The following is a 55,954-nucleotide window of genomic DNA, read 5'->3' on the forward strand; positions in this document are numbered from 1 at the left end:
TCCACATCCGCAGTGCTCATGGCAAACCGATGGTATACCCAAACCGCGTAGGCAATGACCTCACGAGGGTAGCGAAAGCCCTTCAGGCGCGGCATGCGGGATGAAATGTTCATTCATCGCCTTTAGTCGTCGTCGAAACGCCAGGCAACTTGGCAATACCCCCACCAGCAATTGCGCAGGTCGTGTTTGGCGCCTTCGAGAAGCGCCTCATAGATATTGCCTTCGTCCAGCTCAGCATCGCCAACCAACGCAACCATTCGGCCTTTGGGCTCGTTGATCCATCCATGGCTGCCCAGATAGTCCTGCGTCAGGCTGGCGAACGCCGTCATCGCAACACCCATCCCGACCGACCCGGTCGAGAAGTCGACATCATCCTTGTCCTTGGTGCGCGATGGATAGGGTTGTGCGCCTCCAAGGCCGCGGAAATCCTGCAACTGCTGCAGGCTCTGGTTTCCAAGAAGATACTGGATCGCATGGAAGACCGGGCTCGCGTGCGGTTTGACTGCAACGCGATCCTCGGGGCGCAGCACATCGAAATATAGCGCGTTCAGTATCGCATTCATCGAGGCTGATGACGCCTGATGACCACCCACCTTGATCCTGCCTTTGGCGCGAATGTTGTTGGCATTGTGGATCATCCACGATGACAGCCAGAGCGTCTTTTTCTCAAGCGCTGCCCGAACTTCCAATTCGTTCGTCATCTCAGGCGATCCGCCGCAAAGCTGTGCCGTCATTGGCAAAAAGATGAGCGTTTTCTGTCTGAATGCGCAGACCAAGCTGTTCGCCAGACTTTACGGGGATATTGCCATGCTTGCGCACCATCATTGACCCGATGCCTTCGACGTTGACATAGATGTTCGTGTCCGAGCCCAGATGTTCAACAACATCAGCCACGGCCGAAAGATCACCTGTGCCATTGTCCACGACATCAATATGCTCTGGTCTTACGCCCAGCTCTTTCGCCTGTGCGGTAAGAGGTTGATCAGGAAGCTCGATTTCGGCTCCATTTCCGGCGGTCACACCTGTATCGGTTCCAGTGACAGGCACGACATTCATGGTGGGTGAGCCGATGAACTGCGCAACAAACTTGTTGGCCGGACGTTCGTAAAGTTCCAACGGGCTGCCGACCTGTTGGATATCACCACCGTTCAGAACAACGATCCTGTCTGCCAGCGTCAATGCTTCGACCTGATCATGTGTCACGTAGATCATGGTTGCGCTGAGTTTTTGATGTAGCCGCGCTATCTCCAACCGCATCTCGACACGCAGCGCCGCGTCGAGATTTGACAGGGGCTCGTCAAACAGGAAGGCCTGCGGATCACGGATGATGGCTCTGCCCATGGCAACCCGCTGACGTTGTCCGCCCGAAAGGGCCTTGGGCAAGCGATCCGTCAGGTTGGATAGGCCCAAAGTTTCCGCCGCCTGGGCGACCTTTGATTTGCGTTCCGCTGCCGGATCTTTGCGGATTTCCATCGAGAAACCCATATTCCGCGCGACATCCATATGCGGATAGAGAGCGTAGGATTGGAACACCATCGCGATGTCCCGATCCCTTGGTCTCACATCGTTCATACGCTCGCCATCAATCAGGAAATCGCCGTTTGATATCGGCTCAAGACCGGCAATCATGCGTAGCAGAGTGGACTTGCCGCAGCCCGAAGGACCCACCAGAACGATGAACTCACCATCCTGGATCTCAAGGTCGATGTTGCGCAGGACCTCAACGGATCCATATCGTTTTGCAACGTCACGAAGTTCGATACGTGCCATGATCTGGCCTCCTATCCTTTGACCGCGCCGGACGTGAGGCCCTGCACGAGATAGCGTTGAATGAAGATGAAGAAGAGACAGCTTGGGATCAGCGCCAGCACGCCGGCTGCCATCATTTGCCCCCAATCGACCGAGAACTTGGAAACAAACGTCAACAGGCCAACCGGGAAGGTCATTGCGTCGTTCTTCGAAATCAGCATCAGCGCAAACAGCAACTCTGACCATGCTGCAGTAAAGACAAATCCAAGCGTCGCCCCGAGACCGGGCAATGTCAGTGGAAACACGACTTTGCACAGCGCCTGAAATCGCGAACAGCCATCCATCATTGCCGCGTCTTCCAGATCTTTGGGAATGCCGTCAAAGAATGACTGCATCAGGAAAGTTGCAAAGGGGATGTTGAACGCAGTGTAGACAACAATCAGGCTTGTCAGCGAATTCAGCAGACCGAGGTCGGCGACGATCTTGTAGATTGGGGCAATGATCATCAGTAGCGGGAACATCTGGGTGATCAACATCAATGCTATGATGATCCGTTTGCCCGCAAATACGAAGCGCGAAAACGCATAGCCCGCCCCGGCTGCAAACAGCGTTGTAAAGAAAGCCGCCCCAAGGGATACAACCAACGAGTTCCGAAAGTAGGCCACAAAATCAGTCTGGAAAATGACCGTCGTGAAGTTCGAGAACGTGACCTCGCTTGGAAACAGCCTGGTGCCTTCCGAGTAGATCAACTCATCCGGTGTAAGCCCGATCTTGAGCAGCCAATAGAGCGGGAACAGCGCAAAGATCAAATAGAATGCGAGCGCTGCATACTTCCCTAAGACCATTGCAGGGTTGTGTTTTTGGATGACTGACATGGCTAACTCCTCAGATCTTGACCAGCTTCTTACGAAGCCAGAGCAGGATGACAGCGTAGATCAGAAGGATTACCAGAAGTGCCACGGCGATGGTCGACGCATAGCCAAAATCCAGTTTGCGGAAGGCCGTGGTGAAGATGTAGGTCGACAGAATTTGTGTCGAATTAGCAGGCCCACCGCCGGTCATCACGTAGATCAGATCAGCAAAGTTGGCGATCCAGATTGTTCGCAGCATCACGGTGATCGCGATCATCGGAGCAAGGAACGGCAAAGTGATCTTGGTGAAAGTCTGCCATGGGCTCGCGCCATCAACTTCCGCTGCTTCGTAAAGCTCACCGGGTATCGATTGCAAAGCTGCCAGCAGCGTGATGGCAAAAAACGGCACGCCGAACCAGATATTCGCAGTGATCGGGCCCCACATCGCAAGCTTAGGATCACCAAGGATGTTGTAAGGCTCTGACAGAATGCCAAGTGCTGCCAGCCAATGCGGTAACGGACCGATGACCGGGTTGAACAGCCACGCCCATGTCAGCGCGGACAGAAATGTTGGGACGGCCCATGGTAGGAAAACGAGGGCCTGAAACAGCTTTTTGCCAAAGAACTGTGTGTTCAAAAGCATCGCAAGGCCAAGGCCAAGCAGGAATTGGAACGTAATCGACCAGAAAGTCCAGAACAGCGTGTTCTCCATCGCGATCCAGAACTTGCGATCACTCCAGAGATCGACATAGTTTTCGAACCCGATCCAGCCGGAGGCAAAAGGCTTCAACAGCTCAATGGATTGGAATGAGTAAGAGATTCCGATGATCAGCGGGATCATGATCACCGCACCGATCAGAAGGATCGCGGGTGACAGATAGAAGAACGGCTCGACCATATATTGCAGGTAAAGCGAGCGTCGTGCCCGGGTTTCCCCGGGCCTGACAGTTTTTTGAGCGCGAGCAATCACTGGTTCGCCTTCCACTTGGCGTGCTCGTCGGTGAGGAACTCAGCCCACTCGTCCGCGACGTCCTGAGCGCTGCGCTGACCCAGCAAAGCTTCCTGGCTGGTTTCCAGCAGAAGCGTGCTGCCAAAATAACCCCACTGCTCAAGGTTGGTTGGCATTGTGGTCGGCACATATTGCTCGCCATTTAGCTCCTCGAACCAGCCTTTGAACTGCTCGGTCTGGAAATGCGGATCCTGATCAGCACCTTTGTGGATTGGAATAACGCCTACCCGTTTGGCCCATGTGGCATTGGCCTCTGGCGAGGACAGAGCCGCGACCAGATCAAAGGCTTCGTCTTCGTGCTCGGTCGCGTTGAAGATCGACCAGCCTGCAAAACCAATGGTCGGGAACGCTTTGCCCGAAGGTCCGACCGGCATCGGAATAACTGCAAAGTCTTCTGCGGGCATCCGCTCGGCAATGGCGATCAGAGCGTCGGGGTCTTGATCAAGGAATGCACAGGTGCCGGAATAGAAACCAGCCACGATTTCGTTGAATCCCCAGCTGACGCTGTCCTTGGGTGCATATCCGTTCTGATACATGTCGATCATGAACTGGATGCCTTCGACCGAGCCGGGCTCATTGATGCGGCTGACGCCATCTTCAGTGAAGAATTCGTTGGTGCCGTTCATAGCTGCGGCGAACATGATCCAGCCATTGGTGCCGCCGGGACCACCGCGCAAACAATACCCGTATTTACCATCAAGCTCGGATACCGCCGACGAAGCTGCCTTGAACTCTTCCATCGTTGCCGGAGGAGCATCGACACCCGCTTCGGCCAGCAATTTCTTGTTGTAGAACATCGCCCGCAGGTAGAAACCATACGGGATCATGTAGAGATCACCTGCCTGGCTGCCCATCGCGACAGTCTTATCGGTCAGCGTTGCCCCATGGTCCCATCCGGCTACATGGTCTTTGAGGCTGACCAGTTGGTCGGACCCTGCATAGAGTGCCTGCCATGTATCGGGCATTTCAACCACATCGGGGATGTCCCCGCCCGCGACCATTGTGGCCAGTTTTTCGAATGCGCTGCCCCATGGCAGCGACACGATCTCGACAGTGACGTCAGGGTTGGCGGCCTCAAACTCATCAACGATGCCCTGAAGCACTTCGGTACGCTCTGGGCTTGTGATCACCTCAACCAGTTTCAGTGTGGTTTCGGCATACGAGGCCGATCCCATCAGCGCGGCAGCAGCTGTCAGTCCTGCTAGTAGTTTTTTCATGTTTTCCTCCTGTTGGTTTTAATTTCTGCTTGGGGTCGAATTTTTTTAATCGGTGCTTTTTGCGAGTGCTGATGTGAAATCGGCCCAGAGATCGTCGGCTGACTCGAGCCCAAGATTCAGGCGCACAAGATTGGGCGAGACGCCAAACTTCTGCATCGAGTTCTGTTTACCGGCTTGAGCAAGTCCGACACGCGCCGGCAGGATCAGGCTTTCGAAGCCACCCCAACTCACGCCGAGGCGGAAAAGGTTCAACGCATCGGAGAACTTTGCGATGTCGACACTGTCATCGAACTCGATCGACATAAGCCCAGACCGCCCCGTCAATCCGGGAGTGTCGTTTGCACCGGGTGAATTGACCTGCCGAACCTGTGGAATTGCGGCCAGGCGATCAACGAACATGTTGGCCGCCGCCTGATGCTGCATCATGCGCGCATGCAAAGTACGCAGGCCTCGCGTCAGCAGGAACGCCTCAAAGGGCGCCAGTTTCGCGCCGAGCAAAGGAAGGGTCAGATCACGGATGCGAGCGATATGGTCCAGGGAGGCGACCACCACGCCCGCAACCGTGTCCGAGTGCCCCGAGATGTATTTCGAGGCTGAGTGGATGACGATGTCGATGCCCAGTGTGAGGGGGCGTTGGAATACCGGGCTTGCCCAGGAATTATCGATCATCGTCAAAACATTGTGACGTTTGGCATGTTCAGCGACACGACGCAGATCCATGGCTTCAAAGACGACCGATCCAGGGCTTTCCAGATAAGCCAGTGTCACATTCGCAAGCAGATCCGGATCATTCTCAAAACGTTCCGGCGCATAGTATTCAATATGGACCCCGAGCGGGCGCAACATGCGTTCCAGAAACCGGAAAGTATCCGGATAGACATGCTCGACACAGGCGATCCGGTCTCCGGGTTTGACAAATGCCAATAGTGTTGAGGAAATGGCTGCCATCCCGGAAGCAAAACCGACCGCGGCTTCGCCTTGCTCGGCTTCAGCCACGAGCTTTTCAAACGCAGCGACAGTTGGGTTTTCCACGCGGGTGTAGATTGCAGAATCCGATCGGCCTGCCATCCTGTCTTCGAAACTTTGATAGCTATCGAAGGTAAACAGTGAGGTTTGGACGATCGGAGGTGTCACTGCCCCATCAGAGTCGGGCAGTACCGCTGCTAGCAGGGTCGCGATGTCTCTATGATCAGACATTCTGGTTCTCCATGATCTGGCGAATTTCTGCTTCGACCATGTCCATGATTTCACCGACTATCCGCCCGGCTTCGTCGGCATTACCCAAGACAACCGCCTCGGCAAGTTTTGTGTGAATTGGGATTGTCGCCTGACCCAGATGCGGCTGACCGAACGGCGCTTCGTAAACCTCATTGAAGCCTTGCTGGATCTGACGGATCAATTGCCCGAACAGAGGGTTCCCACAAGCGTCGTGCAGTGATGAATGGAACCGGTAGTCAGCCTGACGCCAGTCTTCACCAGCGGCGTGAGTGGCTATGAGCTCGGCAACACGGGCAGTAATCAACAGTCCTTGCGCCTCAGTGCAATTCAGTGCCGCCATCCTTGCCGCTTCGATTTCCAAGGGCCTGCGTACTGCGTGGGTTCGCAACAGGCTCTCTGCTTCAAGCTTCAGTGTCAGAGGAAGATGAATCGCATTTGCCGACACTTCAGCCGCCAATCGAGTCCCCGCTTTTTTATTGCGTACAACGATGCCCATGTTCTGCCAACTCGTCAGGGCCTCGCGAACCTTCGCCCGACCAATTCCAAGGCGGCGTGCGATTTCTACTTCCGGCGGCAGACGGTCACCAACTTTCAAACCTTCCGCATCAATCATCTCGGAAAGCGCATCCAGAACATCCCGGCTGGTGCTGCCGGGAGGTAACTCTTTTAGCGAGTTCCCTGCCTCTTCGCTCTGTTCCTGGGGCGGTAAATTTTCTGTCACGTGCGGTGGCTCCGAATCAGGTTAATTACAACAATACATTTAATGTCAGACAAAATATACTATAATGTCGGACATTATTTTACCAATGCGATCTACGAGGTATTGCTTGGATCGGAACTGAGACAGAATGCCCCTTATTGTAGGCTGTTGTCATTTTGCGGCCGACGGTGTGTAAAAACTCCGGCTCACGAGCTCAATCGTCGCGCTCGTTTTTGGCGCCTGTGCAAAAACTCTCTCAGTAGCGCGAGAGAGTGAACGTAGAGAGTGTTTTCGGCTTATTTCACCAGACCGCCAGAGTCTTCACACAGCCGGTCCAAAGGAGACATACAGGGTACCGTTCGAATGCCGCATCGGCAGCCCGCATTGCTGCCGTTCGCTGCGCCGCCAGAATCCGTGATTGGACGAACTCACACAGTTTTGCGGACTTTGATGCCATCCACCCTAAAAACTAGAACGACTGCTTCCGAAAATCTGCATCAATTACTTCTTAATGAGGGACGACCGAAGGTAAGCCATAATCTTGTCGCGAGCCGCCAGCGTTGGTTCGCCTTCGCTATCAATCAGATGCTGCGTCACAACGCTATGTGGTGACTGAATACACTGAGCGAAGAACGGCGATGTGTTCGGATTTGCCGCACTGTCTGGCAAAACGGTGTCGTCGAAGTGATCTCCGAACGTTTTTGCGTAGGTCTTGAACCGCGCGGCCATACAAAACTTGTCGCCGTCGAAACGGTAGGCCTTTACGGTCAAATCATCCCGTTGAAGGCGCTGAGCGACAGCTTCAGCTTCATCGTCAGACATTTCGATTGCGGCCGGGTTATCTAGAGGTAGTGAAGGCTGACAGGCCACTGCCGCCTTCATCGCAGGCTCGATCATCATCGAAATCGCGAAATTTCCGCTAAAGCACATGCCGACTGCACCCACTCCTACTCCGCCGCACTCCTGATGGGCTTGCGTTGCAAGGGCCCTCAGCCAGGCGACAACGGGGCTAGTCCCACCTCCAGCCATAACGCGAAACTCGCGCGATACGCAGACGCGTTGGAAAATCTGCCTACCCTCGTCCGCCAGCGGAACAGCACCGTCCCGCCCAAAAAGGGATGGCATGTAGACGGTAAAGCCCGCGTCTCGCACCCAACGGGCGAACCGTGCAACCTGTGGCGAAATACCCGGTATCTCATGCATGACGATGACAGCGGGTCCTGACCCGGCGAGATACACAACCTTCGTGGCATCTAGCAGCTTCAATTTGCGTTGCGCGAAATCGGTTAGCGGATCATCTGTGGTCAAGGAGGGGCGACCGGAGTCGTTGTTGGACATATGCGAATCCTCAGTCTAGATGTTGAACTCAACCCGAAACGATCAAACCTAAGTCCATATGTCAAACTCAGACAACAACACCCAGCGAATCCGTGCTCGTGCTCCGGTACCATTGGACCGCTGCGGAATGGCGAAAGCGTCAGACATTCTAGGCGACCGCTGGTCGCTTCTGATCCTGCGCGAGGCTTTCTACGGGGTCATGCGGTTCGCCGATATTCAAGCGGACATTGGCGCACCACGCTCAATTCTGACGGCCCGGCTCACCAAACTCGTGGATCTCTGCTTGCTGGAGCGATTTGAATATCAAGAAGACGGCTCCCGCACGCGACAGGCCTATAGACTGACCGATCGTGGTCGAGAGCTCGGCGTCATCTTTCTGGCCATGAAGCAATGGTGGGACGATGGTGATGATCAGAGTTCAACTGTCAGATTTGTTCCTGATGGTTCCGGGCAACCGGTTAGAGTGGTTTTACAGGATGACAACGGACAAGAGGTTGACCTATCTGACATTAGAGTCCGCATTGACTGAAGACTTGCTCCTTCAGACCCACTTTTAGATCTGACAATAATTTCTCTTGCTTTGCGTCACCCTGAGTGCGGCCCTTCGACCAATGCGCCGCATCTGCTTTAGTAGGCTCGAAGCCTACCTCGAAAGCGGAGCAACCCCGTCTTTAGCGCTCCGGGGTAAAGCCTCCACAGGCGGCCCAAAGCGGTTATGCATCAATTGATTTGAATGCTGCGTCGCAGCCCGTCAAAGCTGCCGTTCGCTGCGTGCGCAATAATCGAGCATTGGCGAAGGAAGTCACACTTGAAATCAATGGAATGAGGTTTTCCTTCAGGAAACGTTTACCACTCTGCTATCCTAAAGGGCAAAGCTGACGTTCCATGTGCAGTTTCGATTAACCACCTTGCTTGTCTTTTTGCAATTTCAATAATTCTGGTTAATTCTTTAAGAATTGTCTTTGGGCGTCAGCTCTTTCTCCGCTTCTATAGATACTATCCGAAGCTGCCATTCCTGCGTCCAGTACCAAGTACCTTAACTTCTAACCAGTGGAAGCCCAACGCGATCACACCCGCCACGAGAATGTAAAAAACCGCCAACAGTAGAAGCGGTTCATAGATTATGAACGTGTCTGAACGCACCCGAGAAGATACTGCGTAGATATCGACAACGGTGATGGTCGCAACCAGTGGGGTTGCCTTCAATTGCAGGATGGTTTCACCACCCAGCGTTGGCAATACATTTCGAACTGCCTGCGGCAACCAGATGCGTCGAAACATCGTCAGCCTTGGCATTCCAAATGATTTGGCTGCCTCAAGTTGCCCCTTGGCAACCCCCTTGAAGGCGCCACGCATGACCTCACCCTCGTAGCCGGCATAAGACAGCGTCAGAGCCAGCACCGCATAGGGCCAAGCCTGACGAAGGTAGGGCCAGAGCTCGGATGAGCGTATCCACGGGAATTGGGGGAAGAGCGATCCAAGCCCATAATACAACAACCAAAGTTGCAGCAGCAGCGGCGTGCCACGGATGATGGTACAAAATGCTTTTGCAGGTGCGGCAAGATACCAGGGACCGACCGCCTGTGCCAATCCAAGCGGTACTGCGAGAAGGAAACCGAGAACGACTGTGACGACAAGCAGCCAGATTGTCGTCCAGATGCCCCGAAGGGCCAGCGGGGCGTATTTCGGTATCCAGTCCCACTGCAGCGATACTGCACACCAGATAACGATCCCGGTGAAGATCAGTATCATCACGATGCGATGAGGCTGCATCAATGATTTGAAATCGTTCATCTGCTCCCTCCCTTCAGAGAGGGTTGGCCGCGACGGGCCCATTTCTCAATCCGTGCGAAGATACCGCCAGAAAAGAGCGTGACCATGAGATAGAGAAAACCCGCCGCCAGAAAGAAAGTGAAATAGGCGCGCGTACTACTGGCGGCCTGTCGCGTTTCCAATGTCAGCTCGTTGAAACCCACGACCGCAAGCAGTGCCGTGTCTTTGGTCGCAATCAGCCACAGGTTCGCCAAACCGGGTACGGCGAAGCTCATCATGGCCGGAATTGTGACACGCCGCATGGTCATAAAGGCGGGCATCCCAAAAGATTTGGCGGCCTCGATTTGACCGGGCGGAACCGCCTGAATGGCACCGCGAAGAATCTCGGTTGCATATGCGCCCTGAACGATGCCCAGCACCCATATGCCTGCGCCAACGCCACTAACCTCGACGCGACCACCACCCATGGCGGCAGAAATTTTGTTGATGATATCCGATCCCACGTAATACAGGATCAGGATCAGGACCAGTTCCGGCACGGCCCGGATCACCGTCGTATAAATGGCGAGAAGATCGCGCGTGACCTTCCCGCCATAAAGTTTGCCATAGGCTCCGAACAGTCCGATCACCAGACCGAGCGCATAAGCGCCAAAGGCGATCTGCAGCGAGTGGGACAATCCGCGCAGCAGATTGCCCCCCCATCCCGGTGGCGAGAGAGACAGAAGCTCTGCGCTCTGCGCCAGCCCAAGTGAATCCAAAAGTCCGGTCACAGCAGCGGCTTAGTAGATGCTGGCCGAGAAATAGTTCGAAGTGATTTCCTCGTGCGTGCCATCGGCGAGAATTGCAGCGATGCCCTTGTTCAGCGCCTCGCGCAAATCATCCTGCCCTTTGCGGACACCAGCACCAACACCACGCCCCAGAATGGCGGGGTCATCTGCAACGGCACCTTTGATCTCGCAGCACGCACCAGCATCCGAGTTCACAAAGTCAGCCATGGCGATGCTGTCGGCCTGTGTGGCATCAATGCGGCCTGCGAACAGGTCCTGATTTGCCTCATCCTGGGTTTGGTAGACACGCAGTTCGGAATCCTTGAAGTATTCCTGCGCATAGGCCTGGTGGATGGTCGAAGCCTGAATGCCAACAACTTTACCCGCCAGCGACTCTGGGGTCGCTTCGATATCCATCGACTTATCCGCGACGATGACGGCAGGGGTATTGTAGTAAGGATCGCTGAAATCAATAGTTTTCAGCCGCTCTTCGGTGATCGACATCGAGGCCATGATCGCGTCGATCTGCTGCCCGGTCAGCGACGGGATGATACCGTCCCAGGCCACCGGCGTGATAACGCAGTCAAGTTCCGCAGCGGCGCATACGGCATTGATGACATCGATCTCCCAGCCAACCCAGGTGCCTGAACTGTCCAGCGAAGCGAATGGCGGATAGGGCTCGGCAGCGATGCCGATCTTGACCTCTTCGGCACTGGCGACACCAGCCGAAAAGATGGCGGCGGCAAGCCCCGATGCGAGTAGTTTCTTGACGTTCATTTTGTTACTCCCTTTTGGTTCATTCGTTTGTTTTGACTGAATCAAGCGACCGAGCTGAGGAATTGCTTCAGCCGTTCTGATTTTGGATTACCGAAGACCTCGGCAGGTGGACCCTGCTCTTCAATTCGGCCCTCGAAGAGATAGACAACGTGGTTGGCAACTTCGCGCGCAAATTTCATTTCATGGGTGACAAGCAGCATGGTGCGCCCTTCTGCAGCAAGATCGCGGATCACGGTCAAAACTTCGCCAACCAATTCGGGATCAAGCGCCGAGGTGGGTTCATCAAAAAGCATGACGGATGGATCTACCGCAAGCGCGCGCGCAATGGCCGCGCGCTGTTGCTGGCCACCTGACAGATAGGCCGGAAAGGTATCGGCCTTATCGCCGAGCCCTACCCTTTCCAGCAGTTCATGTGCCCGCGCGATGGCCTCTGCCTTCGGCACCTTCAAGACATACACCGGCACTTCGATCACGTTCTCTAAAAGCGTGCGGTGTGTCCACAGATTGAACTGCTGAAACACCATGGCCAACCGTGTCCGGATACGCTCGATCTGGCGGCGGTTGGACGGGCTGCCATCTACGTTCATTTCAACAAGTTCGCCACCGATGGTGATCTTTCCCGAACTCGGCGTTTCCAAGAAATTGATGCAGCGCAACATGGTGGACTTACCAGAACCCGACCCCCCGATGATGGCAACCACGTCTCCTTTGTTGGCTGTCAGGGAAACACCTTTCAGAACCTCAAGCGTACCGAAAGATTTGTGAAGGTCTTCAACCTTTATCGCCTCATTGGGCGTGGTTGCGTCGAGTGTGGGAGATACTGTTTTGGCTGTGTCCATATCCAAGAATCTTCTGATTTCAGCTTGCAGTAAGACCCGAATCTCGCAATTATGCAAGTGTATAATAATTCCGTGCCATGGATGACATTGACGTGCAGGACGACAGCCGCAAATTCAAACGTGAGTCTGCCGAGTTTCGCCGCGAGGCGCTGATACTGGCAACTTTGGACCTGATCGCCGAGATGGGCGTTCGGGGTGCCACGGTGCGAGAGATCGCTGCCCGCGCGAACGTGACACAAGGGTTGATCCGGCACTACTTCTCATCGAAGGAGAAGTTGGTGCAGGCCGCGTATGAATACCACATGAATACGCTGACAGATCAGACAGCTGCTTCGTCAGGACAGGGAAGCGCAGTTTCTCAATTGACAAACTTTGTTGACGCATCGCTGCGGCCACCAATCGTTGATCCAAGCGCTGTGGCCTTGTGGGCCGGCTTCCTGAACAAGGTGCAGCAAGATGCGAAAATGCAGCGAATCCACCAGCGAACCTATAACTATTTCCGGGGTCACCTCGAGAAGTTGATCGTCGCCGCATTGCAGGAGACCGGGCATCCAATCGAAGCGCCGAAAGCAACACAACTGGCAATTGCCTGCAACGCGGTGATCGATGGCCTTTGGCTCGAAGGAGGTGCGCTCCCGGATGCATTTTCCGAAGGCCAACTTGCGCAGATCGGATTGGATTCTGTCAGCGCTATCGTCCGGATTCCATTGACCAAAGAAGTGGAGCAACCATGAAGACCACATCCGTGACAGAACGGTTATCGGGCTTGGGCGGCGCCAAATGGGGCGTACACCTGAAAGCGCGCGACCTTATCAAGGCCGGAGCGGACATCGTCGAAATGACGATTGGAGAACCGGACGTGCCCGTGCCGGAAGCGTTGGTCGAAGCCACCGTTACCTCACTGCGGGCGGGGCGGACGGGGTACTCCAATGGGCGTGGAGAAGCCGGACTGCTTGACGCACTGGCTGCAAGCTATTCTACCTCTCGCGGGCGGGATTTCGGGCCTGAGAATTTTCTGTGCTTTCCTGGGACGCAAACTGCCCTGTTTGCAGCCATGGCCGGTGTTGCAGAGGCAGGTGATGAAGTTCTGGTCGGCGATCCGATGTACGCGACCTATGAAGGTGTCGTTCGAGCTTCCGGGGCAGAGATGGTGCCTGTACCCCTGCGACCAGAGAACGAGTTTCGCATGCAAGCGAAAGATATCGCTGCACGCATCACCCCGCGCAGCCGCGCCATTCTTCTGACAACGCCACATAACCCGACGGGCGCGATCCTGGGCGCTGCGGAAATTGCCGAGATCGGGCAACTGGCGATTGCGCGTGACTTGTGGATCATCTCGGACGAGGTTTATGAAGAACTGATCTTTGACGGTGCCCGATTTGTTTCACCATTGGCAGATCCGGAACTGGCGGATCGTGTTATTGGCGTTTCATCCATCTCGAAATCTCATGCCGCTCCGGGGTTCCGCAGTGGCTGGTGTGTCGGGCCCGCCGCGTTCTGCGAAGCGCTGCTGCCCTATTCCGAGACCATGCTTTTTGGCAATCAACCGTTCATCGCGGACATGACCGAAAAGGCGATTCGTAACGGGTCCGAGGTTGCCCCCGGGATGGCCGCCCGATTCTCTGGTCGCGCGACCCTGTTGGCCGATCGTCTTGAAGCCGAAACGGATCTGAAAGTTCACCGGCCCGAGGCGGGAATGTTCGCACTCATCAATGTCTCTGCCACCGGGCTGGATGGCGAAGCCTATGCCTGGGATCTGCTCCAGGCCGGGGTGGCCGTCATGCCTGGATCCGCTTTTGGTGAGAGCTTGAAAAACTGGGTCCGCGTTGCGCTCACGATCAGCGATACAGACTTTGCCACCGCTGTCTCGCGCATCATTGATCACGCCAACAGAAAAATACGCGAGGTTGCATGAGCGGAATGACAATCGGCGAAGCTCTGGTTTCGAAACTTCGCCAAAGGGATGTGACCTGCGTCTTCGGAATTCCGGGCGTTCACACGGTTGAGCTGTATCGCGGGCTTGCGGCCTCGGGCATTCGTCATGTTACGCCCAGGCACGAGCAGGGTGCAGGATTTATGGCCGATGGCTATGCACGCGTGTCGGGCAAACCGGGTGTGGCCTTTGTGATTACCGGCCCCGGGTTGACCAATACGCTGACGCCCATGGCGCAAGCGCGCGCCGATTCAGTGCCAATGTTGGTGGTGTCCGGTGTCAACAAAACCGCATCGCTCGGCAAGGGCTTGGGACATCTGCATGAATTGCCTGACCAACTGGGGCTGTCCAAAACAGTTGCGCTGGTGTCGGAACAAGTTGCTGACACCCAAGCGCTGGACCCGGTTTTGAACCGTGTTTTTCACAGCCTCACAAATGGTCGCCCCGGGCCGGTGCATATCGAGGTTCCGTTGGATATCGCAGCGGCTGAATATCAGGAAACACCCGCTGCGACGCGCGATCCAGAACCACCTGTTGACCCGGTACTGATCACACAAGCCGCCAAGCAACTGACTGAAGCAAAAAATGTTGTCATTTTGGCAGGTGGTGGCGCAAAACGAGTTGAGGCCGGACTGCGAGCTCTGGCCGCAGCGCTGGATGCGCCGGTGGTGCAAACCGTCAATGCGCGCGGCCTGATGCACGGGCATCCTCTGACGGTACCGGCCAGCCCAAGCCTGAATGCAGTACGTGCGCTGATAGAAGGTGCCGATTGCATACTGGCCTTGGGAACCGAGCTGGGGCCCACCGACTATGATATGTATGCGACCGGCCAAATTGCGGAAATGTCGAACATGATCCGAGTGGATAGGTGCAGCGATCAACTGACACGACATAAGGTAGCGCACACCATTCAAGGTGACGCTAACGTGGTTGTGCGGGCGCTGATTGAGGCTTTGCCGCATGAGGCAAAGCAAAGCGGTGGTGCGATACGTGCCAGCAAAACGTGCGCCGCCGTCTGGGAGGAAATTGGTCCCGACTATCGCCATCAAGTAGAAATCCTGAATGCAATACGCGCGGCGGCCCCGAATGCGCTGGTGGTCGGAGACTCCACCCAACCAATTTATGCTGGCAATCTTTTCTACGACCACGACCGGGCCGGAGGTTGGTTCAACGCAGCAACGGGCTATGGCGCGCTCGGCTATGGGATTCCTGCAGCCATCGGCGCATCGATCGCCGATCCAACCGCACGGGTGATATGTATTACCGGCGACGGAGGCGCGCAGTTTTCATCGCCTGAGATCATGGCGGCGGTAGACGAAAAACTGCCGATTACCTTCGTGATCTGGAACAATCACGGGTACCGGGAAATTGCCACGTCGATGCAGGATGTGGGCGTGGCCGTCATCGGATGTGATCCTTCGCCCCCCGATTTTGCTTCATTGGCAAAGTCCTTTGATATTCCATTCACCACGGTTCCACCCGAACCGCAGACCATCGCGCAGGCGTTGCGCAATACTGTCGCCCGGGGCGGGCCGGCAATGATCGAAGTCTCCGCTTCGCCATTCGAACCTCAGAAAGATTGAAACATGTCAGACCCAACCTTTGAATTTTCCCGCGCCATCACCCGACGCCCGGCCCCAACCATTGCCAGCGGATTGCGCGCAGAAGATATCGGCAACCCAGATTTCGACGGGATGGTGGCGGCGCATAAAGCTTACGTAGCAGCACTAAAAAGCACCGGAGCTGAGGTTATTGAACTTGAGCCCCTCGACGCATTCCCTGACGCGCAGTTTGTCGAAGATACGGCCCTTTGCCTTCCGCAAGGTGCTGTGCTGTTGCGGCCCGGTGCACCTTCGCGAATGGGTGAAGTGGCCGAAATGGCACCGACACTTCAAGCACGCTATGAAACGGTCCTCGAAATCAAAGGTCCGGGCCATATTGAAGGCGGAGATATCCTTGTGACTGGTCGCGAGATTCTCGTGGGTCGGTCTGACCGCACGGATGCAAATGGTGTCGCCGAACTCGCTAAGATCACCTCGGACTGGGGCCATAACTTGCGCGAAGTGTTCACCCCTGAAGGTGTATTGCACTTCAAGACAGATTGTTCCTTGATGGATGCCGAGACAATCCTGTCGACCCGTCGATTGGATGCATCGGGTTGCTTTGAAGGCTACCGGGTATTGTATGTAGCCGACGGCGAAGAAGCAGCCGCCAACGCAATCCGCTTCAACAATTTGGTGTTGATGGCCGCTGGCTTCCCGCGCACAGCAGAGATGTTGGATCAGGAAGGGTACTCGGTCGTTGAAATCGACAATACCGACTGTGCAAAGCTGGACGGTGGCATGTCATGTCTTTCGTTAAGGTTTTGAAGCGTTTGTCGCAGATTTTTGGCCATTGGGGTTCTTGAAGCTAATAAACAATTGAACCGTCCAAATTAGTTCCACTGACCAGACATCTGTTGATCACGCGGCAATCGACATATTGGGCTCATTCCGGACCTCGGTGCCATTGCAGCACAGTTCCCTGCTCCGCTGTCAGCTCATTGGGTAGAACCGGCCCAGAGCTGCCATTCATCTAACGGTCAAGATGCTGCGGTCGCACCCGCTTTCCCGACATTCGCTGCAGGTGCAAAAAAACCACTACATGGGGTCGGTTCCAACTGGAACGTCCCACACGTGTGTATCCGGGTTAGTAAACTCACTTTGGGAAAGAATCGCCACGCCTCAAGCGTGAGTTTCGAGATCAAGTTGATGTATGGTGAAACGATGCAGTAAACGTCAAAGCAAACTTTGATTTGCATTGGTGTTGCACAATAGAATTCATCGGCGAGGCCTACCGAAGTTTGCGTCGCGACGGTTGCTTGCTAGGAGGGGTAATGCAGGTTTCAAGGCGACAGATGTTGGCTATGGCGGGTGCCCGGTTGGTTTGCCCGTCGGAGTCATCTGCGCAGGAATTGCCTTCATTTATGCCGATATCGGTGATTGATGCAGCGTTTGATGTGACCCGTCGCGCGGGCATGGTTGAAATGCTTGTGACGCGGAACGTGCGGACGGTGTTCCGGTACTACGCTTACAAAAATCAGCCAGAGCGGAACCTGCCACACAAAGTGCTGCGCAAACCCGAAGCGCAGGCGTTGTGGGAAGCCGGGATAAATATCGGTGCGGTTTTTCAGTACAACAATGACAAGTTGGAAAGCATCACAGCTGAGCGTGGGAAAGCAGATGCCGAACATGCGTTGGAATATGCGGAAATTACAATTGGGCAACCTAGAGGATCAGCCATCTATTTTGGAATTGATGGCAGTTGGAGTGAGTCTAAACAAATAGCTGGGGTCATGGCGTATTTTAAAGCTGTGCGTTCGGCGTTTCAGCAGAGTGGCAACCGGTACCGCGTTGGGGCCTACGGTTCCGGGTTGGTTTTGGGAAGATTGCTAGACAATGGACTGGTAGATTTGAGTTGGCTAGCATTGTCGCGCGGGTGGCCGGGCACGCGGAAATTCTACAATTCCAATCAGTGGAACCTGTTCCAGTTTTCACATCATCTGTGGTTTGGGGATAATCAGGTCGATGGGAATATCATCAATCCGATGGCTACTGATATTGGCGATTTCGGGCACAAAACGGCGGCAGAACCGCAGGATTTCGCGACGTCTTTTTTGCTGAAGGATCAATTTTATTTTTCGAAAGTACGAAAGGCGGAAGTTTTTGAGAAACCCAGCAACAAATCCGAAGTCGTGAAGACGCTAACTCTGGCTCATAACCCAATCGTATTGCGATCTGAAGACGGTTGGCACGCAGTATCGCTGGATGGCACAGATCAGATTTTGGGGTATGTGAAATCGGATATTCTGGTGCCGTCTGATCAGATGCCATCTTATGATTGATTTGTAAGCGGTAGATTGCAAATTTCCAGATTGATGAATTGCGCCGCTTGCGAACTGCGTTCAGTACGCTTTTCGACCCTTTTTGAACCACGGCCTCTATAAATTCTGCGGTCGGCTTCTTTGAACACTTCGCAATAAAGGAAACGGACTGGTCAAGTTTGTTTCGAACAGCGGTATCAGCCCCCAGCTTAATCAATAATGTAGCTGAATCCACACGCCCGGCTCTAGGCTTCTCACGGAGGGTCAAAAAATTAAACGTTGCAAAAACCAACGACAGTGCTCTGGAGGCGTCTTATCCGGCCCGTTTTCCAGATGGCCAAACTGTACAAATCCCCAACGAAGATAGACCTGTCGAGCCTCAGGGTTTGAGGTATCGAGCCAGACGCTATGACAGCCTCTTGCCCTGGCCAAAGTACATCCTTGGGAAAATGACAGCCCTTCAATGAGATCATGCTCAAACAACCTCTTCGAAAACTACTCGACGAGTACAAACCTAAGATCACGCATGCTCGTCAACTAGACCCCAGAGTTTGCGACACATCCGTCCGCATTGCCAATGACACGCCTTATGGGCTGGCAGCAGGCATCTGGAGCAATGACTTAACTGCCACACACCGGATCGCGCGCGATCTTCAATGCGGGATGGTTTGGATCAACGGGTATATGAACGGCGACATGACCATGCCCTAGGGCGGATGGAAGGAATCTGGTGAAGGGCGCGACAAATGTCTGGATGCGCTACTCGAAAACACCCAAACCAAGTCCGTCTGGGTCACACTCGACGCCTGATCTACAAAAAGGAAGCCATTTTGAATTGCAATACCTTCGTGCGGAGGTGGGCTGGGATTAACGCAAATTTCTGACATCCTGATGCAGCAATACGAGTGGTGACGCTCACTCCCTGCTCATTCTCTATCTGGGTCTAAGCTTCGGCAGAGTGATGTTTGTGTTTATTTTGATATCTTCGATAGAAGCAATGTCCAGATAATCAGCCTTATGGTATCGCTTTTGTCCGTCCGAAGCGCACAGTGTGGCAGAAGTTGTTTCGCCGACCGTCTCAGGAGACACTCCTATGCCGATTCAGATTTGCCAACTTTTCTCGGTCATCATCGCATTGATTTCATCTAAATTTGATCGTGGCACTATAGGTGAAATTGCAGCGGTAGGCGCTAGCAGTAAATGCAGCGCCTAGATGGTGATTAACCTCGCATATAGGGGATGCGCCCAAGTATATCAGTACCCTGCTGGTTCCAAAAATGCAGCAAATCGATAAAAATCCAGTTTTCTGTCAGTTTGTCACCGGACCGGCGGTACATGTCTATCACGCGCATGTCGCTGAGCTTATCGGATGCAGGCATTCCCATGAATCCACCTGACGGTCTTAGCGTCAGGTTTGGCCAACCAAAGAAGCCTCCAAATTCACCCTCTGCAATGCGGGCGATGTGGCCGTTGAACGTGCGATCGGCCAACCCGTCGCGGAAGGGGCCGGCGTGCTGTTTGATGTAACGCTCGATTGTATAAGCGGCACCGATCCCCGTCGGGCCCCACCAGATCATATCGTCGTTCCAGCTACGCGGCAGCTCTACATCCAGGCCCAGCTCTTCGCGCCCTGTCCAGTCGCGAATGTCGTTGATCATGAAATCGATTGCGGCCTTAGTTCTAAGCCCTTCTTCAGGGTTCTGGGCATCGAACATAACGCCGGTATGGGTCATTGGGCCGGGTTGAACCAATTGCGCTCCGGTTTGTGACGCGAATAGGCGCAAACCAGCCTGCGCTGCAAGATGGGGGATATCAAAGAACATTGCCGTGTCGGTTATCTTATCCCCTTCAACTCGGTGGAACTCTGCATAACGCAGCATTGCAATCTTGTTGGTGGGTGGAATGTTCAACCAGGGCTCGTCGAACAACCCCATCAGGTGTCCCATTGACGCAACCCAGATACCTCCATCCTCAAGTTGGTTCTCACCAGCCATGAATATATCCAAACGGCGCTGCATCCGACGCAGCGAGTTTTGGAGGGGCTTCCAGAACCGTTCGGCAACTTCAACCGGATCATGAATTTCATGAAACGGGTGATAACCGCGCCAGATCGCGTCAGGTGAAAAGTAGGTTTTGGCCGCAGCCACGGCATCCTCGCCCAGCGACGCAAAATAGCGCCGAACGAGATCTTTAGCAGATTGTAAATCAGACATATTCACCTCTCGGTTCTTAAGGGTGTCTGGCGGAAAATCCGTCAGACTGTACAGCGGCTCAGGCCGCATATTGGTTCGCCTAGGCGCTTCTCTTCTCAGGTCCAAATCGATGAAGACGTGCAATTCCTGCTCGATAGGTCGATCTGAAAAAGTAATTCGGTTGTCTGTTGCGCGCTTGGAATTCAGGGATTTGGCCGTCTTAGCTGCCTCATCCGTGCAAGGACGTCTACTCCGAGCTGTTGGTAAATGTGCAGCAAGTCTACCATTACCCAGTTTTCGCGAATGCGCTTGCCCTCCACACGCCAAAAATCCAATCCTCGAATGTCCAGGTTTTGTCCCGTCGGTGGAATGCCAAGGAATCCGTCGCCGACCAATGTTTGCCTCATGGCGGGCCATCCTGTTTCTCCCACATATGCGCCATCACCAAAGAAGTGGCAAAGGTCATGGAATCTCTGATCACTCCAACTGGGCATCCCGGCGACCCATGGCTTCATGTGCCAATCTGTGAATCCATCGAACCCGCGCGAAGACCCAATACCTGCCGGGCCATACCAACCCATCCGCGGATGCCAGAATTGCTCAAGCTGCATCTTTTCGGGCCCGCCTTTCGCGGGATAATCCTTCATTTGTTCGAGCATCTGTTCGACAATTTGCAATGATTTTGTCGAGTGCTCGGGATCGGTGTCGCCGCAATTGATCCCGTCATGGGTGGCTGGACCTGGGGCGCACCATTCTCGACCAAGACTGGGTGCCATCGGCCAGACACTTGCCTGCATCATCAACTCGGGTAAGTCCCAGATCGCGTGCATTTCAACGATCTGATCCTCCTCAAACCGATAAAACTCGTGATATCGCATGTGCACGATGTGGCCAGTAGGTGGTATGTCCAAAAACGGCTTCTCGAAGACGCCGTGGATGTTACCCATGATCCCGACCCAAGATTGACCTGATTGACTTTTGCCGGAGATACGGATTTGGTCGCGGCATTCTATGTCGGGTAAAGCCACGGCCAGTGGCCCGTAAGTGGCATCAAACAATTCACCAACTGACCAACTGGCTTCAAATGGGGTGCACATCCGGAACACCGCCGATGGGCTGGCGAGTGCACTTAGCTCATTCTGGGCTTGGTTGAGGTCAAAGTCGTAGAGCGCATTACGGTACTCGGCCATACGAGTTGAAAGTCTGGCGGGGGTTGGCTTCATAGTTTTGTCACCCACGAATTTCTTCAACTGGCGCAGTCATTGCACGGCGATGACTGATCAAACCGATCCCCAGCTGTCTCGAAAACCAAAAGTGATCAATGAAGACCCAATACCCGGCCAGTTTGTCATTACCCTTTCCAATTAGATCAACGATACTCTTGTGCGCCGTACTATTGCTGCTGGCGGAGAGCCCGATATATCCGCCTTTTGGCCCCATCTTCAGGTTAGGGCAGGCAGAAGAACCATCAAAGTCGCCCTCACAAAGGCAATCCTGATGGCTCAAAAAGCGAACTAGTGATTTTGCATCTTGAAGCTTGGGCACACCGAAAATCCTGCAGAAATAGGCATAGGTATGCGCACAATCTTTAGATTCGAGTGAGAAATCAAGCGACAAAATGCTGCGAATTTAGCGAATTCATGAGCTTTCACCTTGCAGACCCTTGACAGAATCGGGGTTTGTTTGAATTTTATAAGCATACGTATGCGATATAAAATCGATGAGGTCGACGTGACACAAAAAGCAAAAATTCCTGAAGATACTTCAGTCGCGTCCGCGACATCGTCGATGCGCAGCGATGCAAAAAATTCAAAACCGGGAACTCATATCCGCTTCAGCCCTTTGAAGGACGAACATATGCCGGTGGATTATTCGATCTCGCTGGAAGAGTACCGTCGCGGCGGAACAAAGGAGTTCCTGGGTAAAGAGCCTGATCATTTGGCGACGCATTCGATGAACGGGTTTGATGGCAAGTATAAGAACATTGTCGATTACATTGTCCGAATAACGCATCAAATCTGGGAAGAAAAAGACATTGGCTGTATCTATGACACTTACAGCCATGACTGCCGCGTTTGGGACGATGTCGGGCTGCAATACGGCCGCGACAAGATCGTCGCAGATACTGTTCATACCAACAATGCGATTCCAGACATACGCCTTGTCGCGGATGAGGTGATTTGGGCTGGAAACGACGACGTAAGTTTTCATACCTCACATCGCACAATGATCATGGGAAACAACACAGGTTACTCCCGTTTCGGCCCCCCCACCAATCGGCCCCTTCGGCTGTTCTGCATCGCCAATTGCGTTGCGCGCGACAATGAGATCTACGACGAACACGTTGCCTATGATACTGCGGCACTGATCCAGCAAATGGGCTTTGACGTGGGCGAAATGGCCAGACAAGTTGCCTCTCAACGCCCGCAAGGTCCATTCGCACCGAATTTTTCTGCAAGCGAGCCGAAGCGTTTAGCTGGCCAGGCGTTCCCAAAGCGTTATCCGATCCCAGATGTGGTTGATGGAAACGTGCGAGACTTCGTTCACGCGGCTTTCGAAAGTATTTGGAACCGGCGAAATTTTAGTGCGATGGATCAAGTCTATGCACCGGACATCGTTTTCGAAGGCTCTACCAGTAGGGTTTACCGAGGGGTGGGCCAGATGCGCTCGCATGTAATGTCGATGGTCGCAATGTTCCCGAACATTCGTATTGCCGTCGATGATCTCTATTGGATGGGCAATGCCAAAGACGGGTATCTCGTATCAATTCGTTGGGGTGGTGTTGGCGCGCACCGAGGAAACGGCCCATACGGTGAACCTACCGGGAAGGAAGCTCATATCTGGGGTATCACTCAGTGGCATATTCATAACAACAAGGTCCAGAAAGAATGGACTGTTTTCAATGAGTTCGGAATCTTGATGCAGATTTTTGGCGACACCTAACCGCGGTAGCGGCAACAAGGAGGTTGATATGAAACTGAAACACATACTGCCAGCATTGGCCATCGGGCTAAGCCCGGTTGCAGCTTCGGCCGAATGTACGATCGAAGGTACGGGCGAAGTAAATGTCTTGTCCAACTTCTTCGAAGCGCTGGAAGTCCTGGCGGCTGAAATGGAAACTTGTGAGCGGGACGGTCTTGTCGTCGAAACCAAGCTAACCACGGATCACAAAGAAGAAACGAACAAAGCGTTTGAGTCCTCAACATCTCCCTGGGATGCAGCCGCTGTTGCAAATAGCTCGATAACTCTGCTTCAGGCCAAGGGTCAACTTCGCCCTTTGAATGACCTGGTCGAGAAGTATCGGGACAAATACGACATTGAAGACGGGATGCTGATCCGTTTTGGTGACGACATTATGGCGATTGCCTTTATGGTCAACGCTCAACACCTGTTCTACCGCAAGGACATCTTTGAAGAGAACAACATCGCTGTTCCCACGACTTGGGATGAGGTTCTGGAGGCGTCCGAAAAACTCAAGGCAGCAGGGATTGAGCACCCATATGGTGCGGCCTTTGGCAATAGCTGGGAATTGGCGAATGAGTACGTCAATATGCTGCTGGCCAATGGTGGCACGCTGTTTGACCCAGAAACATCCGACTCTACTTTCGAAACGCCCGAGGCAATCGCTGCGCTGGAAAAAATGGGCGAACTGTACAAATACATGTCGCCAAATTCGATGTCGATGGACTTCGGTGACGTGAAGCGCCAATTGCAGCAAGGTGATGTGGCGATGGCTGTTATGTGGGGCAATGAGGCCTCGGGTATGGACAATCCCGACGAAAGCACCGTGGTTGGTAAGATTGGGTTTGCTCCGTCGCCCGTCATGGTCGAAGGCGGGGTCCCTGCATCGACATTCTGGTGGGACGGCTATGTTATGCCAAAGAACCTCGATGGTGATCCAGATCTGACATTCCAAGTTCTGATGCACGCGATGCGGGCTGAGACGGTCAAGGAGAACAATGACGTAACCCTCTGGATTCGTTCGGCGTATGAACCAGGCCAATACACTACGGCCATCACTGACACGGTTGTTGCTGGCGCACCTCCTTATCCGATGAACCCGCAAGCGGCATTGGCGCATTCAGCCCTGGGTGAGAACATCGCGGACTTTATTGTTGGAAAAGAAAGCGCCGAAGACTCTTTGGCCGATGCAACAAAGACGTATCGCGCCGCTGCGCGTGATCAGGGCCTATTGAAATAGGCCAACTCCCTGGTGCCAGCTACGTCGACAAATTTTGGCTGGCACCAAACTTCTGACGGGATAGTTCAGTGAAGCGTTCTACTTTCTTTTCGTTCGTTGCGCCGTCGTTGGTGTCCATGCTGCTGCTTATCGCACTTCCCCTGGTCGCGATTGTCTATCTCGCAGTGTATCAATCCTTTACTCAAACTGAATTGAAAGAGGTGAAGACAGAGGTACCTCTGTTCGGTGGACAAACCCGGGAAGTCACCCGAATGGTTCCACAATCGGTACTGGATGCTGACGGCAATCCAGTACAAGTCTGGAAATATGTCGGTGGGCAAAACCTGGAGAATGCTATCGATGTGGAGGGTCTTAAGGCGTCTGTCGATAGGACCAAAGTAGAAAACCCCAGAGAGTTCATCAAAGCGCTTTATCGAGAAATCAGTGATGTAGATTTCTGGTCCGCGCTGGAATTCACGCTTCTTTATACGTTTGTGACGACACCGATCATACTGATCCTAGGGTTCGGTCTCGCCCTTGCAACCAATCGAGTGACGGTGCAACTGCGCGGCTCGGTTGTGTTTGTGACGCTTCTGCCAATGATCGTAACTCCGGTAGTTTCGTCCCTCGCGGTCTATTGGTTGTTCATTGATGGCGGTGTCATCGCAGCGACCTTAGAAGCCATGGGCCTCGGCAAATTCTACTTTCTTGCCGATCAGGTCACGATACGGCTGGTGATCATCGCCTACGGGGTCTGGTTTGCTGCACCCTTCGCATTCATCATACTATATGCGGGGTTGCAAACGGTACCGGAAGAGCCGCTTGAAGCGGCGATCATAGACGGCGCAACGCCATGGCAACGCGTTCGATACATCGTAATTCCTTACCTGTCTCCATTGTTCGCCGTGATCACCTTGATCCATGTGATGGATAGTTACCGGGTGTTTGAGCCCGTTCTGGTGTTCGGTTCGCGAGTCTTCGCAAATTCAGTTCAGTATCTGACCTACTACACGCTTGTTTTTGAGGGAAATATCCACAAGGCCGCGGCGTACGCCGTGCTGACAGTGGCTGGGGTCGTTGTGTTGCTGATACCGATCATGATCCGGACCTACAAAGATCAGAAAGCCGGAAAATGAGACCAGCGAAACTTAATCTTGCTTCTCGAGTATCGATCAACTTTGGACTTTGGTTCTGGTTCTTTGCCGCGCTTCTGCCGTTCTTTTGGATGTTCATCATCTCATTGCGCAAACCCGTAGACGCGTTTGCGACGCCGCCAAAACTGCTGGCCCCAATGACCTTGGAGAATTTCAGATATATTTGGGTTGAAGACGGATTCTGGCAGTATGCGATAAACACGACAATCGTAACTGCTTCGACCGTTGTAGTTTCGCTCACGATCGCCTGCTTGGCGGCATATGCGTTATCGCGTTACCGAGGCTCACTTGGATTTTGGCTGCTGATGGCAGCTATGGTGTTTCGCGCGATGCCGCATGTTGTGTTGCTGACAGCCTATCGACCGGCTTTCTTTGAGCTGGGAATCTGGAGTCGATACGAGACACTTATTATCGTTCTTGTCGCTATAAACCAACCGTTTACAATCTGGATGCTGCGCGCCTTTTTCATGAATATACCACAAGAACTGGACGAGGCTGCGTTGGTTGATGGCTGCAATCGGTGGCAGGCATTCTTTCGTGTGATTGTCCCTGTCATGTGGCCAGGCATCGTGACTGCTGGTTTGTTCTCATTCTTGTTGGCTTACAACGATTTCATTATCTCCAGCCAACTCATGAACGGTGATATGGCCACCATGACCGCATCTCTTGGTAGCTACATGGGCCAGAACCAAAGCCTTGCACGGCTGATGCACGGGATCGCCGGGGCCGTCTCGATCACCATTCCAATCATTATTTTGGTTTTCGTTTTCCAGAAACAGATCGTGTCTGGGATGACCGCAGGTGCAGTGAAAGGATGAAACATGACTGCCGAATCCAACCTCAAACTAATTCAGGATATGTATGTCGCGTTGAACGCACAGGATCTTGATGCGCATGACCAGTATTGGCATGAGGACATGGTCTGGCACGGACCACCGGGTTTTGGCGATATTCACGGCCGCGAGCGCTTCAAGTACGATGTTCTTGCCGAATTCTACAAGGCATTTCCCGACTATCATGTCAGCCACGAGATCGAGTTCGCCAACGAGACATGGATTGCTGGTACCGGATACCTGACCGGCCACCAAAATGGTGAATATTTGGGTCTGCCCCCCACAGGTCTACCGGTGAATATGCGCTTCTCAGATTTCTGGCTGGTGGTCGATGGTAAATTGAAAGAAAACTGGGTAATGGTTGACCACGTCGATACGTTCAAACAATTGGGCATTGATCTGATGGCAGCTGTCAAGAAAAGCTAATGCAAAACAGGTTGGCGTGAGTTCCATTGAAAAAATCCAAGGTCACTTCAATTGATGTTGCGCGCCATGCCGGCGTCTCTCAATCTGCGGTGAGCCGTGCTTTTTCCCGCACGCCAACCCAGTCGGGCGTTTCCCCTGAAACAAAAAAACGCATCCTCAAATCCGCGGATGAGCTGGGGTACCGACCCAATGCGATCGCGAGATCACTCATTACACAAAGATCAAATATCGTCGCGCTGTTGTTTAGTTATTTGGACAATCAATTCTACGCGCTCGCGCTCGAGAAACTCTGCATCGAGCTTCAAAAAACGGGGTTCCATGCGCTTGTGTTCATGATGCCCAGCACAGATGAGGGCGTCGAAGAGACCGTATCACAATTGTTGGAGTATCAGGTCGACGGGATCATAACAGCATCTGTCGAGCTTTCTTCAACCCTGGTAAAATTTTGTTCTCAGCGCGATATCCCTGTTGTGATGTTCAATCGTTTTCAAGAACATGATGGCATTGCCAGCGTTACAACCGACAACGTTGCGGGTGGACGCGTGGCCGCGCGGCACCTGCTAAAAACGGGGCATCAACGTATTGCACTTCTGTCCGGATGGGAACGATCATCTACAAGCCGAGACCGAAAATTTGGTTTTGAGGCAGAGCTTCGGGAAAGTGACCGAAGTCTTTTTGCTCATGAAGTCGGTCACTTTGATCTCGACAGAACGGGAACGGCAATTCGAAAGATGTTTGGCGGCCCGAAAGAAACGCATCCCGATGCCCTTTTTGCGGCAAACGACTATATGGCGATCGAAGCTGTCAGCATTTTGCGGAGTGAGCTTGACATCAGCATTCCTGACGATCTCTCGGTTATCGGGTTCGATGATATCCCCATGGCCTCCATGCCAGAGTTTTCTCTGACGACGCTGAGGCAGCCCGTCAACAACATGGTTGCCAACGCGGTTCGTCAGATTAACGAGTTGGTGAGGGATAAAACCATCGAGGTTGAGAACATCGCGTTGGCACCAAAGCTGGTTGAAAGACAGACGGTCAAGCCGCGCGGCTGAAATGATTTGGAGTTGGTGTATAGAGATTTGATGCAACTTTTTTGAGGCTAGCCTGAGTACCTGCGCAGCGCTTCCTCGGTGGCGCCATCTGTCCCAAAATCCCTAGCGACGGACAATGGCCCATGCGCAGCCCAAATTCGTCATTGCGCGATATGACAACTCGGGAAAACTGCTACAATCGACCAGCAGGCCCAAAACAATCCTGTGATCAGGGGACGGACCAAAACCGACCCGCAAAGGTTGGCATCGGCGCTACGCATCGCGCAAGGAAAAGCGTTCTGGTCGGCTTTGAATATCGCCGAGACACATATGACACTTCAGGTGAAGACATCACAGCTGACTCCGCTGCACTTTGAGTGTCTTACAAGTATAGGCAGAAATCACTTGGACTCTGAAAGCAGCGGGGAAAATTCAATGGTTTTGATGCAGCTTTTTGGAACAGTTTCGGTGGCATGTCCACTGAGACGGTAGTGCTATGAAACTTCATTGGGAAGCCAACTGTGCGGGTTTCTAGTGGTACTCCGCACAATTAGTTGGCTTTCAATCTCGATGCGTCTGGCTGCCGCTTCAGGGCTTTCGATCATCGAAAGCAAAATCTTGACCGTAGCTTCGGCCATTCGGTTTGTTGGTTGGCGGAGCGTGGTCAAGTCAAATGTCTTCCACGCAGCCATCGCAACGTCGTCATATCCAATGACAGAGACATCACCCGGGACATTGAGGTCAAGTTCGTGCTTCAGAGCTTCGAGGACCGCAAACGCCATGTGGTCGTTGCCGGCGAATATTGCATCTGGCCCGGTGCCATTTCGAAACAGAGCAAGAGTTTCTTTGTATGCAATAGCACGGCTGTATTCGCAATCGACAACTTGAAACGGTCCGATCCCCTGCCGGGTCATTTCTGCCAGAAATCCCGCTTTGCGCTCGCGGCCATTCAGGGATTTTTGCCAACCCGCGATATGCGCGATTCGTGTGTGGCCACCCGCCAGAAGAAATCTCGCAGCAAGACGTCCGCCTTCGAAATTTGCCGCTGTAACCGAAGCAATGTCAGTGTCCTCTTGCCCGCGATTGAACAAAACAAACGGAATGCCGTGATCCTGTAGCCGTTCGGTCAGTTCGTTGGAAACGCTTACCGACGCCAAGATGATGCCATCGACCTGATGCGCAAGAAGGTCCTCAACCACTCCGTCGACTTCATCGGTTAGGTTGGACGCGAAGAAGGTCATGATATGATAGCCGTGTTCGTGGAACTCGGCAGACAGCTTCTCAAGCGCTTCTGCGTAGAAGGGGTTTTTGAGATAGGCCAACACGATCCCTATGGTGCGGGACCGCCCTGTATTCAGCGACCGCGCCAGTGTGTTGGGTCGATATCCAAGCTTTAGCGCCGCCTCGCGGACACGCCGCTGTTTGTCGGCGGATACTTTCGAGCCTGGCATGAAGACGCGACTTACCGTTGGCTGGCTTACCCCTGCCAGTTTTGCCACCTCGGCCGCTGTTGTTCGGTTCATCCGCATCCATTGCCCACCGACTAAACAATACCCGTTGTTTTAGCACAGGCGTTGTTGACGCCGCCAGAGCGGCTCACACAAAGTTTGCCTGGCAAGTCATTGTCCATGAATTGACCTGCGACGGCTCAAGATTCTGCTAGCATTTCAGTCGCTTCGAATTCGGTTTCCGGATTCCGGGTCGAACAGATACAGATGCTCGGGCGAGAGCGAAATACCAACAATGTCATCCTGATTTTTCCGCATGTGTCGATTGCCTCGTGCGATGACGCGCTGATTGCCCCATTGAACTGTCAGCAATGTGCTTTCACCTGTGTTTTCAAAAGCATAGATTGTGACGTCTATATCACCTTCTCCAGGCTCGAATACAGACATGTCGTCCGCACGAACACCCAGGATTACAGCGGGGCGATCCGATATGGTCACCTCAACCAGACGCGTTCCACCGGTTGTCACGAACGTGCCGCCCTGGACGGACCCTTTGATCAGATTCATGGCCGGCGACCCAATAAATCCGGCAACAAACAGGTTGGCCGGATCATTGTAGATCTCGTCTGGTGTGCCGAGTTGCTGGATCACACCGTGTTTCATCACCGCCACCCGATCCGCCAGTGTCATAGCCTCAATCTGGTCATGCGTGACGTAGACTGTTGTGATCTTCATTTCGCGGCTGAGATGTTTGAGTTCGGCGCGCATGGTCACACGCAGCTTTGCGTCGAGGTTTGAAAGCGGCTCATCCATCAGGAAGACTTTTGGCGTCCGCACAATCGCCCGAGCCAACGCTACCCGCTGCCTTTGTCCCCCCGAAAGGGCCTTGGGTTTTCGGCCCAGAAACTGCGTCAGCTCAACTTTCTCTGCAGCTTCACGAACTTTCGGCGCTATTTCTTGCTTTGGTGTGCCCCGCACTTTGAGCGGGTAAGCGATGTTGTCAAAGATCGTCATATGGGGATACAGACCGTAGTTCTGGAACACCATCGCCACATCCCGGTCTTTCGGCAGATCGTCATTGACCATGCGATCACCGATCCAGATCTCGCCGTCCGTTGGATCTTCCAGCCCTGCGATCATCCGCATAGTCGTGGTTTTGCCACAGCCAGAGGGGCCGAGTAGCACCAGAAACTCCCGATTTTGGATTTCAAGCGATTGGTTGTCGACGCCGACGAAGTCGCCCCAGCGTTTGGTCAGGTTCTTGAGACGGACTTCAGCCATCAGCGTACGGCTCCCATGGTCATGCCTTGCACAAAATACTTTCGAATGATCAGGGCGAGAACGAACATCGGCAGCATGATGATAATGCCCGCAGCGCTGAGCAGGTTCCACAGGTCGCCCTCCTCGCCTTTGAAAAGGGCCAGCCCGATGGGCAGTGTGACCGCATCTTTGTTTGTCAGGATCAGCGCGAACAGGAACTCATTCCAGGCGATGATGAAGCAGAAAATTCCCGCCGTCAGCAAACCGGGTGCCGCCATTGGCAGGACGATATTGAGGATCACTTGTATCCGCGACGAACCATCCACCATTGCGGCCTCTTCGGTGTCCAGCGGAATGCCATCGATGAACCCTTTGATCATCCAGATGGCAAACGGCATCACAATCGCGAGATTTACAAGTATCAACCCGACCCTTGTATCAAGCAGCCCTATATCGCGAAACATGACAAAGAACGGGAGTATGATCACAACGGCCGGAACGAACTGTGTGGCCAGTATCATCACCAACATCGCCGTTTCGCCCGTCAGACGAAACCGCGAAAAGGAGTAGGCCGCCATCGTCGCAATGGGGATCGCTATGACAACCGTGACCAGCGCCACAATGCTCGAATTGAGCAGCTTGTCCCCCAAATAATAGGGTGCATCAAAGACAACCCCGAAATTCTCCAGCGTCGGAGTGAACAGCAGCTTGAGCTGGTAGACATCGACATGGTTCTTGAACGCGGCAAGAAAGATCCAGATGATCGGGATCAGCATGATGAAGATAGCAATCAGGATCAGAACGATCTGGACCACGTTGATGATCTGTTTTTTCTGCCGCCCGGTCATGATGCTTTCCTGAACACAAACTTGGCATAGGCATAGGTGAGGAAGATCATCGGAATGACCATCAGCCAGGCAACCGAGGCCGAGTAGCCAATCTGCCCGTATTTCATTCCGTTGAAATAGATATAGTGGCTGAGCGTTTGCGTTGCGGTCCCCGGTCCACCGTTTGTCAGCATGAAAATCTGGTCGAACGTCTTAAGGCTGAAAATTGACTTGAGGATGATCACAACAGCCAAAACCGGCGCGAGCTGAGGCAGCGTCACGTCGCGAAACACCCGCCAGCCCGAGGCTCCATCAACCTGCGCGGCCTCGATCGTTTCGGGCGGTACTGATGCAAGCCCACCGATCAGCACAAGCGTCAGAAATGGTATCCAACCCCAGACATCAGCCATCACGCATACTGCAAAGGCAAGCTGCGGATGTGCCAGCCAGCTAATATCGGCCAGCGGCGGAAACACGGCTCCGAAAAAAGCATCAAATAGCCCAAACTCGGGGTTGAACATAAAGCGAAACGAAACGCCAATCAGAGCAGGCGACATTGCGAAAGGCAGGATGAGCAATGTCTGCACTCCCGACCTGAGCCGTCCACCCGGTGCCAAAAGCATAGCCAAACCCAGTGCAAGCAGCGTCGTCAACACGACCGTCAGCACGGTATAGATTCCCGTCACCCAGACGGAGTTCCAAAATGCCGGCTCTTCCAGAAAGGCCCAGGTGTAGTTTTCAAAACCAAAATAGCCCTGCGGGAAATTGGGCTTGTTGAGCCGCCCAACCGTAAAGGACAGGCGCAGCGATTCAACGAGGGGCCAGATCGCTGTGGCAAAAACCACCAGCACCGCTGGCAACACCAGCAGGTATTTTAGCGTATTGTCACGCATGTCACGTCCAATCCGATAGCTGGGGGTGTGACCGATCGGGTCACACCCTGCAAAGCATCACTCAATACGTCCGGCACGCTTGAGTACGCGGTTCGATTGCTCGGCTGCTTCGGTCATCAATTCACGGACATCACCTCCAGCCGCGGCCTTGGCGATAGCGGCGGACAGAATATCTCCCACCTCTGGCCATTCCGGGATTTGTGGCATGATGTCAGATTCCTTCAGCGAGTCCCACGCGGCCGCCTGAATCCCGTCATTGGCCGCATTCACATCCGCATCCTGCAGCGAAGTGATATGAGTGACGACGTTGTTCACAATTGGTTTGCCCGCCACTTCGCGTTCGATGGCGTTGGCTTTGTCCATTTCAGGATTGGAAAGCCATTTCATGAATTCCCACGCCGCTTCCTTGTTCTCGGAATAGTCGGAAATCGAAAACGGCATAGAAATCGCATAGGTCTTTGTACGCCCATCATAAGACGGCATCCCAATAAACCCGACCTGGTCCTTGGTCAGCGTCGAAGATTCTGGATTGTAAAACCCGGAATATGCCCACCACCAGACGGGGATCATAGCGGATTTGCCCTGCATGAATGACTGGCGCGCATCCTGCTCTACAAAGGCCAGACTGTTGGGGTTAGTGACACCGTGCACGGTGTGTAACGCGATGTAATCTTCGGTGGCCTTGATCGCCTCGTCGCTGGTCCAGGCTGCGGTCCAGTCGTCATTGAAGATATCCGCACCGGCGGCCCAAAGGAAATTAATCCAGATGAACAGATTCTGACGGTTGCCATCGTTGTTGTAGTACAACGCCAGAGGAGCGATGTCGGGGTTGGACTCCTTCAGCTCTTTGCCGATTTCGATCACCTCCTCCCACGATGTCGGGGGTTCAGGGATCAGGTCCTTGCGATAGAACATCAACTGCGGATGCGCGCGGAGTGGAAAACCAAGCGTTTTGCCATCATATTGGGCCGATCGTGCAAACGCGGCCGGGTAGCGGTCCATCGAAATACCATCTTGCGCCATCATGTCATCAATTGGCATCAACCAATGCGCATTGGGTGGCCCCCAACTGTCGAGATAGTTCACCACATCGAAGGTCCCGTTGGCGGCAATCCCTTCAGCGTTGATCTTTTCCTGCAAAGATCCAAAGGGAATAAAGGTCCACTCGGTTTCGATCCCGGTCAACTCGGTGAATTCATCATCACGCAGCATGAGGCCATCGAATTGGGGCGTTACGACGCTCAGGATATTCAATTTTGTACCGGCATACGGCTGACCTTCCTTCAGATTGTAAGGAATGTCCTGGGCGCTTGCGCTGAGCGTAATCAGCGACAATACCGTCACCGCGACACCCGCCTTCAAAAGAGTCCGTTTGCGCATTCTTTCCTCCCTTGCGAATCGAAACACTAAGTGACTTAGGGTAAAGTTATCATGAATACGTATTCATAGCTTAACTTTTCTGACTTAGCTGGTCTCGCATACGCTAATCAACCCAGCTGCAGTTCTTATATAAAATGAAGAAAATGCATTGGAGATCGATATCAGAGGAAAAGCGGCCCATAAGAGACATTCACCACCCACCTGAATTTCTGCGGTCGCAGCCCGCTTACCAGCCATTCGCTGCAGGCGCAAATCGCAAACAAAGTTCAAGTCCCAGATGCGCGACCTAGCTGCCTATGGATACTACTCCATCAATTGCTTGGTTTTGTTGTGTGGATGTTGCCTCGATGCCGTTTCCAGTTCGTCACCTAAACTTGAGGCCAAGTCAAAAAACTGTCGGCGCACGGTCTCAGCGTAAGGATTGGCCTTCTCAATCGCTTCGAAGACTTCCGGCGCATCGTACTGAACCATAGAAATAGCCTCGGATAACAAGTCAAAACTTTTTGTTGTCATGCGCGTCGGCAGCGGTCCCATCCCAAATAGCACTTTGGCGATGAGGTGCGTGAGGCCTTGGACAACGGCTGCTTCCTTGTCGTGATCTTCCGGTGTCGTCATGATGACCGTCAGACCGAGCGCTTTGCGTAAAAACGCCGCCAGCCTTGTGTGTCGTATTCCCTGAATGGGACAGACCGCAATCTTTAGACACTTAATACCTTTCGTAGCACTCTGAGGACCAAACAAGGGGTGAGTAGCGACGATGTCAACATGGTTTGGTAGCAGTCGCCGCATGATTTCAGAGGGAACGACTTTGACTGAGCCAACATCGACAATCAGCGCGCCGGGTTTGCAAGCACCCGCGATCTCGCCGACAACCTGCTCGAATGAGGACACCGGTGCCGCAACAAGGATCACATCGGTTTGCGAGACTGCGTGCAAGGATGCGAGCGTCACTCGGAGCTGCTTCGCGGCTTTGGTGACGTCCGGGGAGGGGTCGTAAGCCAATATCTCAAAATGCGGGCCGAGATGAAGCGCAGCCAGTTGTCCGAATGCACCAAATCCCACGATGCCCAGCGAGGTAGGTTGGTTTTTAGTGATGTTGTTCATTTCTCGACCTTTGAATTTGCCGCCCGGCACAAGGTCGATTGACTGTTGACCGCTGTCAGGGGCAGCGGAATACAAATGATGAATTGCCCGCAGCTATGAAAGCTGAGGATAATAGTCCTGCGATGCGAAGACTGATTTCATCATATTTTAAGTCGTAATGCACCCAAGAGAGTTAAGTCAATGACAGCGCGACGGAGCGCCCATTAACAACTTGGCATAAATCGGGAGGCACACGCTCTTAAGGAATTCCACCGGAAGGCGCGCGAAAGGCAGTTGAACTGAATCTGCTGCAGTAGCGCATAGGTCGCTTATCTCTCCTGTAGTGCAAGCCGAACGCCCAATGCGCAGTAGATACTACCAACAACCTTGCCCTGCCACCTGATGACAGTCGGATTGCGGCGAAGGAAGTTGCCCAGGCCACCTGCTGCAACGGAATAGACGATAGTACTGAAGAAGCCGATCAGCGCGAATACGATCCCAAGAATGGTAAGTTGCGCGACAACAAGACCTCTTTCTGGCGCGACAAACTGAGGCAGAAAAGCAAGGAAGAACAGCGCGGTCTTTGGGTTCAGTACTTCAGCAAGGATCGCCTGTCTGAAAGCTTGAGGTGCAGTGATTGGGACGCGGCCCTGGCCAAGATCAACCGAAGCCTTCTCGAATATCGCCTTCAATCCAAGGTAAACAAGATACGCCGCCCCAATGTATTTCACTATGGTGAATAGCGTAGCAGAAGCTGCAATGACGGCAGAGATACCTACTACAGCCATGATCGTGTGAATGAAGTCGCCTGCTGTGATACCAGCACCCGTGGCAATCCCGACTTTCGTTCCAGACGTTGTGGCTCGCGCAACCGTCAAGATAGTCGCAGGTCCTGGAATGAACACAAAGCCAAGAACGATCAAAGAATACGTCAGCAGTACGGCGGGGTCGATCATTCTGTTTTCTCCATGAACTCTTGAGATTTTAGCAATCCACAGGCTTCGAAGAATGACAAGCCCCGGAACAAGACGTGCGCTGTCCTCCGACCAATGAGCAAGTTGGGCTCGACGCGAACTTCAGATGCAGCACGGCATCCGCCTGGGTCTGAGCGAATTGCTCCGCAACGACGGCCCGAACCGTCCTTAGTCCGAAGAGGATAGATGCGACAATTGCTACCGGCATAGCAGCCGTCGATAAACGCTCATCATCTGCCTGCGCTGAATCTCAGACGATCCACCCAAAGACATACCCCGCCCCGAGTGACCCCAGAACTGCAAGCAGCAGATAGAGAATGAACGGTTGCAATTTGAGCACCGGTGCGATGGCCATAGCACCCCAGATGCTAACCGCGCCGCCCGAAACAAGGAACGCCATCGCTGCGCCTTCGGACATGCCGTTGTCGATCAACCCGCGTGTCAGCGGGAGCGCTGCGTAACCGTCAATATAGGCCGGGGCACCGACGAAGACAGCGGCGGGTATGGCCCACCATTTGTCTTCGCCAACATATGCTGCCAGTGCACCCGGTGTAAGGGCCGCGTTCAAGGCATACTCCGCGGCAAATGCCGGGATCAGGCAAATCAGGATAAGCCGCGCGGTTGCCCAGACCTGTTTGCCGAAAGAATGACGGCGCGCCTCGGACCGCCAGACCCAAGGATCAAAGGGCCGATCTTCGCCGCATCTTGCAGCACTTAGCTGGCGCGCCAGGCCATTGACCCGAAGCGCATTCATGGCCCAGGGCGTCTTGGCGAACATGCCGGTGATCGCGCCGCCCAACAGACCTAATCCGAAGGCGGCAAGCGTCTTGCCAATCGCAAAGCTCAGACCAAGGGTTGCCGCGGTTGTCGCGAGCATTGCGGGATCCGTTATCGGAGAGGATAGCCAGAAGGCCATGATCGGAGCGAGCGGTACGCCAGCAGCCAGCAATCCGGCCATCAAAGGCAGCACGGTCACACCGCATACGGGCGTGATGGCTCCAATGAGCGAGGCCGCCAAAACCGTTCTCAGTGTCCTGCCCTCGAAGGCACCAGCGATGTGGGTATCCGCGCCGCTTGCGATGATCCAGGCTGCAAGCACGATGCCCGGAATGACGATGGGGGCCACGACAATCAGGCCCCATAGGACAAACTTTGCTGCGTTTGCGGCGTGTTCCGGCCAGGCAAGACAGACGCCTGCCAGCAGCAGCAAAGACACGCCCCACACCAGAGGTTTCCGGCTAGATGGTTGGTGGGAAGCTGTCTGATCTGACATGGGTTACTCCTTTGAACTTGAAAAATAGTGCGGCACACGGCATCTGTGAAACGCATAGTTTCAATTTCCGGTATTGGAAAAACAGATGGAAAATCTAGATAGTGATCTTCTGCGAACCTTCGTCGCCGTGGCTGATGCCGGAAGTTTTACGGACGGTGCTGCCCGCATCCACCGGTCGCAATCTGCGACAAGCCTTCAGATCAAGCGCCTCGAAGCGATCCTGGGTCAGCCGGTCTTTGACAGGCATGGTCGCGGGGTAGTCCTGAGCGACACGGGACGAAAACTATTTCCAGTCGCGCATGAGGTTACGGCACGTCTCGACGCGGCACTACGAGAGATTTCACAGAACACAGTAAGCGGCAAACTGCGTTTGGGCATACCCGACGATCACGGGCGCGCCAGACTTGCGGCGATCATCGCGACCTTTGCCCGCCAACATCCGAAAGTCGAACTGGATGTCACCTGCGCCTTGAGCACAAGTTTTCCAGAGGCCCTCGATAAGGGGGCGCTGGATCTTGCAGTCTATGAGGTCGAAAGCCCGTCCAGCCACGAGGAGGTTGTTTATGAAGACCCTACATGTTGGGTGTCGTCGGCGCACCGGCACTTTCGGGCCGATGAAAGCCTTTCAGTGGCCTTGTTCGATCATGCGTGTTGGTGGCGCGACGCGGCGGTCATTTCATTGCAAGCCCGTGGAAAGCCATATCGAGTTGTCTACTCCAGCCAAAGCGTCTCTGGTGTGATTGCAGCAGTAGAAGCCGGGATCGCAGTGGGTCTGCTTGGTCGCTCCTCTTTGCACGGAGGTCTATCGGTGGTGAACGATGCATTGGGCCTTGGAAACACGCCTGCTTCCAAGCTGGTGATGGCATCCAGCAAGCCGAAAGAACAAGGGCCTCAGGACGCTATGAAAGCCGCGATCCGAGCCGCATTTATTACCAACCCTTGAAAAGCTGAACTGCGCTGCGCTCTGTCGAATGAGCAGGTCGGGCTCTAAACCCACCTCGGAACGACTGCAGCATAGGCGAGAAAAGTCCTCCGCATACGGATGGGGACGGCCCAATGCAGACCTTGATCATTGTCAGTCTCGTTTCATGCGGTCCAAAACACCGCTAGGCTGCCCGCTCCACATATTCTTGGTTCAAGGCTGGACAGGGATGATGCCGAAGAAAACCCAGATTGAGCATTTCCTTATGTCTCATTCAGTCGACTTTGATCAGCTTTCTCCGGTTGAAAGTGAGCAGGTAAAAGCCGACTGGCTTGCGACATATGCATTGCGAGTAAAGAAAAACACAGGCGCCTGGATTCACAATGGTTTTCGATGGCACGGATTTAGCTACGGACTTCAAACTGCCATCACGGGTTCAGATGCTTTGATTGGGTATCAGGAGCAATGGCCGGCCCCTTATGTAGTTTTCGACGAGAGCAATGACTGGGCTTACTCGTGCACCTCCAATCGATATCCCGACTTCACTTCATTTCAAGCAGACATTTACGTAGCCCATCACAACATGAAATGGACAATGGTTTTCACGCATGAACAGCCGGATTTAGGGCCCTATCTCGCATTCAAATCGGAAAACGTGAATTGATGGAATTTACCAAGCGTTGAACAGAGTTTGGTATCGCGTCAGGTTAAACTGTCTAAATCTCCGCCCGCTCTGCCTTTCGCGTATTCAGGATTAAAGGTATGGCCAACAATATCGAATGCACCAATAGTGGCGTAGATTGCGCGACACAGGTCGGCCGCGCAATCATCATCAAACTGAAGGTTCTTAGGGCACTCTCAATCACGACGGTACTGCGTCGGCTGCATATTGAGACAGGAATTCCTCTGAGGGTGGGATCTGAGTGATAACATCAATCAGTACCCCGTTTGGATCGCGATATATCGCATGGCGTTGGCCAAACGGCTCGCTCACAAGTGACTTTGCCACCGGAACTCCTTCCGACCGAAGTCGTTCATCCACTTTGTCGACATCCTCGACTTCAAAGTTGAGGATCATGCCCTTAGACGCACCGCGGGAAACCTCTGGGATCGTCTCGTGGTCCGACTGCACGACCGCGAGATTGACCGACGGATCCGCTTCACTCTGCAGATGCACATACCAATCCGCCTCGAATGCTGCGCGGAAGCCAAAGTGACGTTTGTAGAACTCTGCCGTCTCAGAAACCGTTTCAGACTGAATGACCGGGTAATATTGAGTAACACGCATTTTTGATCTCCTTAACTTACATGCGCAGTGTATGTATCATCAATTTGCAAATACATGCAATATGTATGTAAGGTGCTTGAAGTGATATTCGGAGCCGTTAATCTTGCCCCCAGAAAAACCCGCTCGACGCAGCCAGGCAAACCGACGCGCCGAAACGCGTGCCAAACTCATAGAGGCTGCCCGAGAACTGTTTGTGAATTCGGGATTTGCCGATACTGCAACCCCAGACATCGTACGTAAGGCCAGCGTAACTCGAGGCGCGCTGTATCATCATTTCAAGGACAAGGCTGACCTCTTCCGCGCCGTCGCAGAAGAGGAGGCCAAAGCAATCTCACACCATATTGACCAAGAAACCCGCAATGTGGCCGATCCCGAACAGGCCATGGTGACAGGATCAAGTGCCTTTTTTGATGCGATGTTGGTTTCAGGTCGGGTGCGCCTCCTGATGGAAGAGGCACCAGCGGTATTAGGGCATAGCGCTGCTGTCGCGTTGACTCGAGCCAATGGAACAGAAGAACTTCGTGAAGGGCTTTCGCGAGCTCTTCCTGAACATTCATCAAAGCAGGTCGATGCTTTGACTAATCTGTTGTCGGCCGCGTTTGATCGCGCTGCCCTTGAGATCACCTATGGTGGCGATCCGAACGTCTACAAAGAGGTTATGAACCATTTGATTTGTGAAGTGCTTAAAGGCAACTAGCAGACCTCAGAAGCCGCGCAGTAAAGATCCCTGCCCTTTCTTCCGTGACCTACTCGGCCCTAAGCCGACACTGACCATCATTCGCCATTGCTGCGTCACAACCCGCATTCCGGCCATTCGCTGCAAGCGCGAAATCTAAAAGGACCGCCGTTGAGGATCGCGTGAGAAAGGCGACAATTGGCTCCTGATCGTGAATGTCGATTTCATTTCTACATTCTGAGTCAGTTGTCGAATTTGACTATCCCGCGAAATATTGAAAACGCTCACAAGAGAGCTCTTTCATTTAGTCAGAACGACGAAGGAGTGCAGGCGCTGATCACTTTGCAAGGCGTATCGCCGGCATTCCGAAACCTGTGTGGCAATATGCTTGAGAAGTAGTATGCGTCCCCGGGGCCCAGAACCCTGGACTGCCCATCTACCGTCACTTCAAGACGGCCCTCTATCACAACCGCACATTCCTCTCCTTCGTGCGACAGTTCAGATCGACCCGAGTCGGCACCGACATCGTACTCTTCTATGAGCATCTGGAGTTTTCTGTCTCGGCGTTCTCCTGCGACAAGCAAATATGAAACACCTGGGGATCCAAGGTCGCGCATTCTTTCATGCGGGTAAAAAAACGTCTCCTCGTTTTGCAATTCAAAACTGAAGAAAAAACCCAAATTTACGTCTACTGCAGCAAGGATCTTTTTGAGCAGCGCCACGGAAGGCTGAGTTGAACCACTTTCGATTTGAGAAATCGTTCCGCTACCCACTCCCGCGCGTTTGGCCATTTCACGTTGACTGAGGCCTTTGGTCGTCCGAATCAACTTTAGACGACGGGCTGTTTCGAGATCTGATGACAAAACCGTTACTCTGGTGCTTTCTTGCTTTGGATCGAAAGCATTCTAGGGGTGCAATGATTTTTTTCAATAACTTACAGATTAAAATAAAACCGGATGTGCGGAAGGTCTGAACTCTGCAAGGATTTGTCATCAAATGAAAATCTTCTTCACGAGGAATGAACGTGCTCGATCAACCCAACACAATGTCATCGTTTTGGATGCCGTTTTCGGCCAATCGTGATTTCCTTCGCGAGCCCCGAATGATCCAAGCAGCCGAGGGGATGTACTACACCAGTTCTGATGGTCGGAAGGTCATGGATGGCACCGCCGGACTGTGGTGCGTCAACGCGGGTCACCGTGATCCGCTGATCGTTGAATCGGTACAGAAACAGGTGCACGAGCTGGATTACGCACCAAACTTCCAGTTCTCCCACCCTCAGGCGTTTGAGTTGTCAGCAAAGCTGACCGCGATGATGCCTGAGGGAATGAACCACGCATTCTTCACTAACTCTGGCTCCGAGTCCGTCGATACGGCGCTAAAGATAGCGCTGCATTACCATCGAATGCGCGGCGATGGGGCGCGTACGCGCTTGATCGGGCGCGAGCGTGGTTATCACGGCACAGGGTTTGGTGGCATCTCGGTTGGCGGTATCGTCAAGAACCGCATGCATTTCGGCGCGCTTCTGACCGGCGTTGATCACCTGCGTCACACGCATGATCTGGACAAGAACGCATTTTCCCGCGGTTGCCCACAACACGGGGCAGAGCTGGCAGACGATCTGGAGCGTTTGGTTGCTTTACATGACGCCTCGACAATTGCGGCTGTGATCGTCGAACCAATGGCCGGTTCGACCGGTGTTCTCCTGCCGCCGAAAGGATACCTAAAACGACTGCGTGAGATCTGCGACCGCCATGGCATTCTGCTGATCTTCGACGAGGTTATCACTGCATTCGGTCGCTTGGGGGCAGCGACGGCGTCAGAGTATTTTGATGTAAGGCCAGACATCATCACGACCGCCAAAGGCCTGACCAACGGCGTCATCCCGATGGGTGCGGTCATCGTATCCGACAAGATTTACGAGTCGGCTATGGAAAATGCCGATGCGCCGATTGAGCTATTCCACGGCTACACCTATTCCGCCAACCCTGTATCGTGCGCCGCCGCGCTGGCAACGCTGGAGAGTTACAGTGAGAACGATCTGTTCCGCCGCGCTGCATTGCTGTCGCAGCCCTGGGAGGATCAGCTTCACAGCCTCAAAGGTCTGCCGAACGTCATCGATATCCGCAATCTGGGATTGGTGGGCGCGGTCGAGCTTGCACCACGAGAGGGCGCGCCTGGGGCACGGGGTTATGATGCAATGAAACTTGCCTGGGACGCCGGAATAATGATCCGTGTCACAGGTGACATCATCGCCTTGTCTCCACCTCTGATCATCTCGGAACCCGAAATAACAAAACTTTGTCTGACACTTGGAGAGGTATTGGCGGATCTGCCATAACCCCTGACTTCTAACCCCAAAAAGGACTGACATCATGAAAGATGCATCCCCGATCGCTTTGATCGGCCACTACATTAATGGCCAAATCACTGCTCCATCCGGTGAGAATACTCAGCCGGTTTTCAATCCCGCAACCGGTGCGAAAACCGGCGAGGTGTCACTGGCGAACGTCCAGACTGTCGACGACGCAGTGGCCGCTGCCAAAGCCGCGTTCCCGAAGTGGTCAAACACACCGCCAATCCGCCGCGCCCGCCTTATGAACAACTTTCTGGCCCTGGTGCGCGAGCATAAGGACGATCTGGCACGCGCCATCACGGTTGAGCATGGCAAAGTGTTCACCGACGCCCAAGGCGAAGTTGAGCGTGGTATTGATATCATCGAGTTTGCCTGCGGTATCCCGCAACTCCTCAAAGGCGATTACACCGAGCAGGTCTCCACCGGAATGGACAACTGGACAACGCGTCAGGCGTTGGGCGTTGTGGCTGGGATCACTCCCTTCAACTTCCCGGTCATGGTGCCGATGTGGATGTTCCCGATCGCCATCGCCGCAGGCAATACCTTTATCCTGAAGCCGTCGCCGACCGATCCGTCCGCAGCGCTGCTGTACGCGGATCTGATGCAGAAAGCCGGTTTCCCCGATGGTGTGTTCAACGTTGTACAAGGTGACAAGGTCGCAGTGGATGCGTTGTTGGAGAACGACGATGTCAAGGCCGTGTCCTTCGTCGGTTCGACCCCGATTGCGAACTACATCTATGAAGTTGGCGCGCGGCACGGCAAACGCGTTCAGGCTCTGGGTGGCGCAAAGAACCACATGCTGGTTATGCCCGATGCCGACATGAACAAGGCAGCCGACGCCCTGATCGGCGCAGCCTTTGGCTCGGCAGGCGAACGCTGCATGGCTATCTCGGTTGCTCTGCTGGTTGGTGATGCTGCCGAAAAACTCATGCCAGTTCTGAAAGAGCGCGCCGAAACTCTGAAGGTCAAGAATGGCCTAGAGCTGGACGCCGAGATGGGTCCGATCGTGACAGCTGCTGCGCGCGACCGGATCAAGGGCTACATCGACTCTGGCGTTGCAGAAGGTGCTGACCTGCTGGTCGATGGCCGCGACTATACCGTCGAAGGGCATGAGCAAGGCTTCTTCCTGGGCGGCAGTCTGTTCGACAACGTCACACCCGACATGAAGATCTACAAGGAAGAGATCTTTGGCCCCGTCTTGTCCTGCGTCCGCGTCTCGAACTTTGCCGAAGGCCTGCAACTGATCAACGACCACGAGTTTGGCAACGGCGTGTCGTTGTTCACCCGCGACGGCAATGCTGCACGTGAGTTTGGCAAGCAGGTTCAGGTCGGCATGGTCGGCGTGAACGTTCCGATCCCGGTTCCGATGGCCTGGCACGGCTTTGGCGGCTGGAAGAAGAGCCTGTTCGGAGACATGCACGCCTATGGCGAAGAGGGTGTGCGTTTCTACACCAAGCAGAAATCCATCATGCAGCGCTGGCCCGAAAGCATCTCGGAAGGTGCCGAGTTCGTCATGCCAACCGCAAAATGATCATCCGTTCCAAGGAGTGAAAAATATGTTCATTGGTGTTCCCAAGGAAATCAAGAACCACGAATACCGTGTTGGCCTGACCCCTGAAAGCGTCGCAGAACTAGTCTCCAACGGCCACAACGTCGTCGTAGAAACCAATGCCGGTGTTGGCATTGGCGCGGATGACGACGCCTATCGCGCAGCGGGTGCTGAAATTACCGAAACCGCCGCCGATATTTTTGCCAATGCCGAAATGATCGTGAAGGTGAAGGAACCTCAGGCCGTTGAGCGCGCCATGCTGCGTGAAGGTCAGATCCTTTATACCTATTTGCATCTGGCCCCCGACCCGGAACAGACCAAAGATCTGGTCGACTCGGGCGCTGTCTGCATCGCTTATGAGACCGTCACCGATGACAATGGCGGTCTGCCCCTGCTGAAACCGATGAGCCAGGTTGCCGGTCGCATGTCAATCCAGGCCGGTGCAAGTGCTTTGGAAAAGGCAAAGGGCGGTCTGGGTGTCTTGCTGGGTGGGGTGCCCGGCGTGAAGCCCGGCAAGGTCGTGGTTATCGGCGGTGGTGTCGTTGGCTTCAACGCGGCCCAGATGGCCGTCGGCCTGCACGCGGACGTCACCATTCTGGACCGCAACCCTGCGGTTCTGGAAAAGTTGGAGAACCATTTCGAGGCATCGGCCAAGGTTGTCTATTCGACCAAGGCTGCACTGGAAGAAGAGGTCACCAACGCCGATCTGGTTGTGGGTGCGGTTCTGATCCCGGGTGCTGCTGCACCCAAGTTGGTCACACGTGAGTTGATTTCGAAAATGAAACCCGGTGCGGTCGTCGTGGACGTGGCGATCGACCAGGGCGGCTGCTTTGAAACGTCCAAAGCCACCACTCACGCTGAGCCCACTTATGTTGTCGACGATGTTGTTCATTACTGCGTCGCCAACATGCCGGGCGCAGTCGCCCGAACTTCGACCTACGCACTGAACAACGTCACGCTGCCGCACGCTCTGGCTATTGCCAACAATGGCTGGAAGCAGGCGCTTGCAGACAATCGTCACCTGATGAATGGCCTGAACGTGGCCCACGGAAAGGTGACGTACAAGGCTGTGGCCGATGACCTTGGATACGAGTTCATCGCCCCGGAACTTTGCTGAAATCAGCAAATCAACGCCCGCTCCAGCACGCCGCTGGGCGGGCGTTACTCGTCAACCAGGAGGAGATAACCGATGAGTTTTAATAAGTTTACCACAGGTATGGCAGCAGGAGCACTGAGCGCCCTGATGTCGACTGCTGCATTCGCGGAAGACATGACTCTGCGTTTTGCCGGCGTATTCCCGATCGATCATCAGGGCACGAAGATGATGGAACAGGTCGCAGCGGATGTTGCAGCTGCGAATGTCGGCCTGAAGGTCGAGGTTTTCCCGGCAAACCAGTTGGGCTCCGGTGAGGCGCTGTTCGAAGATGTTGCACGTGGCAATATCGATCTGGCCTCGGCGTTTATCTATGCCGACACGGATCCGCGCCTTGAGTTTCTATCCATGCCGTTCCTGCTTGGGGGTTGGGATGACATGGAGAATACCCTGCTCAACATGGATTCCGAATTCAACACCATCCTGCAAGAGATCACCGACGAATACGGTGTCCGCGTGATGGCGCAAAACCCTGAAGGCTTCATTGGGATTGTCTCGTCGCAAGAGCCCGAGAACTGGAACACATTTGACGACAAGGGCATGAACATTCGTGTCTGGTCGTCCAGCGTCGTGAAGTCGATGGTCGAAGAACTGGGTTACCAGGCAACAACCATGGCATGGGGCGACATCTTTCCCGCACTTCAGGCCGGTATCGTCGATGGGGCGATCTGCTGCACCAAGACCGCGACCTACTCGATCTTCGCCAAGTCGGATGTTGGCACCCATTTTGTCGAATACAACTCGATCTCAGAGCTGACTACATTCTACGCGTCGCAGCGGACACTCGACAAACTGAACGACGAACAGCGTGCCGCGCTGCAAGCTGCGATGACCAAAGCCTCGGAAGACTTCTTTGCATACAACCGTGAGAATGACGAAGTCTTCGGTCAGAAATTGCTCGACAAAGGCTACACCATCCTGCGCCTGAGCGACGAAGAACAGGCTGCGATGGCCGCTCATGTTCAGGAAACGGTCTGGCCCGCGATGGCACAAAACGTCGGTCAGGACATCATCGACCGCCTGCTGGCAGCTAAAGAACAGCAATAAACATAAAGAAAAGGGCCAGCAAATCAGTTGGCCCTTTTTTGGTCTTTAGCTCAACAAAGGGAGGGAGAAAGATGTCTAGTACAGAAGCTGAACGTCCATTGGTCGTTGAAAGTGCAGAAAAGAAGAGCTCGCAAAAAATCACTGACGAGTTGCCAGTCATTATTGGGTATCCGCTGAAAGCAGTGGCGTTCGTCATGAGACAGATCGTTATGTTTTCCGGTTTCCTGATGGCTTTTACATTTGGGGCAGTTGTTGTCATCCGGTATGGATTTGGTGGCGATCTTTTTGCCTATGAAGAATGGCTTCTGGGCATCAGCATCATAGGCTTTTTTGCAGGTGCTGTTCTGGCTTCTGCCCGCAACCTGCATATCAACGCGGACATTCTTGGCATTGTGATCCAAAACCCTCGGTTGATTTGGTGGCGCGGCTTTGTCGTCCTGACAGTCGAGGTGCTGGTGATCCTATTCCTCATGTACGCCTGCTATGTCTCGCTGCTTGATGACTTCTCATTCCCGCGACTGCGTGCAACCCCGGTGCTACGCATTCCGTTTGTGACCTGGCGGATTGCGATCATGATTGCCTTTGGCCTCATGGCGACGTTCACGGCGGCATATCTGTACGTGCATATCCGCAAGGGGCTCGGGCTTCCCTTGAGATCAGAAATGCAAAAAGGAGAAACCCAATGATCATCGGAGGAAGTCTCCTAATCGTCTGCTTTATGCTGCTGTTGGGCGTCAGCGTTTATGTAGCATTCGGATCGGTTTTGATTTTCATCGCCCTTGTCGGAGATCAATCCATCACCGGCTACTTGCCCACCGGCTCTACAGGTATCCGCTCACTTGTACTTCTGGCGATCCCACTCTTCATGATCGCCGGAGGCATCATGGAGAAAGGTAAAATCGCGGCCCCTCTTGTCTCTCTGGCTGAAATGTTCATTGGCCATATCAAAGGAGGATTAAGCGCGGCTGGGGTGTTGGCCTGCGGTGTGTTTGGCTCCATTTCCGGTAGTGCCAATGCAACGCTGACCTGTATCGGAGGCATCATGATGCCCCATCTGAAAAAGGCCAACTATCCGGGTGGGCAATCTGCGGCTTTGATCGTTGCGGCCAGCCCCTTGGGTCTGTTGATCCCACCGAGTTCGTCGCACATCCTTTATGGTTGGGTTGCACAGCAGCATGTACTGAAGTGCTTCTTGTCCACGGTCATTCCGGCGATCATCCTGATCACCCTTTTGATCGTCGTAAATCAGTTCATGCTTCGGAAGTATGACGACATAAACCTGACGGAACGTCCTAAACCATTTCTGCCGACATTCGGAGTACAGGCGCGCCTGGCCGGGCCTGCGCTTATGATGCCACTGATCATTCTGGGCGGAATCTATGGCGGCATAATGACGCCAACCGAGGCTGCGGGCATCGCAGTGGTCTACTCGATCCCGATCGCGATCTACTTCTACCGTGGACTGACCTGGAAAACACTGGCTCAGACCATCCAGAATTCCGGTGTTACGATTGGCGTGGTCATGGTCATGATCTTCATGGTTCTGATCGTGTCGGACAACCTGATCTCACAGGGTGCACCTCAGTTGGCCAAAGATCTGGTTTATTCCGTTTCGGACAATCCAGTTGTGATCCTTCTGATGATCAACGTCGTGATGATCCTGATCGGAATGCTCATGGACGATATCTCCGGTCTGCTTTTGGCAACACCAATCCTACTGCCCATCGCGCAGAGCACCGGCATGGATCCTATCCATTTTGCGGCCGTGATTGGCGTAAACTTAGGTATGGCGAACATCACCCCTCCGACTGCACCTCTGCTCTATCTTGGTGCGCAGGTCTGTGATGAACCGGTTTCGCGCATGCTATGGCCGACTTTGATCTTCATAGTCTTTGCCTGGCTCCCAACGCTGATGTTGACAACTTTTGTACCAGAGTTGGCCCTGTTCCTGCCGGACCTCCTGCTCAGCAGGTAGCGACGGGAAAGCGCAAATAAGCCCAAGACGAAAATGCACGCACCCCAATCTTACGGCTGGGGTGCCTGAGCGCCCTCCCGAAGATGAAGTAGGAGCGGCGAGTTAGCAGCAGATAACTGAAGACCTGAATACGGAGGTTTGAAATGTACAAAAATATTCTAGTCGCTCTGTCTCTGGAGCATGGCATCAGTGAACACGCACTTGCGGCGGCACATGCCCTTGTATCCGAAGGTGGAAAAATCACTGCCGCGCATATTCATGAGCCCCCAAACAGACAGATAATGTACTATATGGACGAAGGGATTGCAGAAAAATCTCTCCAAAAAGCAAAGGCGCGCTTAGCCGAGCGCTTGGAAAACGAAGCCGAGGTCTCTTCTGTGCTAATCGAGAGCCAATCGGCCGGGCGAGCAATCACCGAATACGCCAACAAACATGGCATCGACTGTATCGTCCTCGCTTCACATAAACCTGGGATGAAAGAGTTCTTTTTGGGTTCCACGGCTGCTCTCGTTGTTCGCCATGCTCGGTGCTCGGTGCATGTACTACGTCTGTGACGCTGGCACCCACAACATGTTAGCAACTTTGCCCTGCGAAATCTGCGGCGATAAGCACGTCTGACGGCGACCTAGGTCTAGTTTTGGCGTACCTAAAAGAGTTTCACTTTGCGGCGTTTGGGAGGTAGGATTCGCAGTCGACCTCGGCGGCAACGCGACAACCTGTGATATCCTCTCTCGTCAACGTCGGGTTGTCGTTGTGGGCGGGAATGGCGGAAAGGAGGATCAGTTATGGATACACCAAACTTACCTGCCATTCGCGCACTTCGCCCAGCTTGGAACAAGGGACGCATCGTCGGTCAAAAACGCCCGTTAAAACCCAAACACGTCTGGGCAATTCGAGTAAGATTGGAGCTTGCAGAGAACCATCGCGACCTCGCTCTCTTCAATATGGCCATCGACAGCAAGTTGCGCGGCTGTGACTTGGTGAAGATGAAAGTCGTTGACATCATGGCCTCTGGTCAGATCAAGGAGCGGGCTTCGGTGCTGCAAAGTAAAACTCAGAAACCGGTCCGCTTCGAAATTTCTGAAGGAACTCGGACGTCCGTCGAGAAGTGGATGGAAGACGAACTCATGGTTGGGTCGGAATACCTTTGGCCAGGGCGTTTCCATGAGCGTTTGCACATTTCAACGCGCCAGTATGCGCGGATCGTGCGTGATTGGGTCACGTCTATTGGTTTGGAAGCAAGCGCATATGGCACGCATTCAATGCGGCGGACAAAGGTCACTCAAATTTACAAGAAGACAGGCAATCTGCGCGCGGTACAACTCTTGCTTGGGCATACTAAGATGGACAGTACCGTTCGGTATCTCGGTGTTGAGCTTGAGGATGCACTTGCCATAGCAGAGGCCATTGAAATCTGACTACTATGGGCCGCTTTCGTTAGCGGCCCATACCGGCCGTTCAAGAATGTCCGACTCTGCACTACAGCATTCCCCGAAGAAGACATTGCCGGACTGCCCCGCACTTTGGGTGTTCTTGGTCGGTCCAGGTTTAATGTTAGAGTATCATCGGCCCTTGTCCCTAAAGCGGACCTGCATCCAAATCCCAATAGGGTGCGTCGTGCCCGATGCGTTCCACGACGAAATCCAAAAACGCGCGAACTTTCGCTGGCATGTGCTTTCGTTCAGGGAAGACTGCGTACAGCGCCTGTTCAGGCAGGCGATACTCGGGCAGCACCCTGACCAGACGGCCACTGGTCAAGTGGGCTCCGGCAATAAAGGTCGGCAGGCGGCCGATACCAAGACCGTCAAGCAGCACGGTGCACAGGGCTTCACTGTTGTTCACGCGCAGAACACCAGATGTCTGAACGCGCATGTCACCCGCGGGCCCGGCTAAGCGCCATTCCGAAGGGTCGCGCGAATAGGCGTAGTGAAGGCAGGAATGCGCCAGAAGATCCTCAGGTGTTTCTGGCGTTCCGGACTGCGCAAGATAGTCCGGCGCAGCGACAATCACGCTGTGGATCGGGGCGAGTTTGCGTGCGATCAGGGCCGAGTTCGGCAACGTTCCGGCGCGTAAGGCCACGTCGATGCCCCCTTCGACGAGATCGACAAATTTGTCATCCATCGTCAGGTCAATTCTGATCCCCGGATATTGCCTGAGGAATGCAGCAATCATAGGCGCAACATGCAGTTGTCCAAAGGACATGGGTGTACTGAGCCTTAGTAATCCAACCGGTTGCCCCTGCAACGCCGCAACTGCGTCTTCGGCGTCCTGCGCTGCGTCAAGCGCCTGCGCCGCGTGGGCCAGATAGATTTCGCCCGCCTCGGTAAGGGAAATGGACCGTGTCGACCGATGAAAGAGCTGCGTTCCCAGATGGGCCTCCAGCACGCCGATCCGCTTGCTGACCGCTGATTTTGTAAGACCCAGATGCCGGGCGGCGGCTGCGAAACCGCCATGGTCCGCCACGGCCACAAACACAGGGATAGCGCCAATTTCAGTCATGTTTTGCGATCCTTTGGGCGAATTATTCTCACCTATAAGTTTCAAATTCACACGATTATCATCAAATAGAAAGCCTAATAGGTATCTGCATGTCCTGTTAACGCCGGAGGCTGCCATGCCCAAGATGCTTATCAACGGAGTTCTGCGTGACAGACCGCTCGCCTCGGACGGTCGTTTTCACCGCCTGCAAAGCCCATTCACGAGCCACATTAGCGTGCAACCAGGCGCCCCGTTTCCGAACACGCCCGGCCGATACCACCTTTACCTGTCCAAAGCCTGCCCCTGGTGTCATGGCGTCGATCTGATTCTAACTTTGAAAGGCTTACGCAATGCGATCAGCATCACATGGATGGACCCGGTCATGTCGGAAAACGGCTGGGTCATCGACCAGACGCTGTTCAACGATCAAAGCGGTGTAGAACGCACCCGCTTCCTTTACGAAGTCTATCAGCACGCCAAGCCGGATTACACGGGTCCGATCAGCGTGCCTGTGCTACTGGACACGGATACAGGCCGGATCGTCAGCACCGAATCGGCCGAGATCATGCGCATGCTTCAGACGGCGTTTCCCGATACCGCGGGACCCGATCTTCGCCCGTCCCATCTTTGCGACGAAATCGACCGGATCGCCGAACAAATTCAGTCACCGATCCGCGAAGGCGTCTATCGCGCCGGGTTTGCAACCAGCCAGATCGCGTATGGCGAGGCCGTAACGGCGCTCTTTGCCTGCCTCGACGCGATTGAAGAAACGCTTGGCCAACGCCGGTTCCTAGCCGGAGACGTGCTGACAGAGGTTGACCTGAAGCTGTTTCCGACACTTCTGCGGTTTGACCCGGTCTATGTGACCCACTTCAAGACCGACTACAAACGCATCAGCGACTATGTTGCCCTGTCCCGCTATCTGGCCGACATCATGCGGTTGCCGGGCGTGGCTGACACTGTGGACATGGCCCATATCCGTCAGCACTACTTCCTCAGCCATCGGCACATCAACCCCAGCGGAATTATCCCGATCGGCCCGGCTTCTCTGCGCTTAACCGATGTGCCGGAAATGGGGGCCGCGTGATGCCTGATATTGTCAGAAGATCCCCTGTATCCGCGCTGATCATCGCCATCGGTGTCCTGGTGGGGGTCAGTTTCACTTTGTCCAAATTCGTCTCGATGGCAGGAATATCAGCTCTGACCGCTTTGTTCTGGCAGGTTTTGCTGGCCAGCATCGCGCTGTTGGCGTTGTGTTTGCTGTCGCAGAAGCGCGTGGCGCTCAACGCGCGGCACATTCCCTATTATGTCGGCGCCGGAGTTTTCGGTGTCAGCGGCCCCGCTGTGATCGGGTTTCTGGTGCTGGAGCATGTGAGCCTTGGGTTCTATTCCGCCCTCGTCACGCTGTCACCGCTGTTTACCTTTGCGATAACGGCACTGATCGCGCGCAGGATGCTGCCGTTGCACCGCCTGGTTGGTATTCTGATCGGCCTTGCCGGGGTCAGCCTTGCCACCATGGGTGGGTTTGACCTGTCGGGTGTTGAGCCGGCGTGGATTGCCCTGTCGCTTTTGGGGCCCTTGTTTCTGGCCTACGGCAACGTCTTTCGCAGCTATGCCTACCCGCCCGGCGGCGATCCGTTGGGGCTGGCGACCGGAACGCTTCTGTCACAGCTGTTGCTGATTTCCGCCCTGATACTGGGACGCGGCACCACAATCAGCGACGTCTCGGTGCCCCCTGCCCTGCTTGGCGCAATCTTCGGCATCGGATCCATCACTGCGCTCAGCTATGCGCTGACCTTCGAAGTACAGCGGCGCACGGATGGCGTTGGGTTCGCCCAGGTCGGCTATTTTGCCACGCTTTCCGGCATCGCAATCGGGGCAATTGTCTTTCGGGAACCTCTTGGCCTTGGGCTGCTGGGGTCCCTCGCAATCCTGTTCCTTGGGCTAGCCGTCACCAACGGTCACCTGAAACTCCCGCCGGTCCTGCACCGACGGTCACAGGCCAACCAGACTTAGACCCACCGATAACTTTCAAACAGAAAAGGAAACCAAAACATGCAAATCACTGCCCCCACCACAGCGGCCCACGCGCCCCGGATCGCATCCCTTTACACCGCTGTTGACGCGCTGGACGAAGCCGGCGTTGTCGAGCATGTCACCGAAGACGTGCAGTTCCAGCTTGGCAATTTCGAACAGATTGACGGGCGCACAGCCGTGCAAGCCGCGAACGCAGGGTTCTTTGCCACGATCCAGGGTATGCAACATACCATCACCGGCATCTGGTCCAGCGGCGATACTGCGTTCTGCGACGGCACCGTTCACTATACGCGCAAGGACCAAAGCACGCACGACGTGCGCTTTGCTGCACGGTTCAACTTTCGCGAGGACAGGATCGCGGATTACCGGGTGTATGTGGATATCTCCGGTCTTTGATGCCTTTGGCCAGGGCTGCGCGCGTTGCCTGCCGCTCTGGCCGACACGGGCAGAAACGGCCATAATTGCGATCCAGCTTCGGAAGAGGGTTCGATGACCGATCGCAGCATTCTGGAACAGCTCATGACGATGTCCGACGACGTCTGGGACCGGCACACCAACCCGTGGAGCGGCTGGAGCCGCCTGAGCATCCCGCCCCTGTTCGTTCTGGCCGTCTGGAGCCGGGTTTGGCTGGGCTGGTGGTGCCTTGTTCCGGTCGTTGTTGTTGTATTCTGGACATGGTGGAACCCCCGCGCCTTCCGCAAAACGGGCAATCCGGAAAACTGGATGTCCAAAGGTGTACTTGGGGAACGGATCTGGCTTGCGCGCGCGAAATCGCCGATCCCTGCAAGGCACCGCCGGATGCCTCTTATTCTGGCCGCAGTCAGCGCGGTCGGAATCGGCCCCTTGGTCTGGGGGCTTTGGCAGCTTCAATTCTGGCCGACGCTTCTGGGGTTGCTGCTGGTTATGGGTGGGAAGCTGTGGTTTCTGGACCGCATGGTCTGGCTGTTTGAAGACACTCGGGCAGCAAGCACCTGGCAAGGAAAATAGCGGCGCTGTGAAAACGGAAAGCAGGAGCATCAGATGCCCCTGCCATTCCGGGTCTGCCAGGACACGCTTAAGCTTGTGGACCCCCATGCGCCGAGGGCCGCTGCGACAGCCCCAAATACATCAGGGACACACCGGCGAAAATCAGGTTCAGGCCGGCAAGAACCCCCAGCAGAACAAGGGACGCGCCATTGACGATACCGGTCAGGATCAGGCCGCCAAGCAGGATGGCCATCGCGCCGGACGCAATCATCAGCGCCATGGGCCGCTCCTGACGCGACCGAATGGCAATTACGATCCGCAACACACCTTCGGCCAGAAAAACCGCGCCAAGCGCAAGGGTCAGTGCCAGAACGCCGCCGAACGGATCAAGCAACAGAACAAGCCCCGCAAGCGCGTTCAGAACACCGATGGCCAACAGCCAGAAGAACCCTTTCCACGCCTTTTCCGCAAATGCCTGAATCGCTGTGACGATGCCTCCGCCCAGCAGGGCCACGCCGACAAAGGCTTCGACAGCGAGCGTGGACATCAGCGGGAAGGCTACGGCGCACAGCCCTACACAGAGCATGGCGACGCCGAGCACAATCAGCCAGACCGGTCGAGGCTGCCAACCGGCGACCTCTTCCATGAGCGCGGGTTTCGGCACGGTTTCATTAACTGAATCAGTCATGTCGACCTCCAGGATCAGGGTCAGGCGACCGACTTGTCGAGATGATCGCGATAGGCGGCAACGGCGGCGTGCAAGGCTTCCCAATGGTTCTTCGCCTGATCATGCGCGTCCGTCACAGCGTCTTCGCCTTCTTTCTGGATGCGATCGGCAAGGTCAGTGACCTTGTCTTTTGCTTCCTGCAGATCGGATTGCAGCTTTGTCACCTGCTCCTGGGTCCACTTGTCGGTCGCGTCGCCCGCGTCCTTGACCTTCTGTTCGAACGATTTCAGCTCGTCCTCGACACGGGTATAGTCGTCTTTGGCTTTCTGTACGAATTCGGAAAATGTTGTCATGGTTCAGTCCTTTCATGGGTCATATGTTTGCTGGGCTCTTTTGAGCGCCATGGCCCAGACCCTCGCAGATCCACGGCCCGCATCCGAGTGAGTCACGGTTAAACCGTCGCGCTGTCTTGTGGCGCTGCTCGTCATCGGACAAAGTTGAGCGACGGAGGGAAACATGCTTGCCGAAGTAAGCTATGCCATCGATCCAAGCGCTATTCAGGAACAGTTGAAGCGCGTCCTCGTCAGTCCGCATTTCGCGGATACCACGCGCCTGAACCGCTTTCTGTCGCATATTGTCGGCGAAGCGCTGGCGGGTCGGTCCGAGACGCTGAAAGGCTATGCAATCGGCATTGACGTTTTCGACAAGCCCGAGGATTTCGACCCCACCATCGACACGATCGTTCGGGTTCAGGCCAATAAAATGCGCAGCCGGCTGGATCTCTATTACGCTCAGGAAGGGCGCGAAGACCCGGTTCGAATACATATTCCCAAGGGGTCCTACGCCCCGGTTTTTGAGATCGCGTTTGACCCCGAACGCCGGACCGATGCCGAAACGCCCCCGGCGCCAACCGGACGGGTCGCGGTGGCCGTGATGCCCTTTGACAACTTGAGCGGAGACCCGTCGCAGGAATATCTGGCCGATGGGTTTACCGAGGAAATCATCTCGGCCATCGCCCGGTTTCGCGAGGTGAGCGTGCTGTCCCGGCACGTCACCTTTCGCTTTCGCGGCCGCGGCCGCGATCCGCGCGCGGTCGGAAGCGAACTCGACGTCCAATATCTGGTCGAAGGCAGCGTGCGACATTGGGACAACAAGCTGCGCGTCACCGCCCAGCTTATTGACGCGGAAACCGGCCAACAGGTTTCCGCGGACACTTATGACCGCGACCTGAGCGCGGACAGCCTATTTGAAATTCAGGACGATATCGCCGCCCGGATCGCCACGGAAATCGCGGAACCCCACGGAGTGATCCATCGAACAGGTGCAGTGCAGCGCAGGGCACAGACGCACACGCTGGATGCCTATCAGTGCAGGTTGCTGGCCACCGAATACTGGCGTGAACCCACGGTTAAAAAACACAAGAAGGTCCGCGACCTGCTGGAGCGCGCCGTTGAGATTGATCCCGAATATGCCGGCGCCTGGGGGATGCTCGCGATTGTCTACGGCGACGAACTGCGCGGCGGGTTCAATTTTCGCAAGTCCCCCCCGCCCTTTGATCGCGCGCTGGAGGCCGCACAGCGGTCGGTCGCTCTGGATCCGCTGAACGCAACCGGCCAGCACGCATTGTTTTTGACCCATTTTCATCGTGGAGAGTTCGAAAGCTTTGAAGACGCGGCTGATAAAGCCTTGCGGGCCAATCCGAATTATCCAGACATGTTGGCCGATCTGGCGGCCTGCTTTGCGTTGCGCGGCGATCTTGAACTGTGAAACGGCATGCAAAATTGACCCCTGTATTGGGGTAATCGGCGTCCAAAAGTGACCCCCCTGATATTTCTGTTCAGAAGCTTCCTCAA

General features: G+C 54.4%; 56 protein-coding genes and 2 pseudogenes. 29 read left to right on the forward strand and 29 right to left on the reverse strand.

Features of this window, described 5'->3' with window-relative positions; all coding sequences use genetic code 11:
* The 9 genes and pseudogenes from ACR0AG_RS20650 to ACR0AG_RS20690 all read right to left on the reverse strand — a co-directional run.
* Nucleotides 1-113: pseudogene (locus tag ACR0AG_RS20650) on the reverse strand (IS6 family transposase); the annotation flags it as partial.
* Nucleotides 114-161: 48 nt separating this feature from the next.
* Nucleotides 162-701: pseudogene (locus tag ACR0AG_RS20655) on the reverse strand (thiamine pyrophosphate-dependent enzyme); the annotation flags it as partial.
* Between the two features lies 1 nt (nucleotide 702).
* Nucleotides 703-1,770, reverse strand: coding sequence for an ABC transporter ATP-binding protein (locus tag ACR0AG_RS20660; protein WP_480842303.1), 1,068 nt, complete (start codon nucleotides 1,768-1,770; stop codon nucleotides 703-705).
* 11 nt (nucleotides 1,771-1,781) lie between these two features.
* Nucleotides 1,782-2,624: a carbohydrate ABC transporter permease gene (locus ACR0AG_RS20665; RefSeq protein WP_480842305.1), complete on the reverse strand. Its 843-nt coding sequence runs from the start codon at nucleotides 2,622-2,624 to the stop codon at nucleotides 1,782-1,784.
* Nucleotides 2,625-2,634: 10 nt separating this feature from the next.
* Entirely contained in the window at nucleotides 2,635-3,498 is an 864-nt protein-coding gene (locus tag ACR0AG_RS20670) for a carbohydrate ABC transporter permease (protein ID WP_480842307.1), read from the reverse strand.
* A 68-nt stretch (nucleotides 3,499-3,566) separates the two neighbouring features.
* The gene (locus ACR0AG_RS20675; protein ID WP_480842309.1) at nucleotides 3,567-4,826 is read right to left on the reverse strand and encodes an ABC transporter substrate-binding protein; all 1,260 of its coding nucleotides are present in this window, start codon (nucleotides 4,824-4,826) and stop codon (nucleotides 3,567-3,569) included.
* Between the two features lie 45 nt (nucleotides 4,827-4,871).
* Nucleotides 4,872-6,023: an aminotransferase class I/II-fold pyridoxal phosphate-dependent enzyme gene (locus tag ACR0AG_RS20680; RefSeq protein WP_480842311.1), complete on the reverse strand. Its 1,152-nt coding sequence runs from the start codon at nucleotides 6,021-6,023 to the stop codon at nucleotides 4,872-4,874.
* Nucleotides 6,016-6,765 (reverse strand): FadR/GntR family transcriptional regulator, encoded by a 750-nt coding sequence (locus ACR0AG_RS20685; protein ID WP_480842313.1) that lies wholly within the window; start codon nucleotides 6,763-6,765, stop codon nucleotides 6,016-6,018. The genes ACR0AG_RS20680 and ACR0AG_RS20685 overlap by 8 nt, the downstream gene beginning before the upstream one ends.
* Before the next feature lie 480 nt (nucleotides 6,766-7,245).
* Nucleotides 7,246-8,082 carry a dienelactone hydrolase family protein gene (locus ACR0AG_RS20690; protein ID WP_480842315.1) on the reverse strand — a complete coding sequence of 279 codons (837 nt, stop codon included), beginning with the start codon at nucleotides 8,080-8,082 and terminating at the stop codon, nucleotides 7,246-7,248.
* A 127-nt stretch (nucleotides 8,083-8,209) separates the two neighbouring features.
* On the opposite strand from ACR0AG_RS20690, the gene ACR0AG_RS20695 reads away from it, so the two are divergent.
* A complete protein-coding gene (locus tag ACR0AG_RS20695) occupies nucleotides 8,210-8,611 on the forward strand; it encodes a winged helix-turn-helix transcriptional regulator (protein WP_480842317.1) in 402 nt (133 codons plus the stop codon).
* Nucleotides 8,612-9,078: 467 nt separating this feature from the next.
* On the opposite strand, the gene ACR0AG_RS20700 is transcribed toward ACR0AG_RS20695, so the two are convergent.
* The 4 genes from ACR0AG_RS20700 to ACR0AG_RS20715 are packed head-to-tail and all read right to left on the reverse strand — an operon-like array spanning nucleotide 9,079 to nucleotide 12,238.
* The gene (locus ACR0AG_RS20700) at nucleotides 9,079-9,876 is read right to left on the reverse strand and encodes an ABC transporter permease (protein WP_480842319.1); all 798 of its coding nucleotides are present in this window, start codon (nucleotides 9,874-9,876) and stop codon (nucleotides 9,079-9,081) included.
* Nucleotides 9,873-10,625 carry an ABC transporter permease gene (locus ACR0AG_RS20705; RefSeq protein WP_480660846.1) on the reverse strand — a complete coding sequence of 251 codons (753 nt, stop codon included), beginning with the start codon at nucleotides 10,623-10,625 and terminating at the stop codon, nucleotides 9,873-9,875. Before ACR0AG_RS20705 ends, ACR0AG_RS20700 begins: the two co-directional genes overlap by 4 nt.
* Nucleotides 10,626-10,634: 9 nt before the next feature.
* The gene (locus tag ACR0AG_RS20710; protein ID WP_480842321.1) at nucleotides 10,635-11,399 is read right to left on the reverse strand and encodes a transporter substrate-binding domain-containing protein; all 765 of its coding nucleotides are present in this window, start codon (nucleotides 11,397-11,399) and stop codon (nucleotides 10,635-10,637) included.
* 41 nt (nucleotides 11,400-11,440) lie between these two features.
* On the reverse strand, nucleotides 11,441-12,238 hold the full coding sequence (locus ACR0AG_RS20715) for an ABC transporter ATP-binding protein (protein ID WP_480842323.1): 798 nt from the start codon (nucleotides 12,236-12,238) through the stop codon (nucleotides 11,441-11,443).
* Between the two features lie 77 nt (nucleotides 12,239-12,315).
* Between ACR0AG_RS20715 and ACR0AG_RS20720 the strand changes: the two genes are divergently transcribed.
* The 6 genes from ACR0AG_RS20720 (at nucleotide 12,316) to ACR0AG_RS20745 (ending at nucleotide 18,744) form a co-directional block, all read left to right on the forward strand.
* Complete coding sequence (locus tag ACR0AG_RS20720; RefSeq protein ID WP_480842325.1) at nucleotides 12,316-12,972, forward strand: TetR family transcriptional regulator C-terminal domain-containing protein; 657 nt, start codon at nucleotides 12,316-12,318, stop codon at nucleotides 12,970-12,972.
* Complete coding sequence (locus ACR0AG_RS20725) at nucleotides 12,969-14,153, forward strand: pyridoxal phosphate-dependent aminotransferase (RefSeq protein ID WP_480842327.1); 1,185 nt, start codon at nucleotides 12,969-12,971, stop codon at nucleotides 14,151-14,153. Before ACR0AG_RS20720 ends, ACR0AG_RS20725 begins: the two co-directional genes overlap by 4 nt.
* The gene (locus tag ACR0AG_RS20730) at nucleotides 14,150-15,754 is read left to right on the forward strand and encodes a 5-guanidino-2-oxopentanoate decarboxylase (RefSeq protein ID WP_480842329.1); all 1,605 of its coding nucleotides are present in this window, start codon (nucleotides 14,150-14,152) and stop codon (nucleotides 15,752-15,754) included. The genes ACR0AG_RS20725 and ACR0AG_RS20730 overlap by 4 nt, the downstream gene beginning before the upstream one ends.
* A 3-nt stretch (nucleotides 15,755-15,757) precedes the next feature.
* Complete coding sequence (locus ACR0AG_RS20735) at nucleotides 15,758-16,540, forward strand: dimethylarginine dimethylaminohydrolase family protein (protein ID WP_480842331.1); 783 nt, start codon at nucleotides 15,758-15,760, stop codon at nucleotides 16,538-16,540.
* Between the two features lie 506 nt (nucleotides 16,541-17,046).
* Nucleotides 17,047-18,054, forward strand: a complete 1,008-nt coding sequence (locus tag ACR0AG_RS20740) for a glycoside hydrolase domain-containing protein (protein WP_480842333.1) — start codon at nucleotides 17,047-17,049, stop codon at nucleotides 18,052-18,054.
* 450 nt (nucleotides 18,055-18,504) lie between these two features.
* Nucleotides 18,505-18,744 (forward strand): aldehyde dehydrogenase family protein, encoded by a 240-nt coding sequence (locus tag ACR0AG_RS20745; protein ID WP_480842335.1) that lies wholly within the window; start codon nucleotides 18,505-18,507, stop codon nucleotides 18,742-18,744.
* Between the two features lie 509 nt (nucleotides 18,745-19,253).
* Here ACR0AG_RS20745 and ACR0AG_RS20750 read toward each other — a convergent pair.
* From ACR0AG_RS20750 to ACR0AG_RS20760, 3 genes are all read right to left on the reverse strand, one after another.
* Nucleotides 19,254-20,246 carry a nuclear transport factor 2 family protein gene (locus tag ACR0AG_RS20750; RefSeq protein ID WP_480842337.1) on the reverse strand — a complete coding sequence of 331 codons (993 nt, stop codon included), beginning with the start codon at nucleotides 20,244-20,246 and terminating at the stop codon, nucleotides 19,254-19,256.
* Nucleotides 20,247-20,428: 182 nt separating this feature from the next.
* Complete coding sequence (locus ACR0AG_RS20755; protein WP_480842339.1) at nucleotides 20,429-21,415, reverse strand: ester cyclase; 987 nt, start codon at nucleotides 21,413-21,415, stop codon at nucleotides 20,429-20,431.
* A 40-nt stretch (nucleotides 21,416-21,455) separates the two neighbouring features.
* Nucleotides 21,456-21,842, reverse strand: a complete 387-nt coding sequence (locus ACR0AG_RS20760; protein ID WP_480842341.1) for a hypothetical protein — start codon at nucleotides 21,840-21,842, stop codon at nucleotides 21,456-21,458.
* Between the two features lie 114 nt (nucleotides 21,843-21,956).
* Here ACR0AG_RS20760 and ACR0AG_RS20765 point away from each other — a divergent pair, with 114 nt between their 5' ends.
* The 6 genes from ACR0AG_RS20765 (at nucleotide 21,957) to ACR0AG_RS20790 (ending at nucleotide 27,870) form a co-directional block, all read left to right on the forward strand.
* A complete protein-coding gene (locus ACR0AG_RS20765; protein WP_480842343.1) occupies nucleotides 21,957-23,168 on the forward strand; it encodes a nuclear transport factor 2 family protein in 1,212 nt (403 codons plus the stop codon).
* 28 nt (nucleotides 23,169-23,196) lie between these two features.
* A complete protein-coding gene (locus ACR0AG_RS20770; protein WP_480842346.1) occupies nucleotides 23,197-24,426 on the forward strand; it encodes an extracellular solute-binding protein in 1,230 nt (409 codons plus the stop codon).
* A gap of 68 nt (nucleotides 24,427-24,494) precedes the next feature.
* Nucleotides 24,495-25,541, forward strand: coding sequence for a carbohydrate ABC transporter permease (locus ACR0AG_RS20775; RefSeq protein ID WP_480842348.1), 1,047 nt, complete (start codon nucleotides 24,495-24,497; stop codon nucleotides 25,539-25,541).
* Nucleotides 25,538-26,377, forward strand: coding sequence for a carbohydrate ABC transporter permease (locus ACR0AG_RS20780; RefSeq protein ID WP_480842350.1), 840 nt, complete (start codon nucleotides 25,538-25,540; stop codon nucleotides 26,375-26,377). Before ACR0AG_RS20775 ends, ACR0AG_RS20780 begins: the two co-directional genes overlap by 4 nt.
* A 3-nt stretch (nucleotides 26,378-26,380) precedes the next feature.
* Nucleotides 26,381-26,818, forward strand: a complete 438-nt coding sequence (locus tag ACR0AG_RS20785) for an ester cyclase (protein ID WP_480842352.1) — start codon at nucleotides 26,381-26,383, stop codon at nucleotides 26,816-26,818.
* A gap of 26 nt (nucleotides 26,819-26,844) precedes the next feature.
* Nucleotides 26,845-27,870, forward strand: a complete 1,026-nt coding sequence (locus tag ACR0AG_RS20790; RefSeq protein WP_480842354.1) for a LacI family DNA-binding transcriptional regulator — start codon at nucleotides 26,845-26,847, stop codon at nucleotides 27,868-27,870.
* A gap of 473 nt (nucleotides 27,871-28,343) precedes the next feature.
* On the opposite strand, the gene ACR0AG_RS20795 is transcribed toward ACR0AG_RS20790, so the two are convergent.
* From ACR0AG_RS20795 to ACR0AG_RS20830, 8 genes are all read right to left on the reverse strand, one after another.
* Complete coding sequence (locus tag ACR0AG_RS20795) at nucleotides 28,344-29,372, reverse strand: LacI family DNA-binding transcriptional regulator (protein ID WP_480842356.1); 1,029 nt, start codon at nucleotides 29,370-29,372, stop codon at nucleotides 28,344-28,346.
* Between the two features lie 144 nt (nucleotides 29,373-29,516).
* Nucleotides 29,517-30,578, reverse strand: a complete 1,062-nt coding sequence (locus tag ACR0AG_RS20800) for an ABC transporter ATP-binding protein (protein ID WP_480842358.1) — start codon at nucleotides 30,576-30,578, stop codon at nucleotides 29,517-29,519.
* Nucleotides 30,578-31,405 (reverse strand): carbohydrate ABC transporter permease, encoded by an 828-nt coding sequence (locus ACR0AG_RS20805; RefSeq protein WP_480842360.1) that lies wholly within the window; start codon nucleotides 31,403-31,405, stop codon nucleotides 30,578-30,580. Before ACR0AG_RS20805 ends, ACR0AG_RS20800 begins: the two co-directional genes overlap by 1 nt.
* Nucleotides 31,402-32,277, reverse strand: a complete 876-nt coding sequence (locus tag ACR0AG_RS20810) for a carbohydrate ABC transporter permease (protein WP_480842362.1) — start codon at nucleotides 32,275-32,277, stop codon at nucleotides 31,402-31,404. The genes ACR0AG_RS20805 and ACR0AG_RS20810 overlap by 4 nt, the downstream gene beginning before the upstream one ends.
* Before the next feature lie 57 nt (nucleotides 32,278-32,334).
* Nucleotides 32,335-33,657, reverse strand: coding sequence for an ABC transporter substrate-binding protein (locus ACR0AG_RS20815; protein ID WP_480842364.1), 1,323 nt, complete (start codon nucleotides 33,655-33,657; stop codon nucleotides 32,335-32,337).
* Nucleotides 33,658-33,960: 303 nt separating this feature from the next.
* Complete coding sequence (locus ACR0AG_RS20820) at nucleotides 33,961-34,791, reverse strand: prephenate dehydrogenase/arogenate dehydrogenase family protein (RefSeq protein WP_480842399.1); 831 nt, start codon at nucleotides 34,789-34,791, stop codon at nucleotides 33,961-33,963.
* Between the two features lie 278 nt (nucleotides 34,792-35,069).
* Nucleotides 35,070-35,696, reverse strand: a complete 627-nt coding sequence (locus tag ACR0AG_RS20825) for a LysE family translocator (RefSeq protein ID WP_480842366.1) — start codon at nucleotides 35,694-35,696, stop codon at nucleotides 35,070-35,072.
* Between the two features lie 268 nt (nucleotides 35,697-35,964).
* Nucleotides 35,965-36,987 (reverse strand): permease, encoded by a 1,023-nt coding sequence (locus tag ACR0AG_RS20830; protein WP_480842368.1) that lies wholly within the window; start codon nucleotides 36,985-36,987, stop codon nucleotides 35,965-35,967.
* Nucleotides 36,988-37,072: 85 nt separating this feature from the next.
* Between ACR0AG_RS20830 and ACR0AG_RS20835 the strand changes: the two genes are divergently transcribed.
* Nucleotides 37,073-37,930 carry a LysR substrate-binding domain-containing protein gene (locus tag ACR0AG_RS20835; protein ID WP_480842370.1) on the forward strand — a complete coding sequence of 286 codons (858 nt, stop codon included), beginning with the start codon at nucleotides 37,073-37,075 and terminating at the stop codon, nucleotides 37,928-37,930.
* A 211-nt stretch (nucleotides 37,931-38,141) separates the two neighbouring features.
* A complete protein-coding gene (locus ACR0AG_RS20840) occupies nucleotides 38,142-38,573 on the forward strand; it encodes a DUF4275 family protein (protein ID WP_480842372.1) in 432 nt (143 codons plus the stop codon).
* A gap of 198 nt (nucleotides 38,574-38,771) precedes the next feature.
* Here ACR0AG_RS20840 and ACR0AG_RS20845 read toward each other — a convergent pair whose 3' ends face one another.
* Complete coding sequence (locus tag ACR0AG_RS20845; protein ID WP_353013088.1) at nucleotides 38,772-39,197, reverse strand: VOC family protein; 426 nt, start codon at nucleotides 39,195-39,197, stop codon at nucleotides 38,772-38,774.
* A gap of 103 nt (nucleotides 39,198-39,300) precedes the next feature.
* On the opposite strand from ACR0AG_RS20845, the gene ACR0AG_RS20850 reads away from it, so the two are divergent.
* Nucleotides 39,301-39,894 carry a TetR/AcrR family transcriptional regulator gene (locus ACR0AG_RS20850; RefSeq protein ID WP_480842374.1) on the forward strand — a complete coding sequence of 198 codons (594 nt, stop codon included), beginning with the start codon at nucleotides 39,301-39,303 and terminating at the stop codon, nucleotides 39,892-39,894.
* Between the two features lie 287 nt (nucleotides 39,895-40,181).
* Here the strand turns inward: ACR0AG_RS20850 and ACR0AG_RS20855 are convergent, their stop codons facing one another.
* On the reverse strand, nucleotides 40,182-40,736 hold the full coding sequence (locus tag ACR0AG_RS20855; protein WP_480842377.1) for a cupin domain-containing protein: 555 nt from the start codon (nucleotides 40,734-40,736) through the stop codon (nucleotides 40,182-40,184).
* Nucleotides 40,737-40,891: 155 nt separating this feature from the next.
* Here ACR0AG_RS20855 and aptA point away from each other — a divergent pair, with 155 nt between their 5' ends.
* From aptA to ACR0AG_RS20895, 8 genes are all read left to right on the forward strand, one after another.
* Nucleotides 40,892-42,214: an omega-aminotransferase AptA gene (aptA, locus tag ACR0AG_RS20860; RefSeq protein ID WP_480842379.1), complete on the forward strand. Its 1,323-nt coding sequence runs from the start codon at nucleotides 40,892-40,894 to the stop codon at nucleotides 42,212-42,214.
* Between the two features lie 34 nt (nucleotides 42,215-42,248).
* Complete coding sequence (locus ACR0AG_RS20865) at nucleotides 42,249-43,760, forward strand: CoA-acylating methylmalonate-semialdehyde dehydrogenase (RefSeq protein WP_480842381.1); 1,512 nt, start codon at nucleotides 42,249-42,251, stop codon at nucleotides 43,758-43,760.
* A gap of 25 nt (nucleotides 43,761-43,785) precedes the next feature.
* Nucleotides 43,786-44,895 carry an alanine dehydrogenase gene (ald, locus tag ACR0AG_RS20870; RefSeq protein ID WP_480842383.1) on the forward strand — a complete coding sequence of 370 codons (1,110 nt, stop codon included), beginning with the start codon at nucleotides 43,786-43,788 and terminating at the stop codon, nucleotides 44,893-44,895.
* Between the two features lie 72 nt (nucleotides 44,896-44,967).
* The gene (gene dctP, locus ACR0AG_RS20875) at nucleotides 44,968-45,978 is read left to right on the forward strand and encodes a TRAP transporter substrate-binding protein DctP (RefSeq protein WP_170733112.1); all 1,011 of its coding nucleotides are present in this window, start codon (nucleotides 44,968-44,970) and stop codon (nucleotides 45,976-45,978) included.
* 71 nt (nucleotides 45,979-46,049) lie between these two features.
* Complete coding sequence (locus ACR0AG_RS20880) at nucleotides 46,050-46,664, forward strand: TRAP transporter small permease (protein ID WP_480842385.1); 615 nt, start codon at nucleotides 46,050-46,052, stop codon at nucleotides 46,662-46,664.
* Nucleotides 46,661-47,953: a TRAP transporter large permease gene (locus tag ACR0AG_RS20885; RefSeq protein ID WP_170511078.1), complete on the forward strand. Its 1,293-nt coding sequence runs from the start codon at nucleotides 46,661-46,663 to the stop codon at nucleotides 47,951-47,953. The genes ACR0AG_RS20880 and ACR0AG_RS20885 overlap by 4 nt, the downstream gene beginning before the upstream one ends.
* 143 nt (nucleotides 47,954-48,096) lie before the next feature.
* Nucleotides 48,097-48,507, forward strand: a complete 411-nt coding sequence (locus ACR0AG_RS20890) for a universal stress protein (RefSeq protein ID WP_480842388.1) — start codon at nucleotides 48,097-48,099, stop codon at nucleotides 48,505-48,507.
* A gap of 231 nt (nucleotides 48,508-48,738) precedes the next feature.
* Nucleotides 48,739-49,371 (forward strand): tyrosine-type recombinase/integrase, encoded by a 633-nt coding sequence (locus tag ACR0AG_RS20895; protein ID WP_170633759.1) that lies wholly within the window; start codon nucleotides 48,739-48,741, stop codon nucleotides 49,369-49,371.
* Between the two features lie 160 nt (nucleotides 49,372-49,531).
* Here the strand turns inward: ACR0AG_RS20895 and ACR0AG_RS20900 are convergent, their stop codons facing one another.
* Complete coding sequence (locus ACR0AG_RS20900; RefSeq protein WP_170511090.1) at nucleotides 49,532-50,452, reverse strand: LysR family transcriptional regulator; 921 nt, start codon at nucleotides 50,450-50,452, stop codon at nucleotides 49,532-49,534.
* Nucleotides 50,453-50,567: 115 nt separating this feature from the next.
* Between ACR0AG_RS20900 and ACR0AG_RS20905 the strand changes: the two genes are divergently transcribed.
* The 4 genes from ACR0AG_RS20905 to ACR0AG_RS20920 all read left to right on the forward strand — a co-directional run bounded on the left by ACR0AG_RS20905 (nucleotide 50,568) and on the right by ACR0AG_RS20920 (nucleotide 53,455).
* Nucleotides 50,568-51,518, forward strand: coding sequence for a glutathione S-transferase family protein (locus tag ACR0AG_RS20905; RefSeq protein WP_480842390.1), 951 nt, complete (start codon nucleotides 50,568-50,570; stop codon nucleotides 51,516-51,518).
* Nucleotides 51,518-52,447: a DMT family transporter gene (locus tag ACR0AG_RS20910; protein WP_480842392.1), complete on the forward strand. Its 930-nt coding sequence runs from the start codon at nucleotides 51,518-51,520 to the stop codon at nucleotides 52,445-52,447. The genes ACR0AG_RS20905 and ACR0AG_RS20910 overlap by 1 nt, the downstream gene beginning before the upstream one ends.
* Before the next feature lie 39 nt (nucleotides 52,448-52,486).
* A complete protein-coding gene (locus ACR0AG_RS20915) occupies nucleotides 52,487-52,864 on the forward strand; it encodes a nuclear transport factor 2 family protein (RefSeq protein ID WP_170511100.1) in 378 nt (125 codons plus the stop codon).
* A 93-nt stretch (nucleotides 52,865-52,957) separates the two neighbouring features.
* Nucleotides 52,958-53,455 carry a DUF6653 family protein gene (locus tag ACR0AG_RS20920; RefSeq protein ID WP_170683958.1) on the forward strand — a complete coding sequence of 166 codons (498 nt, stop codon included), beginning with the start codon at nucleotides 52,958-52,960 and terminating at the stop codon, nucleotides 53,453-53,455.
* Between the two features lie 67 nt (nucleotides 53,456-53,522).
* On the opposite strand, the gene ACR0AG_RS20925 is transcribed toward ACR0AG_RS20920, so the two are convergent.
* Complete coding sequence (locus ACR0AG_RS20925) at nucleotides 53,523-54,122, reverse strand: HdeD family acid-resistance protein (RefSeq protein WP_480842395.1); 600 nt, start codon at nucleotides 54,120-54,122, stop codon at nucleotides 53,523-53,525.
* A 20-nt stretch (nucleotides 54,123-54,142) separates the two neighbouring features.
* Entirely contained in the window at nucleotides 54,143-54,454 is a 312-nt protein-coding gene (locus tag ACR0AG_RS20930) for a hypothetical protein (protein WP_170451072.1), read from the reverse strand.
* Between the two features lie 163 nt (nucleotides 54,455-54,617).
* On the opposite strand from ACR0AG_RS20930, the gene ACR0AG_RS20935 reads away from it, so the two are divergent.
* Nucleotides 54,618-55,868: a tetratricopeptide repeat protein gene (locus tag ACR0AG_RS20935; RefSeq protein ID WP_480842397.1), complete on the forward strand. Its 1,251-nt coding sequence runs from the start codon at nucleotides 54,618-54,620 to the stop codon at nucleotides 55,866-55,868.
* The last annotated feature ends 86 nt before the right edge of the window (nucleotides 55,869-55,954 follow it).

The sequence above is a fragment of the Ruegeria sp. H6 genome (genome assembly GCF_056532975.1).

Coding starts and splice junctions, on each gene's coding strand:
- ACR0AG_RS20660 (WP_480842303.1), bottom strand. CDS start 1,770: ATGGCACGTATCGAACTTCGTGACGTTGCAAAACGATATGGATCCGTT.
- ACR0AG_RS20665 (WP_480842305.1), bottom strand. CDS start 2,624: ATGTCAGTCATCCAAAAACACAACCCTGCAATGGTCTTAGGGAAGTAT.
- ACR0AG_RS20670 (WP_480842307.1), bottom strand. CDS start 3,498: ATGGTCGAGCCGTTCTTCTATCTGTCACCCGCGATCCTTCTGATCGGT.
- ACR0AG_RS20675 (WP_480842309.1), bottom strand. CDS start 4,826: ATGAAAAAACTACTAGCAGGACTGACAGCTGCTGCCGCGCTGATGGGA.
- ACR0AG_RS20680 (WP_480842311.1), bottom strand. CDS start 6,023: ATGTCTGATCATAGAGACATCGCGACCCTGCTAGCAGCGGTACTGCCC.
- ACR0AG_RS20690 (WP_480842315.1), bottom strand. CDS start 8,082: ATGTCCAACAACGACTCCGGTCGCCCCTCCTTGACCACAGATGATCCG.
- ACR0AG_RS20695 (WP_480842317.1), top strand. CDS start 8,210: ATGGCGAAAGCGTCAGACATTCTAGGCGACCGCTGGTCGCTTCTGATC.
- ACR0AG_RS20700 (WP_480842319.1), bottom strand. CDS start 9,876: ATGAACGATTTCAAATCATTGATGCAGCCTCATCGCATCGTGATGATA.
- ACR0AG_RS20710 (WP_480842321.1), bottom strand. CDS start 11,399: ATGAACGTCAAGAAACTACTCGCATCGGGGCTTGCCGCCGCCATCTTT.
- ACR0AG_RS20715 (WP_480842323.1), bottom strand. CDS start 12,238: ATGGACACAGCCAAAACAGTATCTCCCACACTCGACGCAACCACGCCC.
- ACR0AG_RS20720 (WP_480842325.1), top strand. CDS start 12,316: ATGGATGACATTGACGTGCAGGACGACAGCCGCAAATTCAAACGTGAG.
- ACR0AG_RS20725 (WP_480842327.1), top strand. CDS start 12,969: ATGAAGACCACATCCGTGACAGAACGGTTATCGGGCTTGGGCGGCGCC.
- ACR0AG_RS20730 (WP_480842329.1), top strand. CDS start 14,150: ATGAGCGGAATGACAATCGGCGAAGCTCTGGTTTCGAAACTTCGCCAA.
- ACR0AG_RS20735 (WP_480842331.1), top strand. CDS start 15,758: ATGTCAGACCCAACCTTTGAATTTTCCCGCGCCATCACCCGACGCCCG.
- ACR0AG_RS20740 (WP_480842333.1), top strand. CDS start 17,047: ATGCAGGTTTCAAGGCGACAGATGTTGGCTATGGCGGGTGCCCGGTTG.
- ACR0AG_RS20745 (WP_480842335.1), top strand. CDS start 18,505: ATGCTCAAACAACCTCTTCGAAAACTACTCGACGAGTACAAACCTAAG.
- ACR0AG_RS20750 (WP_480842337.1), bottom strand. CDS start 20,246: ATGTCTGATTTACAATCTGCTAAAGATCTCGTTCGGCGCTATTTTGCG.
- ACR0AG_RS20755 (WP_480842339.1), bottom strand. CDS start 21,415: ATGGCCGAGTACCGTAATGCGCTCTACGACTTTGACCTCAACCAAGCC.
- ACR0AG_RS20770 (WP_480842346.1), top strand. CDS start 23,197: ATGAAACTGAAACACATACTGCCAGCATTGGCCATCGGGCTAAGCCCG.
- ACR0AG_RS20780 (WP_480842350.1), top strand. CDS start 25,538: ATGAGACCAGCGAAACTTAATCTTGCTTCTCGAGTATCGATCAACTTT.
- ACR0AG_RS20785 (WP_480842352.1), top strand. CDS start 26,381: ATGACTGCCGAATCCAACCTCAAACTAATTCAGGATATGTATGTCGCG.
- ACR0AG_RS20795 (WP_480842356.1), bottom strand. CDS start 29,372: ATGAACCGAACAACAGCGGCCGAGGTGGCAAAACTGGCAGGGGTAAGC.
- ACR0AG_RS20800 (WP_480842358.1), bottom strand. CDS start 30,578: ATGGCTGAAGTCCGTCTCAAGAACCTGACCAAACGCTGGGGCGACTTC.
- ACR0AG_RS20805 (WP_480842360.1), bottom strand. CDS start 31,405: ATGACCGGGCGGCAGAAAAAACAGATCATCAACGTGGTCCAGATCGTT.
- ACR0AG_RS20810 (WP_480842362.1), bottom strand. CDS start 32,277: ATGCGTGACAATACGCTAAAATACCTGCTGGTGTTGCCAGCGGTGCTG.
- ACR0AG_RS20815 (WP_480842364.1), bottom strand. CDS start 33,657: ATGCGCAAACGGACTCTTTTGAAGGCGGGTGTCGCGGTGACGGTATTG.
- ACR0AG_RS20825 (WP_480842366.1), bottom strand. CDS start 35,696: ATGATCGACCCCGCCGTACTGCTGACGTATTCTTTGATCGTTCTTGGC.
- ACR0AG_RS20830 (WP_480842368.1), bottom strand. CDS start 36,987: ATGTCAGATCAGACAGCTTCCCACCAACCATCTAGCCGGAAACCTCTG.
- ACR0AG_RS20835 (WP_480842370.1), top strand. CDS start 37,073: ATGGAAAATCTAGATAGTGATCTTCTGCGAACCTTCGTCGCCGTGGCT.
- ACR0AG_RS20840 (WP_480842372.1), top strand. CDS start 38,142: ATGCCGAAGAAAACCCAGATTGAGCATTTCCTTATGTCTCATTCAGTC.
- ACR0AG_RS20845 (WP_353013088.1), bottom strand. CDS start 39,197: ATGCGTGTTACTCAATATTACCCGGTCATTCAGTCTGAAACGGTTTCT.
- aptA (WP_480842379.1), top strand. CDS start 40,892: ATGAACGTGCTCGATCAACCCAACACAATGTCATCGTTTTGGATGCCG.
- ACR0AG_RS20865 (WP_480842381.1), top strand. CDS start 42,249: ATGAAAGATGCATCCCCGATCGCTTTGATCGGCCACTACATTAATGGC.
- ald (WP_480842383.1), top strand. CDS start 43,786: ATGTTCATTGGTGTTCCCAAGGAAATCAAGAACCACGAATACCGTGTT.
- dctP (WP_170733112.1), top strand. CDS start 44,968: ATGAGTTTTAATAAGTTTACCACAGGTATGGCAGCAGGAGCACTGAGC.
- ACR0AG_RS20880 (WP_480842385.1), top strand. CDS start 46,050: ATGTCTAGTACAGAAGCTGAACGTCCATTGGTCGTTGAAAGTGCAGAA.
- ACR0AG_RS20885 (WP_170511078.1), top strand. CDS start 46,661: ATGATCATCGGAGGAAGTCTCCTAATCGTCTGCTTTATGCTGCTGTTG.
- ACR0AG_RS20890 (WP_480842388.1), top strand. CDS start 48,097: ATGTACAAAAATATTCTAGTCGCTCTGTCTCTGGAGCATGGCATCAGT.
- ACR0AG_RS20895 (WP_170633759.1), top strand. CDS start 48,739: ATGGATACACCAAACTTACCTGCCATTCGCGCACTTCGCCCAGCTTGG.
- ACR0AG_RS20900 (WP_170511090.1), bottom strand. CDS start 50,452: ATGACTGAAATTGGCGCTATCCCTGTGTTTGTGGCCGTGGCGGACCAT.
- ACR0AG_RS20905 (WP_480842390.1), top strand. CDS start 50,568: ATGCCCAAGATGCTTATCAACGGAGTTCTGCGTGACAGACCGCTCGCC.
- ACR0AG_RS20910 (WP_480842392.1), top strand. CDS start 51,518: ATGCCTGATATTGTCAGAAGATCCCCTGTATCCGCGCTGATCATCGCC.
- ACR0AG_RS20915 (WP_170511100.1), top strand. CDS start 52,487: ATGCAAATCACTGCCCCCACCACAGCGGCCCACGCGCCCCGGATCGCA.
- ACR0AG_RS20920 (WP_170683958.1), top strand. CDS start 52,958: ATGACCGATCGCAGCATTCTGGAACAGCTCATGACGATGTCCGACGAC.
- ACR0AG_RS20925 (WP_480842395.1), bottom strand. CDS start 54,122: ATGACTGATTCAGTTAATGAAACCGTGCCGAAACCCGCGCTCATGGAA.
- ACR0AG_RS20930 (WP_170451072.1), bottom strand. CDS start 54,454: ATGACAACATTTTCCGAATTCGTACAGAAAGCCAAAGACGACTATACC.
- ACR0AG_RS20935 (WP_480842397.1), top strand. CDS start 54,618: ATGCTTGCCGAAGTAAGCTATGCCATCGATCCAAGCGCTATTCAGGAA.